This is a genomic window from Paenibacillus sp. alder61 (assembly GCF_020179875.1).
Classification (GTDB): domain Bacteria; phylum Bacillota; class Bacilli; order Paenibacillales; family Paenibacillaceae; genus Fontibacillus; species Fontibacillus faecis.
Genome location: NZ_JAIUDG010000018.1, coordinates 1 through 57,671 on the forward strand (window position 1 = coordinate 1; position 57,671 = coordinate 57,671).

A 57,671-nucleotide genomic window follows, 5' to 3' on the forward strand; every position below is an offset into this window, starting at 1 on the left:
GGAACCCTCCTTTTTTTCTTGGGTTATGGTTTTGGTCAACTATAACTTCGAGAACTTGGGGAGGTGTTCCTTTTTTTGCTGTAGAAAACTCAGTCGTGTCAAGGCTTTTGAATTATGAAATCGACTTTATGTGCATGTTTTTTCTTGGTTGGGACCAAAAATTTCAAAATTCCTGCAAATCTGCAGGAATTTTCGACGAAACCGGCTCGTTTCTCTAAAATCGCTGAAAATTCCTGCAGATTTGCATCTTTTTTCGCATCCCCTCGGGAATCGGCCTAAATACCTGCAGATTTGCATCTTTTTGGAGTTGGAAGCTTGAAAGTACGCTAAGCGCCTCTTTGTATGTGACATATCACTTCGATTAGCCATTAAGCCACCTTTTCTTTTCTTTATACATCGTAGCTTGAACACTCCTATGATAACAACCCCAACATCAGTGCTATAAGCATCACTACACCACCCGCATAACAGGTAGCTTCTTGTTTCGCGCGCTTCGCGAGCTCAACTGGCTAAAGCTACTAACGAAAAACAACCCGGAGCCTTATGCTCCGGGTTGCTGCTGTTTCTCAAAGCTATTCCTTAAGCGATCGTTCCCACAGGCCCTGTTTGTTTCTCCAAGGCTCGTAACTGTGAACCGCAATGCCGGCAAAGGAGGAATGATCCTTCACCAGCTTAACCAACTTATTCATCTCTCCGATCAGAGAGACGAAAGGTTTTTCGTGAAAAGACACGCCCGGTCCTTCCTTGCTCTTCCCGACCTCTACACCGACCCATACCTGCTTCTTCTTGCGGTCTCCTTCCTCCAGGGTCGCCCGGGCCGCCTGATAGATCCGGTCCGCCTCGTCGCGGTAAGACATGATGGCCACATAGTCGAACTTTTCCAGCATCCACTGGTTTAACCGCGCTTTGGATCCCGGATAGTTGATATCGTTCAACCAGAAGGGAACCGCGGCACCGATCTCAAAGTCGCTGCCTTTGCCCGCTTCGACCCAGACCCGGATATTCTCCACCCACTGCTCGACGATGGATGCCTTGCGTGCTTCCCAATTATCCAGCAGGTAAGGTTCCACATCGAACTGTACGCCGGTAAACTTCTCCTCCGGTGCGGCTTTCCGGTTGTACTCCTTGACCCATTCGAGGAAATCTTTCGCTTCTTGTTGGTATTTTTGCAAGGCCCATTCCGGCTGTCCGTTCAACGCATGAACCTCCAAGCCCTCGGAGGAGGCCAGACGTACAAAATGACGATAACTTTCCTCTTTCACATCCCCGCTGATTTGCAAAAAAATCACTTTAATGCGCTGCTTCTTGGCAAAATGGATGATGTCCTCGCCGTTTTGCTGGATCAGCTTCGTATTCCAAAGCCAGGTTGCCTTGGCTTCCGAGGGGGAAGGGCGGATGACGAGCAGAAGAAGGGATAAGGCGATCCCCCCGCACAGGATCAGAAGCTGTCTTCTTCGGTTCGCTCCGGCGCTTTTCATTTTCATCACCGCCTCCCTTGTCTACGCAAGCCCCTTATCCGACGATCAGAGCCTCGTTGGCTTCAGCCACATGCTGTACCGAATGGCCGATCTTGTAAATATGCGGCAATTTGAAGTCGCGGAATGCGTTGCGCGTATCCACGATCGGTACGCCGAGATGAGCGATGGCTCCGTAATCCAGGTTACTGTGATTGGTCACCAGCACAATGCAATCGTACGTTTTGAATTTCTCCAGGTCGTACGCCACGCTTGGCACGGTAATCCCGTGTTTGTCGCGGAAACTCGTCGCGTAAGGGTCGTAGAAATCCACCTTCGCTCCACTATCTTTGTAAAGCTCATAAACCTCCAGCGCCGGCGATTCGCGCAGATCGCTGATATCCGGCTTATAAGCCATTCCCAGAATGAGAATGTTCGATTTTTTAATTGACTTCGCATATTCGTTCAAAATCTTGGATGTTTTGTTGACTACATAGTAAGGCATATTGTCATTGGTCGACTGGGCGAGTTCGATAAACTGGCTGTAGAAGCGGAAGCCTTTCGCTTTCCAGGACAGGTACATCGGATCCAGCGGAATGCAATGTCCGCCGATTCCCGGCCCCGGATAAAACGGCATAAACCCGAACGGCTTGGTTTTGGCCGCGTCGATCACTTCCCAGATGTCGATGCCCATCCGGTCGCACATCATGGCCATTTCGTTAATGAAGGCTATGTTGACGCTGCGGAACGTATTCTCCAAAAGTTTCGACATCTCGGCCACTTTAGGCGAGCTGACGGGAACGACCGTTTGAACATACTTGCTGTACAGCGCCGTGCCCAGAGCGAGGCAGGCCTCCGTCGTTCCGCCGATCACTTTCGGCGTATTGAAGGTATTGAATTTCGCATTCGAAGGATCGACACGTTCCGGAGAGAAGCAGAGGAAGAAGTCCTCGCCTACCACATAGCCGAGCTTTTCCAGTTCCCGCTGGATCAGCTCTTCCGTGGTTCCGGGGTAAGTCGTGCTTTCCAATGTGATCAGGATGCCCTTTTTCATGAAACGTTTGATTTGCTCAACCACCGTTACGATGTAAGAGGTATCCGGATCCTGATTTTCGCTGAGCGGAGTCGGAACGCAGATACTGATCGCATCAATCTCCCGCAGGGAAGCATAGTCCGTCGTTGGTTTGAACCGTCCCGTAGCCATGACTTCACCGAGGGTCTCGTCAGAAATATCATGAATATAGGATTCTCCGCGATATAGTCGATCGACTTTGCCGGCATCCAGGTCAATACCTACCACACGAAAACCTTGCTTCACCATTTCGACAGCCAGGGGAAGGCCGACATATCCAAGACCGACCACACCCAAAACTGCGTTTTTCGATTCGATGGCTTCCAGTAATTTCTGATATTGATTATTCACTGCTCCAACCTCCATTTTATCTATATAGATTTTTATTTGATATGCTGGGAGTTCAACCCTTGCAGGTTCATTCTCAAAGAATTCAGCGAACGGCGAATCCGGGCGTCCAGCTCCACGGGGGAGAACGGCTTGGTGATATAATCGTCCACTCCGTTTTGGAAGCATAGGCTGATCGTCTGCTCCACTCTTTGCTCGGTCAGGACTACGATTTTCGGCACCGCAGGAACTTGCAGTTGTTGAATATGGTGAATATAAGGCAATCCGTCGATACCATACAGATTAAGCTCCGTCAGCACCAAATCGGGCTTCCAGGATTCGATCGTTTCCAAGGCGGACAAGCCGTTGTCGGCCACGGCCGTTTCATAACCCTGCATCTGCAGGCGAATTTCCAGAAACTCGCGGACCGTTGCGTCCCCTTCCACAATCAAAATGCGGCTGCGCATGGTTTTCATCTCTTCACGCGTAAAAATGTGGATTTCTCCGGAGGCCTGTTGCTTTACCGAGTCCTCCATCTTGATCAACACCTCCTGCGTCAGCTGCTTTTTTTCAGGAAAGCTTGTTAGAGTCATCCGGACCACCAAGTCCGGCATGCTTTCCTGAAGCCGCTGTTTGAGCAGCAGCCCTTGAAAGTGCACCGCGTCGAGCGTTTGCCCCGGGAAAAGAATGAACAGGGAGCCCGGCTCTTCGCCGCCCCAAATCTTGGGATTCACCCCGGGCTGGGATTCCAAAATGCCACGCACTTGCTTCTCCAAGTAAGTTGGCCCGCCTGCGCAAGAAATGAACAAAATCCCGTTGGTTTCGTAGGCCGCTTCCTTGACGCTTTGCTCGATATCCATATATAAGCTGGTCTGCTCTTGCTTGCTTTGCAATGCCGTATTCAGCATCTCTCATCCCGCCTTCTTTCCGTAATAGATTTTTTTGTCTAGCCAAGGATTCGGCCTTGGCCGCTTCTGGCTTTTGCATCAACTCCCTTCAGGGAATGCAGGTTACGCCGGTTTGGCTGTGTCGCTTTTCTCTTGCCAGCTTTGCCGGGTCATCGTCCCCCAGGAGTTGTTGTTGCGCAAATATTGAATGTGCCCCTGAATCCGCCACAGCCCTCCGAGCTGGGCGTATCCGAAAAATTTGAACATGGAGTAAAGCATCATCCGAACGAGGTCGGACAGTTTGCTAAACCGTTTAAAAGCCAGTTCTTCCAGCAGCAGCGCCCCGATACTGAGCAAATAACCGCTGAGGAAGTTGATCAGCCAAAATACCGCGAGCACTCTCCAATGCGTCATATCCATCATCGTATAACCGATCAGAGCCAGAAGACCCGTGATCTTGAAGTAAGGGTTCAACGCTTCAAAAATGATGTTGTACGGCATCGTGAGGAGCCCCATCACTTTGTATTTCGGATTGAACGCCATGTCGTAGTTTTCGATCATGTTCTTAAGATTTCCCCGCCCCCAGCGCTTGCGCTGGTTGGACAGAATCCGGTACGTGTCCGGAGCCTGGGTCCAGCAGACCGCTTCCGGACAGAAGGCGACCCGGTATTTCAGTTTGTTCTCCAGCATGTAACGGTGCAGCTTGATAATAATGTTCATATCCTCTCCGGGATATCCGCCCCGGTAGCCCCCGACGGCGATCACATAATCCTTGCGGAAAAGCCCGAATGCGCCGGATACGATAATCAGGCCGTTAATGGAGCTCCAGCCGATCCGGCCGCCAAGGAACGCCTTGAGGTATTCGACCGCCTGGAACATCGGCCACATTTTACGCGGCAGCGAAACTTCCTTGACCGCCCCGTTCTCGATGACACAGCCGTTGGCGATGCGCACATCCCCGCCGATGGCCACGGTTTCTTCCGGGTTCTCCATATACGTCCGCGCCATCCGGATCAAGGCGTCTTTCTCCAGCAAGGAGTCCGCATCGATGGAAGAAATCAGCGGGTAATGGGACAAGTTAATGCCCGCATTAAGCGAATCGGCCTTGCCGCCGTTCGGCTTATCAATTACATACAGATGCGGATACTGAGGATTATGGTAAACCGCATTAATCGGCTGGCAGTCGATCGAGTTCCGCATCTCCGGGTTCGGCAGCGGTTCGAGCCCGAACTCTCTCCGAAGCACGCCCAGCGTGTCGTCGCTGGAACCGTCGTTGATGACGATGACCTCATAGGTCGGGTAATTCAGCGTCATCAGACATTTTACGTTTTCAATGACCGTCAATTCCTCGTTGTACGCCGGAACCAGCAGGGAAATCGACGGGACCAGCTCGGACCCGGAAAGCGTATTGTACTTGGAATACGCCGCCCGGCGGAAAATCGTCATAATATTGCGGAACGAAAAAGTCATGATCGAAAAATAGATGACATTTACGGTCATTACGTAGTACGTCGCAAATAGGCCGTAAATGAGCAAGATATCCCTAAGCAGTATAATCCCCTCCGACCGCTGCGACCTGTCGAACCGGCTTCGCTTCGGCAACCCCGAAGTACCGTTCGTACAGCAGCTTCTTTTTGTTATAGGCGACCATCTGATCCAGCTTCTGATGTTCGCCTTCCTGCGCCATCGTTTTCTCCACGTAATACAACGCGGTTTCGCGTTCGACCCCGGACCCGTGCTTGGCGATTTGGCACAGCACCTCAAATCCGGTCTCGCCCAGCTTGGCTAAGCTTTCCGCACTGTTGTTGCGCACCCGCCAGTGCAGATCCTGCAGAGCCGCGCGCAACAGCGGGATGCTGCCGGCCGCGTGCGTGTTGCCGAGCGACTTGGCCACGGCGGCCCGGACTTCCCAATCCGTGTCCGCCATCAATTGACGAATGGTTTCGTCCTTCAGCACGGGATTGGAGCTTAAGTAAAGCTTGACCGCGCTGGCCCGTACCTCTTTCTCCTCCGCGCCGACCAGGCGGTCCAGCGAAGGAACGACCTCGGGTACGGCCTGCCCCCACATGGCGACGAGCGCCACTTTGACAAAATCCGGATTTTCGTCATCCAGCAGCTTGAGCAGGAGCCGGCTGGCATCCAGACTCGTTTCCATCAGGATGTCCGCCGCCAGATTATGAATCGGTTTGCCGTGCCGGAGCAAATGCTTCAGCATCTCCGTAAGCTGCTCCTCGCGCTCCGCGCACTTGGCGATCGAGCGGGCGATGACGATCGACAGCGGGCTGTACTTTTGCTGCTCCAGCATGAGCAGCATTCTCGGCACGGCTTCCGCCGCCCGCATTCCGCCCAAGCGGTAAGCCGCGGCAATCCGCCGGCCGTAGAGCAAGCTGTCCAGGAGCTTGATGTCGTCGTCGACGAATCCCGCGTCACGACACAGCTTGATCAGCTTGTCGCGCATATCGCCTTTCAGCTGCTCGATCCATTCCATGATCCGCTGCTGAATGACCCGCCGCTCCAGCGGAGTCAGTTTTCCCGGCGGCAGCGGCAATTCGGAAACCCCGCTCAAATGGGTTTGAACAAATTTGAAATAGTCCTGATGCTTCTGAAGATAGATTTCCGTCTTCTTTGCCGTGCGGATCGCTCTAATCCGGAGCCAGAACAACGTCAGCATCCCTGCGAGAATTAATCCTAGGCAACCGTAGATGAAATAGACGGCTACGGTAAGGTGCGAATACATAAAGAATAGCTCCTCCTTCCTGATACAAGCACGATTGTTTGTGTCGTCATAGCTAAGGGGATCTGTGATCCGGCAGCGTTTCGTAAAACTCCTTCAATGCGGTGTAGCCTGACTTCAAGTGCTCCGTGTACTTGACCGTCTCCCAAGGAGACCAAGTGTACTTCGGCTGTCCGCCCAGATCGAGCGTTCCGCCGACCCCTCCCGGCCAGGATACGTTTCCGCTGGCCCGGTCCTTGATCCACGGGACGAAGGTGATGCCTTGCGTCTTCGTCGTGGCGAAGGTGCGGTCTTTCTTCAGCGGCCCGTAATCGATCACCTGCAGGGAGCTCGGGTCGGCGAAGCCCAACAGCATCCATGGAATGCGCAGCTCTACCTCATTGCCGCTGTATTGCCATGAAGTCAGCGAGTTGAACGCTTCGCTGTTCCGGTCCGAAGTGCCCCTTAGCAGCTTGCCGACCGTCATATCCATGAACGGGTTGGCGAAGCGGGTATCGGGAGGCGTCATCGTCAAACTCACCGCCAGTTTCCACGGCCGGAACTGTTTCTTCTGTTCCGCGGTCGGATCGTCCAGCATCCAGTATCCGTATCGTCCGTATAAACGCTGGTGGAAATCGTAGCTCGGAGCTACTTTCACCTGGGTTTCTTCGTCCGTTCCGATCACAACCATGCCTTCCAGTCCTTCGCTCAGCGATTTGCCGGGCAGTTCGTTGACCGGTTGGTCGCCGCCGGGCAAAACATCGGTGCCCAGGTAAACCTGACTTTTTTTCGGATCGAACGGCTGTTCCAGCGTCATTCCCACATAAACGTAAGCTTCGTCATGCGTGACACGGAGCTGCTTCATGCCGGGAACCGGATTTTCCCACGACTTGACTTCCCCTTCGGGTAAAGCAGCCCAGTCGTTCAATTTCCCGTCGATGATAATTTGATCCTCTTTACCGGGCCCCAGCGACAGCAGGCCGAAAAGCTTCTCGTTGGTCAGCACGTTCAGCCAATAGGAACGCCGGTCTTCCGGAATTTCAAAGCGCATCGTGTTCCAAGTCTTCTTGAACCATTCGTCCTGCCACATGAACAGAATCGCACCCGCATATCCCTCATCGTAAATATCCTTGGTTAGAGACACGTTGATTTCGCCCTGTTCCTTCTCACTGTGGCCTCCCTGATTTCGTCCGCCGCGGCCCAAGTGCGATACGCCGAGCGAAGAAGGAACGCCGTATTCCGTAACCATAATCGGGATATCCTTGTAGTGCGCCTTCAGTTGTTTCAAGTAAGCTTTGTACGTGTTGTAGTCGTTCCCCTCCGGAATCGTCTCCAGCGTTTTATCGAGGTGGAAGAAATCCGGGTAGTACGGGTAGACGTGATAGGCCGCAAAGTACCCCGCTTCCCAATTGACCGGCTCGATTTTCGTCGCATCGACGCTGGCCAGATCCTCTTCGAACAGCGGTTCGCCCGGATGCTCCAGCACGTCCGTCGTCACCCAGTTCGTAAAGGTGATCGGGTGCTCCCAACCGTATTTTTTCTCCAACTGGGCCGTTTGGTCAACCAACTCGGCGAGCCAGCTCTCGAACGGACTGGCGTCCGCCTTGGCCGCAAAGTGCTTGCCTTTGTAAGGTTCCGTTCCCGCATGCACTTTGTTCGTATTGTCGACCATTTCCGGGTCCCATTCGGTTCCGATGTGCCAGCCCATCAGGAACGGGCCCGCGTTGGCGGTGTATTTCCCTCCCGATTCTCCGGGAACCGGGTCGGCATTGAGATCGCCGTACACGGCTTTGACCGCCTTTTCGATCTCCTTGTGGAACTTTTCTTTAATCCCCGGATTGTACGCGTCCTGCAGCTCGATCAACTGCTCCTCCGGGGACCAGATTCCCTGGATAAAATACAGCGGATCGTCTACCTTATCCCGGTTGTACTTCACCAGCGACTTATAAAATACCGGATTGTGTACCGTATAAATCCGGATGACGTTGGCGCCCATCTCGTCAATTTGCCGGAACCAACGCAGATAATCCTCCTCGGTGATCGGGAATTCTCCCGGAAAATGTCCGGGAACCGTCGCGCCCAAATTTACGCCCTTTACGAAGATTTCGTTCCAGGCCCCGTCGCCCCGGTATTCCATGAACTTGTCTCCCGAGGTTTGGAATTTCATCTTATCCCCATCGGAAGTGGCGGAGCTGACAGGGATCGGCGGCTTCAACCAGAAGTATAGAGCAATTCCCCCGGCGATCAGGGCCGCGCCGAGCGCTATCCAAATGGCTAGCCTTTTTCGCGCTAATCTTGTCATCGGTCCTCAAGAGATCATTACAATCGCTGACCCCTTTTTTTCACCTCGCTATCTTTTTGTATGCAGGCGATGATCAGTACGGTCCCTCACACACACCTCCACTCCTCAAATTACTTCTATCATTAACCAAGTGAACATGGAATGTAACTAGGCTGATGGAAGTGTTTTGTTTTTGGGTCCTTTCCCGGAAAACCACCGCGTCTTTGGCACCTAGCTCCCAAAATCAGGAAGTCCGCCTGTCCTGCCCCTATCCTTTTTTGTCCGTGAAAAAAGTTTTGAAAACCCCTACATTTCATGATGAATTTCCATACGATTGTTTTCACGGAGGAGGCGCTTGAGCCTTTTCGCCCTAATTAGACGCAGCAAATGATTCGAAGTTTCGCTCATTTTTTACACGCATTTCCATAAAGGTTACAAAATTGATACCTAAGTCTTAGCAGAAAATCGCGTAACACCGCGGATTTTTGCGAGTTCTGAAATGACAACGTCTGTGATAAAAAACATACTCTGGTCCCATATTAGGCCCTTTGGTTACTTGATGCATTTTCAGTCCATTTTCGGTTGATTCCCTTTTTGCCGGTTTAGCGACTTCCTTCCTAATTTTAAAGAGGACTTCGTTCCCGTTTTTTCTTTTTCTGCGTCTCCTGCTCCAATCTTCGGACAAAAAAAGAACAGCCCTTTGGCTGTTCTATGTTCTCTTTCCGTTCCTTGGCTCGTATTATTCCGCCGAAACGATGTCCGCAAAGGCGATCCATTCCGGATTTCCGTCCGTATTCAGCCGAAAACGCCGCTCTCCCGGTCGCACCGCTTCCACGACTCCCCGAACCCGCCGGTCTCCGAACTCTCCGTAGAGCCTCAGGCCGATTTCTTTGTTGTCCCTTAACGACTCCGCAATCCGCCGGGAAATCTCCTCCATCTCCTGCTCATCCAACAGGATGCGCGAACGGCGGTGCTGTCTGCGGTTATATTCCAAAATCGCCTCTTTGTGCTCGGGGAGCATCATTCTGGACGACTCCCAGAGCCCGTTGCCGTGCAGCTTCCCTTTCATCGGTAATGCCCTCCTATCTTGCCGGCCCGATCCCGGGCCTGACCCGGTGCGGTCAGGGAAACCGCCCGCAATATCGCCGATTCCCCATACTTCCGTTTGATTTCATCCGTGGCCTTCTCCAGAGCCTGGTATTTGGGACGCTCGTCAAAAAGCAGCAGCTGATACTCGTCGTCCCGCACCAGCCCCGACAAAGTGACCCCTACCTTCCGTACCGGCTCACCGTCCCAATGCCGGCGAAAAAGGCCCATTACCGTTTGATAGACCTGGTTGGTGATATTCGTCGGGTCCCCCAGCTTGATCTGGCGGAAAAATCCTGTCGGATGATCGAAGTCCGCTCCCCGGCACCCCACGCTCACCACGCCGCCCATATACCCTTTGTCACGGCAGCGCCGGCAGACCAGCTCGGTCAGTTCCAGAAGCGGCACCGCGATCTCTTGGAGCGTGTAGTAATCGCGGGGCAGCGTCATTTCGTGGCCGACGGACTTCTCGCCCTGATGGCTGCCCGGACTCACGGGCGAAGGGTCGATCCCGTTGGCGATGCGCCACAGCACTTCGCCGTTTACGCCCCAGCGCTGCCGCAGCCGGGACAGCGGGGTCGCCGCAAGCTGCCCGATCGTGCGGATGCCCATCCGCTGAAAATGGCGCTCCATCCGGGACCCGACCATGAACATACTCCGAATCGGCAGCGGCCAGAGCTTCTTCGGCAGCATTTCCTTGGGCAGCACAAAAATGCCGTCCGCATTTTTTTTGGCGAAATTATCGCAGGCCATTTTACTGACCGCCTTGTTATAGCTGATGCCGAACCGGCTGTATACCCCCGTCCTGCTCCGGATTTCCTCCTGAATTTTGCGGGCCAGCGGGATCGGATCGCCGAACAAGGAGAGACTCCCGGTGACGTCCAGATGCTGCTCATCGATGCTGTAAGGCTCCACGAGGTCCGTGAACTGCTTCATGATGTCCGTAATCTGCATCGAGACCTGGATGTACCGTTCCATCCTCGGCCGCATCACGACAAGGTCCCGGCATTTGGCCAGCGCCGTTCCCAGCGTTTCGGCCGTCGTAATGCCGTATTGCTTGGCCTTGGGGCAGGCCGCAAGGACGATACCGGAACGGCGCTCCGGATCCCCGGCGACCACCAGCGGGCGATGCTCGTATTGGGGATGGTCCGCTTTTTCCACGCTCGCATAAAAGGACTGGCAGTCTCCCAGCATCACGATTCGCTCATCCGTCTTCATGACCCTATCCCCTTCTCCGCAATGTCAATGCCCAAATAAGCGCAAAACCGCCGCAGCATTTCCGCCTTGACGAGCCCCCACAGCATGGAAAATTCATAATGGTAGCCCCGGCAAAGATACCGCGCTTCCAATCCCAAGGAAGTCCGATGTTCTTCATATACCTTCATTCCGTGCTCTCTCATTCCTTTCCGGGCCTGGGCCAAGTCGGCGGTAATCGCCTCCTGCAGCAGCCGGACCAAAACGTCGTAGACTTCCGGCATTTTCAAGCCGGCCCTGCCCATCGCGATCCGATCCCGCTCCAGTACATCCAGCATCAAGGGAAGCAGCAAGTACTCCTTTACGAATTCCGCCTCTTCCGGCGTTTGCCAAGGAATTGTCTTCATGCGTCCCCACTCCTAACAACCCATCCCATACTTTCACCTTCCATAAGAACGTTTGTTCTTATTGTATTCATAATACGAACAAATATTCGCTTTAGCAACAGGTTATTGCTGGATATACAGCAGGGATCTGGGGCAAAAGGCAATACGCGCAAAAAAGGCCGGGGGGCCTATGTTTCTCGGTCCTCCCCGGCCTTCGGCCATGAGTGATTATTGAGCGGTTAAAATGAGCGGTCCGTCCGCGGTCAGCGCCACGGTATGTTCGTACTGGGCCGAAAGCTTGCCGTCCGCCGTTCTGGCGGTCCATCCGTCCGCATCAATTGAAATACGAAAGGTTCCTTCGTTAATCATAGGCTCGATGGTAAAAACCATGCCTTCTTTGAGCCGTACGCCTTTCCCGGCTACGCCGACATGCTCGTAGCTCGGCTCTTCATGCAGCGAGCGGCCGACCCCATGAGCCAGAAGATCGCGAACCACGGAATACCCGTGCGATTCCGCGTGCTTCTGGATGGCCGAGGTAATATCCCCGAGCCGATTGCCCGGGATCGCCTGCGCAATGCCCAGCTCCAGGCATTCCTTGGTGACCTTGAGCAGGCGCTCCACGGCTGGGCTGGGCTGGCCGATCGTATAACACCAGCAGGAGTCGCCGAACCAGCCGCCGTATTCCGCCACGATATCCAGCTTGAGCAAATCCCCTTCCTGCAGCGGTTTGGCGGACGGAAAACCATGCGCCACCACATCGTTGACCGAAGCGCAAGTTTCCGCGGGGAATCCGTTGTAGCCTTTGGTAAATTGCTTGCCGCCCAATTTAATGATGTGCTTGGCGACAAAATCGTTGATCTCGAGCGTGGTGATACCGGGCTCAATCAGTTTGGCGACCTCTCTGTGGCAGTCGGCCACGATCTGGCCCGCCGTTTTCATCTCTTCGATTTCCCTGGGTGATTTCAATATAATCATTGCCTTCGCTCCACTCTATAAAAATTAGAAATCCGCCGTAGCGGTGCGCCTGCGGATTCAAAATAAAAACGCGGCGATCTGGGCCGCCTCGTCGCGCAGCGTTCCCCGGCGAAGGGGAGCCAAGGCGCAGCCCGTCAAAGCGGCGAGCAGCCATTCGGCCCGGCGTCCGGGTTCGCCGCCGTCCGCCGGCGCTTGCGGATCGGCGGCGGGAAGGGCGCCGAGGATCGCCGCCAGCGGGCGCAGCACCTGCTCGCGGAATGCGGCCGCGAGCGGCTCCGCCTGCGCTTCGGGAAGCGGGCGGAATTGCTCGCCCCCCAGGCGGCAGGCCAAATAGAAGGCATGGTCCTCCGCCCATGCCTGAAGCAGCTTGACGGCGAGCGCTCGCTGCGGCGGGCCCGTGCCGTTGGCCGCCGCCGGGCGAGCGGCCCGCACGTCCGCGTAACGGCCGCGCCCGGGCTCCGCCGATGGCCCCGCGCTGACGGCGGCGCCGGCAGCCGGCTGTCCGGCCGCCAGCGCGGCGGACAGCAGAATCTCCTCCGCCCGGCTCATCGCCTGGAGCATCAAATCATGCAGAAGATCCATTTTATTTTTGTAATAATGGTATACCGTTCCATAGCCTAATCCGGCCTCGGCCGCCACGTCGCGGATTTCCATCTGCTGTCCCCGCTCGAGATAAACATCGGCCGCGGCCTTCAAGATCTGCGACATCCGAAGGTTCCGGATCTGTTCGTTCTGTTCCTTCGTCCGAGGTGTCATGATATGCCACCACCTGCGATTTATTTTTGACCTACTGTCATGTCAATTTAAAAATACAACAAATCTTCTCTTCGCGCAAGGGCGATTCTCCACCCCAACCTTCATTTTTACAATCCCCGCTCGTTTAACTTTCCCCGTATCTCCGGTTAACATCCGGTTAACCCGCTGAACTTCCCTTTACGCCGCATAGATCCGCCATCATCATTCCGCTCATTTTCCGGTAATCATAACCACCCGTCAAACGGGTAGTGCGTTCATTACTAGTCCCCCTTCAGACAACCTGATAATATAAAGTTCCTGCATATGTGCATGTTTTTTTCTTGTTCGGGGCCCAAAATTTCAAAATTCCTGCAAATCTGCAGGAATTTTCGACGAAACCGGCTCGTTTCTCTAAAATCGCTGGAAATTCCTGCAGATTTGCATCTTTTTTCCCATCCCCTCGAGGATCGGCCTAAATACCTGCAGATTTGCATCCTTTTGGAGTTGGTAGTTTGGAAGCACGCACATTAGGCGCCTCTTTGTAGGTGGCATATCACTTCGATTAGCCATTAAGCCACCTTTTCCTTTCGGTATACATAGTAGCTTGAACACTCCCATGATAACGAACCCAGGTGTTTTGCCTCACCCGCTTCGCGCACTCAACTGGCTAAAGCCCCAACAAAAATCAGCCGGAATATTCCGGCTGACCGTGTTTGCCGACAAGGCTTCGGCAAGATGACAAATGGGTTTAAGCCTAGCGAAACATCCCCCACAGCCTGATCAAGTGGAGCGTGCTCTGCGGATCGATTCTTTGGGCCACGACAAATTGAACGATCTGCTCCTCCTGGACGCCGCTCAACCTTTCGTTCAGCAGCGAAGCTGCCGATTTGACCAGCCGGCGAACCTTGACCCGATCCTGCAGGTCGGCTTTTGTCAACCCTTCCACCAGTTTTTTCACCCGCTCTTTGGTCGCCGGATTCTTCATTTTCAGCTTGACCCGTTCCACCAGCTGCGGACTGATTCCGTATTGATGATAACTCAACGGCACTCTACACCTCCCGTCCCTCAAGGCCTTCTCTCTACTTATATGCGGGAGTGGCTGTACATAGTGCCGAAAAAAACGGCTGCCGGCTGCCACAGCAATCTATTGTGTTCGCTGCCGGGTGTGTGCTATCGTAGGTTGTAAAATTTAAGCCCGATGATAACCCTATACATAGGCATGGATTTGAGCAGAAGGAGTGAACGCGCCGTCATGATTATCCGGCAAATTTTCAACAACAACGTGATTCGTGCTGAAGACCAGGTCGGTCACGAATTTGTGGTCATCGGCAATGGTCTGGGATTTAAGAAAAAGCCGGGGCAAACGGTGGACGAGGAAAAGATCGAGAAAACCTTTATTCTGAAGCCCGGGAAAGTTCCGCAGAAACTAATCGATCTGATTGGCGAGACCTCCGCGGATTACTTCTCCCTGGCCGATGACATCATCAGCTATGCCAAAAGCGAGATGGGAAATATTTTCAATGACAATATTTATATTACCCTGATCGATCATATTCATTTTGCCGTCTCCCGTTACAGAAATTCCCTGAATCTCAAAAACGCGCTGTTTTGGCAAATCAAAAAGTTCTACCCCAAAGAGTTCGCGATCGGGCTAAATGCGCTCCAATTGATCAAGAAACATTTTGACATCGAGATGGATGAGGACGAGGCGAGTTTTATCGCGATGCATTTTGTCAATGCCCGGCAGGACGGACAAGGCATGCAGCGGACCGCCGAGATTACGAAGGTGATGAGCGAGATTTTCGACATTGTGACCGAGTTTTACGACCTGGAGCTGGACGAAAAATCGTTTAACTACTCCCGCTTTATCACCCATATCCAATATTTTGTGCAGCGGATGCTGAGCGGAGAACAAGAGCGCTCCGCTTCGGGGGACAATTTTCTCTATGACCAGATTAAAATCAAATACCCGAAAGCCTTTGCATGCATGAATGTCATCAATCGCTACCTGGAGCAAAATTATGAAAACGCCATGTCGATTGACGAAAAGGTGTATTTGACGATTCATATTCAGCGGGTGACTTCCCGAAACGACGAAGAATAAAAAAAATGGGTTGCAAACGTTTACCGTTTGTTTTATAGTAACCTTACAACCTAAACTTAAGGATTGTTACTGGTAAAGCAGGCGATACCTAAACGACTGGCATATGATCACTTCTTGTGATCCCGCGGGCCATTCGTTTAGGTATTTTTTTATGCCTGAAATGCGCAGCAGAGGAGAATGACTATGGATAACCGTAAATTGGCTGACGATATCGTTCGTCTGGTTGGCGGAGAGGAAAATATAAACGACCTTGTTCATTGTGCGACAAGGCTTCGGTTCAGTCTGAAGGATACCCAAAAGGCAAACCGGGAAACATTGGAAAAACATGAAGGTGTGATCACCGTGGTTGAAAGCGGCGGCCAATTCCAGGTCGTGGTCGGCAGCCATGTCGCTAATGTGTATGCCGAAATCGCGAAGAACACCGGCTTTTTAAATAAAACTCAGGAGAACTCGGCAACCGGTCAAAAAGTATCGGCGGTCTCCAAAGTGTTTGAAGTGATCTCGGGCAGCTTCTCCCCGCTGATTCCGGTCATGGCCGGGGCCGGCATGCTGAAAGCTCTTCTTACCGTTTTGACCCTGGCGGGCTGGTTGTCCGACACCAGCGATACTTACCTGATTCTGTCCGCCGCCGGGAATGCCGTGTTTTACTTTTTGCCTATCTTCCTCGGCATTACGCTCGGCATCAAGCTGAAGGCCAATCCTTACGTGGCGGGAGCCATCGGCGCTGCGCTTATGGAGCCTAATTTTACGGGCTTGCTGGATAAAGGAACCGAAAGTTCATTTCTCGGCATCCCCGTCGTTCTGATGAACTATTCATCCAGCGTGTTCCCGATTTTTATCGCGATCAGCATCTATGCGGTCTTGGATAAATTCCTCAAAAAGATCATCCTGAAAGACCTGCAGGTCTTCCTGGTTCCGATGTTGTCGTTGATGATTATGGTTCCGCTGTCGGCCATCGCCTTCGGCCCCTTCGGGACAAGCGTCGGAGACTGGATCGCCTCGGGAGTAACCTGGCTGATCGACGTTAGCGGAATCCTCTCGGGCATCGTTCTCGGAGGAGGCATGACCTTTATGGTGGTGCTCGGCCTGCATTGGGGGTTCACGCCCATTACATTGCAAAACATCAACAATGGCGGAGACCCGATAGAAGCTATGGCCGCCGCCGCCGTTTTTGCCCAAATCGGGGTGGCCCTCGGGATTTTCCTTAGAGCCAAAAAGGACAAATCGTTAAGATCCATCGCCGGATCGTCCGGTCTCACGGGACTGCTGGCGGGGGTAACCGAGCCGATCGTCTACGGTTTGATCCTTCGTTACAAAAGAGTGATTCCCATCGTCATTATCGCAGGCGCCATTGGCGGAGCGATCAACGGCCACTTTGGGGTAAAATACACGGCTTATGTCTTCCATAATATTTTTTCCATTCCGGTAGAAAAGCCGACAGGCATCTTTGTCATATCCATGATTCTTTCCATGGGCGTCGGGCTGCTCCTGACCTTGATCTTCGGATACGAAAGCAAAGGTAAGGCGCGGACGGCGGAAGTAACGGAGCTGGAGCAAGCGCAACCTGTTTTGCAGCCGGCACAGTCCGAAACGAAGTCGGGATCGTCCATGGATATCCAAAAAGAGCAGATCTACAGTCCTCTCGCCGGAAGGGTCGTTCCGCTCAGCAGCGTTACGGATGAGGCTTTCTCCTCCGGAGCCATGGGAAAAGGCTTGGCCATCATGCCTGGCGAGGGTGTGGTTGTCGCCCCGATGGACGGCGTCGTAACTTCGTTGTTCCCGACGGGCCATGCGATCGGCATCACTTCAAACGCAGGGACGGATATCCTTATCCATATCGGTATCAATACGGTAAGTTTGAAAGGAAAATTCTTTAATCCCGTCGTTAAAGAGGGGGATGTTGTCAAGCAGGGCGATGTGCTGATTGAATTCGATATCGAACAAATTCAGGCGGCCGGCTATCAGACCGTGACCCCCGTGATCGTCACCCTGACCCAAAAGGAAGTCGAGGTTTTTGAAACCGATAAAGCCTCCGTGAAAAGAAACGAGGTTTTACTGACCCTCATCTAACTCTACCTTTGTACATTTCAATTGAACTTGAACTGGAGGAATCAACTATGCTGCATCAATCGCTTAAACCATTTCCGGAAAATTTCCTGTGGGGAGGTTCCACCTCGGCTTATCAATTCGAGGGCGCGTGGGACGAAGACGGCAAGGGTCCGTCCGTCATCGACTTGGCCAACCATGTTGAAGGGGTTACAGACTTCAAAGTGGCGAGCGATCATTACCACAGATATAAAGAAGACGTGGCCTTAATGGCGGAGCTGGGATTTAAAGCCTACCGGTTCTCCATCGCCTGGACACGGATCTATCCTGAAGGCTCTGGAATGCTGAACAAAAAGGGCATCGAATTTTACAGCTCGCTGATCGATGAACTGCTCAAACACGGCATTGAGCCCATTGTGACGATGTATCATTTCGATCTGCCTTACGCGCTGGAAGTCAAGGGCGGATGGTCCAACCGCGAAACCATCACGGCGTTTGAACAGTATGCCAAAACGTTATTCGAGCACTACGGAGACCGGGTCAAGTATTGGCTGACGATCAACGAGCAAAATATGCTCATTCTTCATCCCGGCTCTATCGGGACATTGAATGAACAGCTTGAGAATCCGCAAAAAGAGCTCTACCAGCAAAATCATCATATGCTGGTGGCCCAAGCCAAAGCTATGGTCCTCTGCCATCGCATGCTGCCGGATGCCAAAATTGGACCGGCGCCCAATATCGGGGTCATTTATCCGGCAAGCTCCAGCCCGGAAGACGTGCTGGCCGCCGACAATTACGCGGCCATCCGCAACTGGCTCTACCTGGATATGGCGGTGTTCGGCACCTACAATCATATCGCCTGGAGTTATTTGCTTGAAAAAGGTTATGAACCGGTCATTGAAGACGGCGACATGGACATCTTGAAGCAAGGGAAGCCCGATTTTATAGCCTTCAATTACTATACGTCCCAAACGGTCGGCGAAAGCAAGAATGATGGCAACGACTTTTCGCATACGGGCGACCAGCATGAAATTGTCGGAGAACCGGGGGCTTACCGGGGCTCCGTCAATCCGAACTTACAGAAAACCGAGTTCGGCTGGGAAATCGATCCCGTCGGTTTTCGGACCACGCTACGGCAAATTTACTCCCGGTATCGTCTGCCGTTGATTGTCACCGAAAACGGACTGGGCGCTTTCGATAAGCTGGAGGAGAACGATGTCGTTCAGGATCCCTACCGGATTGATTTTTTCCGGAAGCATATCGAGCAAATCCAACTGGCCATCACCGACGGCGTCGAAGTATTCGGCTTCTGCCCATGGTCGGCCATCGATCTTGTGAGCACGCACCAGGGTTCAAGCAAGCGTTACGGTTTTATTTACGTGGACCGCGAAGAGTTCGATTTGAAGGAGCTTCGCCGAATCCGCAAACAGAGTTTTTATTGGTATCAAAAATTAATCCGGAGCAACGGAGAAATCCGTTAAGCTCGCACAAAAAAACACGCCGATGTGAATGGCGTGTTTTTTTGTGCCGTGTCGGCCGAGCTAATCGATCAGCTCGCCCTGCAAAATCTGCTCCCGCTGCAAAAACGCCCGCAGCGGTTCATACTGCGGCGACGTCCAGAAGGACGGGTCGCCGACCAGCCGGGCGGCATCGTCCCGCGCCGCCTCCAGCACGGCATAATCGCTGACCATGTCCGCGATTCGAAACTCCGGCACCCCGCTCTGCTTGGTGCCGAAGAAATCCCCGGGACCGCGCAGCTCCAGGTCCCGCCGGGCCACTTCGAAGCCGTCGTCCGTTTCGGTCATGACCTTCATCCGCTCCTGACCGACCTCCGACTTCGGATCGGCGATGAGCACGCAATAGGACGCGTGCTCCCCCCGGCCTACGCGACCGCGCAGCTGGTGCAGCTGCGACAAACCGAAGCGGTCGGCGTCCATGACGATCATCAGCGTCGCGTTCGGCACGTCCACGCCGACCTCGACGACCGTGGTCGAGACCAGCAGCTGGACTTCGTTGTCGTAGAAGGCCCGCATCACTTCGTCTTTCTCCGCGGCCGTCATCCGCCCGTGCAGCAGGCCGACTTTGAAATCCGGGAAGGCCTGCTGCATGCCGACGTACAGGTCGATGGCGTTCTGAACATCCAGCTTCTCCGACTCCTCGATCAGCGGACAAATGAGATAGGCCTGCCGCCCCTGCGTGATTTCCCGCGAAATAAATCCAAGGACCCGGTCCATCATCTCCTGCTTGACCCAGTAGGTCGAAATCGGCTTGCGTCCCTTCGGCCGTTCCGACAGGGTGGATACGTCCATGTCCCCGAAAGCCGTGATGGCCAGCGTCCGCGGAATCGGCGTGGCGGTCATCGTCAGCACGTCGGGATTGAAGCCCTTGCGCCGCAGGATGCTTCGCTGATTGACGCCGAAGCGGTGCTGCTCATCCGTGACGACCAGGCTGAGCGAACGGAAAAACACATCCTCCTGAATCAGCGCATGCGTGCCGACGATGATATCCGTCATGCCCATCTGCAGCGAAGCCAGCAGGTCCTTGCGCTTCCGCCCTGTCACGCTGCCGGTCAGCAGACCGACGGTAATGCCGAACGGCTCGAACAACCGGGTCAGCGAGCGCATATGCTGCTCGGCCAAAATTTCCGTCGGCACCATGAAAGCGCCCTGGTGCCCGGATTTAACCGCCGCAAACAGCGCGATCGCGGCGACGACCGTTTTCCCCGAGCCGACGTCCCCTTGCAGAAGCCGGTTCATGCAATAGGGCGAGCGCATATCTTTCAGAATCTCGAGCTCGACCTTTTTCTGCGCATCCGTCAGCTCAAAGGGCAGGCTCCGCACGAATTCGCGCACGGTCGCGTTGTCGACCTCGTGCTTGACGCCGTCCATCCGCTCATGATTCATGGCCCGGTAGGCCTGGAGCTTCAACTGGAACAGAAACAGCTCCTCATAGACCATCCGGCGGCGGGCCTGCTGGCCTTCCTCGCTGTCCTGGGGCTGGTGGATCCGCTGGATCGCGCGGCGCCGGGCCATCAGGTCATACTGACGCAGCAGTTCCGGCGGCAGATTCTCCGGAATCATCTCCCCATACTGCTGCAGCGCCTGCCCGATCGTTTTGCGCATCCATGCCTGCGTGATTTTGCCGCCTACGGAATAGACGGGCTGCAGACTGCCGCTTCGCATCGTTCCCTTGTCCGGAAATTCGGATTCGGACACCGTCATCTGGCTGCGCCGGAGGTCCCATTTGCCCGTCAGAATGATGTCCCGTCCCGCCGTCAGTTCGCCTCGCAGAAAATGGCGGTTGAACCATGTCGCCGTAAACATCCAGTCCTCGGCCACCATTTTGCAGGTCATTCTCGACTTTTTGCCATAGCGCTGCAGGACGGGAACGCCCATAATTTTGGCCTGGACGGTAATTTTATCCCCGTCTTTCGCCTCCGCCAAGGAACGAAGCCGGTAGTCTTCGTAACGAAACGGATAATATTCGATTAAATCGTTCACCGTAAAGATGCCAAAGGCGTGAAGCTCTTCTGCTTTAAGAGCACTCACGCCGTTGACTTGCTTTACCGGGATGTCGTTTAAGTTCATCTTGATCCCTCGCTTTAACAGCCCTGATGCATGATTTCCGGCGAAGGGTCCCGCTCCAACCGGGCTTTAGGCCGGCCACACGAACACGGCGACGGTTCCCGGTCCCACATGGGTGCCGACCACCGCCCCAATGCTGGTACGGACCACCTCATGCAATGTGAAGTGTTCGGACATCAACCGGATGATCTCCTCGGCCCCTTCCGGGTTTACCGCGTCGCAGACCGCGATATGAACGTCCTTGTGATCGCCAAAATCTTTCTTGAACAACTCGATCACGCGGGAAACCGCCTTTTTGTGGCCCCTTACTTTATCGACCGCGTAAATAATGCCTTCCTGGTCCACCGACAAAATCGGCTTGATGTTGAGCAGCGTGCCCAGAATGGCCGCCGCTTTTCCAATCCGGCCGCCCTTCTGCAGGTACTCCAGCACATCGACCAGGAAATACAGCCTGCGGCCCTTGCCGACGCGTTCCACCTCGGCGCGGATTTCCTCGGCGGTCGCGCCTTGTTTGGCCATCCGGGCAGCCAGCACAACCTGAAGGCCGAACCCGTACGTCGCACACAGCGAGTCGATGACCGTGATATCGGCCGTCTCCCCGGCCTCCTCCTCCAGCATTTCCTTGGCCAATCTGGCCGACTGGTAAGTTCCGCTCATACCGGAGGAAATATGAATCGAAATGATCGGGGAACCGGGATGCTTCTGCATAAGCTCCCGGTATACCTCAACATACTGGGATGGAGAGGTCTGTGAAGTTGTCGGAAGTTCACGGGATTTGGTTAATTTATCGTAGAACTCCGAGGCGGTAATGTCGATGCCTTCCAGATAGGACTCGTCTCCAAAAGCGAGCCGCATCGGCACGATGTGAATTCCGTATTCCTCCACCATGCTCTTTGGAACATCAGCCGTACTGTCGGCAACGATAACTGCCTGCTTCAAATAGAATCCCCCTCTTCTCTATCCCTGCCTTATGATTCGACAGAGAACAAATAATAATAAATCGGCTGACCGCCGTTGTGCACTTCGACTTCAACATCGGGATAAGTATCATGAATCCAGGCGGAAAGAAGTCCGGTGGTCTCCGGCGTCGCTTCTTCCCCGACCAATATCGTGACGATTTCGTCTCCGCCGGCCAGCATTTTCGCAAGCAGCGCTTGGCTTGTCTCCAGCAGCCCTTCCTCCGTGCTGACGATTTTGGAATCCGCGATGCCGATATAATGACCCGCCGTAATTTCCAGATCGTCAAACACCGTATCCCGTACGGCGTATGTGACTTGTCCGGTCTTTACATGCTGCACGGCGCGGATCATGTTATCCGTATTGCTGTCGGCATTCTCTTCTTCCTGGAAGGCGAAGGCCGCCGCGATTCCCTGCGGAATGCTCTTGCTCGGGATGACCGTCACGCTGCGCTCGCCCTCCAGAAGGTCTCTCGCTTGTTGGGCCGCAAGCACGATATTGGAATTGTTGGGAAGCACAAAAATGTGCTGTGCCGAGATCGAGTGAATCGCCTTCACGAAATCCTCGGTACTCGGATTCATCGTTTGGCCGCCGGACAGAACGACGTCGACGCCCAAGCTTTTGAAAATATCCGTGATCCCTTGCCCGGAAGCTACGGCGATGAATCCATAAGGAGCGATCTCATGGGCCGGCAGCTCGGCCGGATCGGTTTCGCGAACCGGTTCAGCCGGTATTTCGGCAAACAGTTCCGGCATCGGAGCCGCATCCATGCCCGCGGTCAGCAAGTCACGATGCTGCTCGCGCATATTCAAAATGTGAATTTGCGTAATTTCTCCGTATCGCAGTGCCAGATTCAGCACTTCGCCCGGGGCCTTGGAATGAACATGCACCTTGATCACTTCGTCATCCGCGATGACGATAATTGAGTCCCCGTTCACTGACAACGCTTTCCTGAACTGATCCTCATCGAAATGGCTCCCCGGACCGGCACCCAGCTTACGGTTGATGAAAAACTCCATATCGTATAAGAACTCGATATCCTCGGTATCCAATTGGGCTTGTGCGGACGCGTGATGCGCAGGATGGTTGACGGCCGCCGTCGGCGCTTCCGGACGAGCCGGAGCCGAAACTCCGCTTGCCGCTACCTGAGCAGGTATGTACGGCTGCACTTTGCCGGTCAGTTGCTCCAGAAATCCTTCATAAATATAGACCAGTCCCTGTCCGCCCGAATCGACGACGCCTACCTGCTTCAACACCGGCAGAAGCTCCGGCGTGCTGGCCAGCGCTTCCTTCGCTTTGGCCAGGACTTCGGTCATCAGCTCGGTGATGTCCGTGGTGCGACGGGCATAAAACACCGCATGTTTGGCGGCTTCCTTGGCCACGGTCAGAATCGTTCCTTCAACCGGCTTCACCACCGCTTTATAAGCGGTATCGACACCGCTTTGCAAGCCTGCGGCAAACTGTACGGTATTCAGTTCATCGTAAGCGGCAACGGAACGGCTGAAACCGCGGAATAACTGGGACAGAATCACCCCCGAATTTCCGCGCGCACCCATCAGCAACCCTTTGGACAAAACGCCCGCCCTGCTGCCGACACCACCCGTTCCGCTATTTTTCAGCTCGGTCACGCCGGCTGTCATCGTGAGATTCATATTGGTCCCGGTATCCCCATCGGGTACCGGAAATACGTTCAGGGAGTTGACATGCTCGGCATGCTGCCCCAAACGCTCCGCCCCGGCAAGGACCATGGCGGTAAAATCTGTTCCGTTAATAGAACGCTTACTCAAGAGAATTCCCCTTCCTAGCTTGATACACGTACGCCTTGAACGACGATGCCCACCTCGGCCACCTCAAGCCCAACGACCTCATTCAACACGTATTTCACTTTTTGTTGTATGTTGTGTGCTACCTCGGAAATTTTCGTGCCGTAACTGACTATAATATAAAGATAAATGGCCAATCGGTTATTATCCAGCTTGACTTCCACTCCGCGGGCCAAGTTTTCGCGTCCCAGCAATTCGGCGATACCGTCTTTAAACTGCTTTCGGCTTGCCATTCCCACGAGTCCATAACATTCCATGGCGGCCGATCCGGCGATTACCGCGATCGCTTCATCCGAGATATCGATGCGTCCATATTGAGTATCCAATTGTATAGCCACGTCTGCACTCACTCCTCCCTTGAAAATATTATGGACTAAACAATATTGTACTATAAGAGTAAAGAGAAATAAATAAAAGATGGAATCGGCCCGAAATAATGTTTGTCGATCGGTTGACGGAGCTTTTTTTACTATGATATTATATTTAAGTATTGTTTTATGAGGTTTCCTCTGCCTTCAGGCAGGGTTCAGGAAATCACCCGACCTCGGCCGGGTTGAACAATAACCGTGAACTTGATAATGAACCTTATTTCAAGACAGGTGTATTTGGAACAGGAGGTGTAATGAAATGTCTCGCAAATGTTATGTAACAGGCAAAAAGCCAAGCAGCGGTAACCATGTTTCCCATGCCAACAACCGTAACCGTCGTTCTTGGGGCGTAAACGTGCAAAAAGTACGGATCTTGGTAGACGGTAAACCGAAGCGCGTATATGTCAGCACCCGGGCTTTGAAATCCGGTAAAGTGACTCGCGTGTAAGGCTCAAATAAGCATATAGACAAAAAGCACCTTTTCTAATAGAGGTGCTTTTTTGGTGCTTCCCGGTTTCACCGACCCGTCTCAGGGATGCGCCTGCCCTAGTTTTTGTGAAACGTGTTCAAAACAGCCTTAACAAACCCTCCCAAAAATTTAGGCAGCTTGAATGTGTAAAATTTCATCGTTCACCCTCCCCATCATTCTCATGCCTTCACCCATAGTCTATGTTCCATGCCTCTTTCCCGTGTATTTCCGCCGCAAAAAAAAGGCTACATGAGAATCCTGCTCATGTAACCCATTGTATGCGCCATGGCGCAGCCCTATGCCACCGGACAACTACTTCACCCGGTTTCTGATTTCCGCGATCGCTTCGCGCCGGTCGGGCCGTCCGAAGACCGCGTTTCCCGCCACCAGCACATCCGCTCCCGCTTCCGTTACCAGCGGCGCCGTTTCCGCCGAAATGCCGCCGTCAACCTCAATGCGCAAATGCGAAAGGCCCAGTTCTCGCTTCCACTCGTTCAGTTGGCGGATTTTTCGCAGCGTTCCCGGAATAAACGCCTGTCCGCCGAATCCCGGGTTCACGGTCATGACCAGCGCCAGGTCGATATCCTCCAGCACCTCGCGAATCGCCGCGGCCGGTGTGGCCGGATTGATCGCGACGCCGGCTTTGACGCCGCGTTCTTTAATCATGTGAATAACGCGGTGCAAGTGCACGCAAGCCTCGGCGTGCACGGTAATCACATGAGCGCCTGCTTCGGCGAACGCCGGAATATATTGCTCGGGCTGCTCGATCATCAGATGCACGTCCAGCGGCAGATTGGTCAGCGGCGCAATCGCCCCCATGACGAGGGGCCCGAACGTCAGATTCGGCACAAAATGGCCGTCCATGACGTCCACATGGAGCCAATCCGCTCCCGCGCGCTCCACGTCGGCTACTTCTTCGCCGAGCTTGGCAAAATTCGCCGATAAAATGGATGGGGCAATATAGACATTGGACATGAAGCTAATACCTCCGTTTTTTGTCTTTCATCTCTTCATGGAACTGTACATAGTGTTCGTAGCGGCTTGGAGCGATGACTCCCTCGGCGGCGGCTTCCCGTACTTTGCAGCCCGGCTCGTGAAGATGGCTGCAGCCCCGGAATTTGCATGCATCCGCGTAGTCGTGAAACTCCCGGAAGCAGGAGGACAGTTCTTCAATGCCGAGTTCCAAAAAATCAAGCTGGCTAAACCCCGGCGTATCCGCCACATAGCCCCCGTTTTCAAGCTCGATCAACTCCACATGCCGCGTGGTGTGCCGGCCGCGGCCCAGCTTCATACTGATCTCGCTCGTTTCCAAGGTGAGCCCTGGAAGCATGGCGTTCAGCAAGGAGGACTTGCCTACGCCGGATTGGCCCGAGAACACGCTGATTTCCCCGGCAAGGCGGGATTTGACCTCCTCCGTGCCAAGGCCGGTCCGCGAGCTTGTAATCAGAACCTCGTAGCCGATTTGACGGTACATTTCCTGTACCTTCAACGTTAGGTCCCGGGTGCTGCCGTCATCCGCCTCCTCCAGCAAATCTTCCTTGGTGAGGCAGATCAGCGTCTTGAGTCCGGCATGCTCGATATGGACCAGGAACTTGTCCAGCAATTGCAGATTCAGATCCGGCTCCTTCAACGAAAAAAGCAGCACGGCCAGCTTCGCATTCGCCACCGGAGGGCGGATCAGCTCGGTTTCACGGGGCAAAATCTGATCGACCGTCCCTTCGCCGTTTTCGGTAGGCGCATATACAACCCGGTCGCCTACCAGCGGGGACAAGCCCTTTTTCTTGAAAATGCCCCGCCCGCGGCACTGGATCGTCTCACCGGGAGCCGCGGCGTCGGGCTTCACATAGTAATATCCGCTTAATGCCTTTACAATCAAGCCTTCAGGCATATAGGCAGGCCTCACTTTCGCGTCGATCTTCCTTATTTGTTTTTATTGCCGTTGCCATTACCTTTACCATTTTCATTACCTCTTCCGTTTGCTTTGCCGTTTTTCTTTTCAGCTTTGGCCAAGGAATTGGCTTGAATCATGCCGGTATTCGGAATCTCGTCCATCGGCTCCTCATAATTGGACGGCTCCTCCGTCTGCTCGCTTCCCGGAAGCGGCAGAAGCGGCACCGTTCCCTGTTTGGCATCGATATAAGAGATCGGATAAGCTTCCAGGTACGCCCCGTCACGGTATACCTTGACCACGCCGTCCTTGTTCGGAGCGAGGATCATGTTCACCGACAGGTACTGCGGTTTCCCTACTTTCGTGGTCCCCATATCCTGATTCTCTCCCCGGGCATCCTCGACGATCAGCCCGATCTTGCTCATCTGGCCTTCGGCGGCGGGAGCGACCGGCACCTCAAAGGTATATTCGATCGCTTCAGGCGGGTAGCCCGAGCTGATGAACAGCGTCACTTCTTTGCCAGGCTCGACTTTTTCGTTGGGATTATACGGCCATTGCTCCACCACTTTACCGGCGGCGATTTCGTAGCTCGGCTTCTCCTTGATCCCGTCTTTCGCCAGTACAAGACCTAGCTTCTTCAGATCCGCTTCCGCCTGCTCCCGCGTCATATTCACGAGATTCGGCATAACCACCTCTTCGGGTCCCGTGCTGACCCTAAGCACGATACTAACCGCCTCGGGGTCGAAATCGGCGTCGGCATCCGGGCTTTGACCGAATACCTTGCCGGCTTCCATCTCGTTGTCGGGCTCCTCTTTTTTGTCGATCCGGTCTTCGTCGACGCCAAGGGCGATGAGCTGCTCGACCGCCTCCTCGTAAGTGCTGCCCGAAAGTGAAGGCATTTTCTTCGTTTCGATCGGCTTGGTTGTACTTACCGTGAAATCGAGGATGGAGCCCTGCTTCACCATGGTTCCTTCGGGCTTGCTCTGTTCGTAGACGATTCCTTCGTCTACCCCTTCCTTGTATTCCCGTTTTATCGTACCGACCGTCAGCCCCTCCTTGGTCAGGAGGTCGGTCGCATCCTGTTCAGACATATTCAATATGCTAGGCACCTTGACATCGGCAACGGTCACCAATTTGTTCACATACCAAGCAACGCCAAGCATGGCAATAAGTAAAATGACAGTAAGACTAATCCACAAGATGGCTTTTTTCTTGTCGGCGGTTTTCTTGGCGGCATTTTGGCTCTTCTCCGGAGCCTGAGCGTCCCGTGATCGCTTCGTCCCGCCGGCAGCCGACGCGCTTTGCGGTTTAATCGCCGGCACAATCCGCGTGCTGTCCTCGTCCTCCTCGTCGGAGAACGAAAGCTTGGATTCCAGCCGTCTCTCCGGAAGCAGGCAGGTCTCCAGATCGCGCAGCATCTCTTTGGCCGATTGGTACCGCTCAGCGGGGCTTTTGCGCATGGATTTTAGAATAATATTTTCCACGCTCTGCGGAATCATCGGATTGACGGCACGGGGCTCGTCAAAATGCTCCTGGAGGTGCTTCAGCGCAACGCTGATCGGACTCTCCCCCAGAAAAGGAAGGCGGCCCGTAAGCATTTGATAGAGCACGATCCCTAGCGAATACAAATCCGACTTTTCCCCCGTGGCAACGCCTTTGGCATGCTCCGGCGAGAAGTAGTGCACGGAACCCACAACCGATCCCGTCTGGGTGATGGTGGCCGAGGTCACCGCGCGGGCGATCCCGAAATCCGTTACCTTTACGCGCCCGTTTTTGCCGATCAAAATGTTATGAGGTTTAATATCCCGGTGAATGATTTGGTTCTGATGGGCATGATCCAGCGCATCCGCGATTTGCGAAGCGATTCGGACGGCTTCTTCCACTTGCAGAGGCGCCCGTTCCTTGATGATCTCGTTTAAGTTCTGGCCCTCCACGTATTCCATAACGATGTAATGGACATCTTCTTCCTGCCCTACATCATATACGCTGACGATATTCGGATGGGATAAAGACGCGGCCGATTGGGCCTCCCGGCGAAAGCGTCGAATGAATTCCTCGTCATTCACAAATTGCTGTCGCAGCACTTTTATGGCCACGAACCGGTTTAACAGGATATCCTGCGCCTTGTAGACCAAGGCCATCCCGCCGCCCCCGACCCGTTCGATTATCTGGTAACGACCGCCCAATTCGTGTCCGATCATGTGTTCCACTCCTTTACGCTTAACCCGTCTTCTCCGGAATGCTCCAGCAAAGCCACGGTGATGTTATCGTCGCCTCCGGCGATCAAAGCAAGCCGCAGCAAACGGTCGGCGCGGTCGTTCAACTCGAGATCCGCAGCTCCGAGCGTTCGGGTCATCTGTTCCAGGGTTACATAATTGCTGAGCCCGTCGCTGCAGAGAAGCAATATCTCGCCCTGCTCCAAAGAAACGGGGTACAGGTCGACAGCTACTTCCGGATCGGTTCCCAAAGCCCGGGTTACCACATTTCTATGCGGATGGACATGGGCCTCCTGCTCGCTGATTTGTTTGGTTTTGAGCAGTTCGTTGACCAGGGAATGATCCTCGGTAAGCTGCACCAGCTCGCCCCGGCTGAATTTGTACACCCGGCTGTCGCCGATATGTCCGATTCGGCCTTCGTTGTCGGCGAGAAGCACCGCGACCACCGTCGTACCCATATTGCGGTATTCTTCGTGTTCCGAAGACTCCCGGTATACGACTTCGTTCGCGTGCAGAATCGCCCGCTTCAAACTCTCACCGCATTCCTCGGCAGACAGGCCGGAGGGGAGCTGATGCAAATCCTCGACGATGGTATCCACCGCCAGCTTGCTCGCTCTGTCCCCGGCTTGATGTCCGCCCATCCCGTCGGCCACAATGGCTAACGTATACCCCTGTTCCAAACGGGCAACCCAGGAGCTGTCTTCATTGACCGAGCGTACCCGCCCGATGTCACTCACAAAAACGGTCTTTATCAAATTTGATCACCTCGCACCAGACTCCATATGCTTCGCCCGCAGTTGTCCGCAGGCCGCCGCAATATCATGGCCTTGCTCCCGGCGGATCGTGACGTTGACGCCTTTTTCCGCCAAAATGCGTTGAAACTGGAAGATGTCGTTTCTTGATGTTCGGACATATTTACGTTCCGGCACATGATTGACCGGAATCAAGTTGACGTGACAGAGCATGTTCTTAAGAACGCCCGCCAATTCTTCCGCATGTTCCGGGCGGTCATTGACGCCGCCGATCAAGGCGTACTCAAAGGTAACTCTGCGTCCAGTTTTGGCGATATAGTAGCGCAGCGCCTCCATGACATCGTCGAACGGAAAGCGGCGGTTGACCGGCATTAGCTTGGACCGCAGCGCATCGTTCGGCGCGTGGATCGAAATGGCCAAATTGATCTGCGTATCCTCATCGGCAAATTTATATATATTCGGGACGATCCCGCTCGTTGATACAGTAATATGCCGTTGGCCGATGTTCAAGCCCTTTTCGTGGATCATGATCCGCAAAAATTTCATCGTGGCTTCGTAATTTTCAAACGGCTCGCCCGTGCCCATGATCACGATGCTGCTAACCCGTTCGCCGCGGGAATCGAGAATTTTTTGGGCTTGGACAACCTGGGCCACGATTTCTCCGGCCGTAAGGTTTCGTTTGAGCCCTCCCAAGGTGGAGGCGCAGAACGTGCAGCCGACTTTGCAGCCCACCTGCGTAGTTACGCAGATGCTGTTGCCGTAATTATGTTTCATAATAACCGTCTCAATCGCATGGTCGTCGTGCAACCCGAACAAGAATTTAACGGTTCCGTCCTTCGATTCGTATTTCGTGATTTCGTTGAGCGTCACAAACGCAAACTGTTCGTCCAGTTTTTGACGGAGCCCTTTGGACAGATTGGTCATTTCATCAAAAGAATTAACCCGCTTCACGTAAAGCCAATCAAAAATCTGGCCGCCGCGAAAAGCCGGCTCCCCCTGGGCTACAGCCCACTCCTGCAGTTCTTCCAAGCTGTAATCGTATATAAAAGGTTTCATTCTCACACACCTATTCGTTTAAATTTATATGGGTTTTGCCCTACTCATTCTTCCTATTTTAGCATAGATCGCGATGACACTAAAGAGCATGCGTTTTTCCAGGCTTCAGCCCCTCTGGTTCCTTTCCCGACAAGAGCAAAAAGGCCGGGGTGCCCAGCCGCAAAACCTTCACCCCGACCTTGCCCTTCGGCAAGAGGTTCACTTGTATTTTCCGTCTCCGCCGGCTTTTAATGCGTAACCAGAGAACGAAAATCGTCCCGGCTGGAACGGCCGGCGTCATAGAACACAACATCCCCGTCTAAGAAGGTGAACCTCCGGCCGTAGGGATCCGTTCCCCATCGCTCAAAGCCTTCCATGTCAAACCATTGATTCATCATCGGGGCATGCACATATTGCAGGTGCGGGGTGCCCGATTCTCCGTTTCGGACCGTCTCCACCCGGAAGTTGACAACGATATATCCATCCCTTAAAAAAATCGGCGACCGCTCCGTCAGCCCGTTGTGAGTCCTCCCGTATTCAGCGACATTCGTTCCCGCCGGGACGGCATAAACATCGGCGGGCAGGCTGTATTCGCCATACCATTTCTGTATGGAGGCATTGGCCCTAGCCGGATTTACCCCACTAGGGATGCCGCCTTTGGGCCCGATGAACGTTCGAATCCGGGAATTTAACTCCAGCAGACTCAACCGGCCGACAGGCGTTTTTTGGCGCGCTATTTTTTCGATATAGGTGTGCACATATTGGCTTCTGCTAATCCCCGCGATCTGGTCGAACGAATAATCGTGATCGTACTTATACAAGGCCGTATCGGTCAGTTCTTCGACGGGAACATGGCGCAGCCGCTCGTTCAAAATCACATAGCGCTGCACCCGGTCACCGGCCGACCCGATTTTAACATAGCTTCGCCGGCCCGCATGGTAGTATAGATCCACCGGTACCCTCGCTCCATCCTTGGCGCTGATAAAATAAAACGACGGCGTAATCCGGATAGAATCCCGCAGCCCAAACATATTCCCTTTCGTCTTAAGATCAAACTTAAAATGGTATCCGGTTTTGACGACCGCATTCCGGTAAAGCGGATGGCTCCCCGGCCGGATAGGCAGCGTAAAAGGCGCCCGGTTTCCCCGTTCATCCCCGTCGATCCCCTTCAATCCAACCCAATAGGCGGCCCCTGTAGGCGATGAACTGCCGGGAGAAGTACGAAAAACCGACTCCCAATTGTAATCGGCAATGTCCGTGACCCGAAAGTCGTACACTCGCCCGATCACGTCAACCGGCACAGCGGCATAAGCAATATGGTGATTCAAGTCCAAATTGGCGTTCCTCTGACGCGTGGCCCCGCCCGGAGCGTTGTGGGCGACCGTCATGAATTCGACCTCGTAATATCCTTCATCCACCCAAACGGGCAGATCGAACAAAAAAGACTCCCGGGCCTTATCCACCTCAATCCAGGTGTTTTTCGGATAAAAGACCGTTCGGTCGGCATTGTAAACGTCGAAGGGAAAGCGCACCTGTTTGCTCCCGATATATTTAAGGTAATTATTGTAACCGTATCTCTTATAGTTGTTGTGCTGCCCGCGGTTCGGCATCTCCACCGTAAAAGGCCTGTCCAAAATAACCGCGGACCGCCCCCGCGCAGGACTGGTTTTCTGATTGTGGGCCTGATCGTCCGAAACGTCCGGATACATCACCACAGGGGTATGCACCGTCACAGGGTTGATTCCATAGATAGGATAGTTCACATCGGCTCCGCCGTTGATGTTGCCGCTCATCAGAGAGTAATAAATCGCCCCGGTACTTGGTTGATCCGCCCGGTTGATTTTGCTCGTCGGGATAACGTTGCCCGGGGAATACAGCACATTCTCGTTGATTTGAGCGGCCTCGGGGATGTTCCCCGGCGTCGGACCGGACTGTTCGGTCGAAGATCCGTTCATAATCGTTCCGCCGTTAAAAGAGAACGAATCATTCCTCACCTTCACCTTCTGAACGGCGGACTCCGCATAGGACTTCAGATTCTCCGTCGGTACACCGGGCCGAGAGCGGCCGCCCGAAATACTCCTGGACGGGGCCTCCACGCTGTCAGGCGGGGTGGGAGCCTCGAACCCGCCGGTTTTAGAGGTGGCAAAGCCGGGAGGTTGATATCCCGTAGGCCGGATTCGAATGCCGCCTCCTTCAAAAGCGTAATTCCAAAGCGCGGCCTCGCTGATCTCATAGACCTCCAGATTGTCGATAACCCAAAAGGAATAAGGCCTCTCAATCGTATAATCGTAAGACCTCTCTTCGGTATCCGACTGCGGATCCGGGGCGGTGTACGTGGATCCGTCCGGCCTGGTCACCGTTTTCCCCGGGTCCCAAGAAAGCTGGTACGTCCGGTTGACCGTAACGGGGAAAGTGCATTTCCCGCTCATCTCGACAAACCTGTTTTGGGATAAATAGCCCTTGGCGCGCACATTTCCATATAGACTTTCCGTCGTCGGGATGCCGTCGGAAACCTCAAACCCTTCGCTCCCGCGCGAATCCGCTTTAATTACCCCGGAAGGATCCGGTGAATTCAGAGGGGATTCTATAACTTTTCCGGGGGCGGGAACCGTACAGCCGCCCGATGGGGGGAGACCATTAGGAGTGTAGTAGAAATAGATATAGTATGTCGGGAAACTTCCGTCATAAATAAATTGCTGAGGATCGCCTTTACTTATAGCCCCACCAGAGGGTACTGAGACTGTGCTCTTTTTATATCCTTCATACTTATAATCTAATGTTTCAGGACTATGGAAGTATTGGTAGCGCTGATCTTTAACTAGCTTCTCGTTTCGATCTCGAAAGCCATCTACTCCATCAAGAGATTGGCCGGTAGTAGTAAAATGTTTTATCACTGCATTACCCTGCTGTGGTTCCAGTTCAATCGTCAACATAGTTGGAAAATAATATCTATACCCGACAACTCCAGGCCCCAGTTCCGCCGGAGATTCATTAGAAACATCCTTTGAAATATTCCCGCTCAAAGTTGTAGTCAATGAACCGTTAACATTAACCCGAAAATTTACAGTGCTAGTTCCCAATCCATTTACAGTTCCGTTTAAGGATGATGAAAAACTAGTACTTATATAATCGGCAACTCTCCCCCATAAAAAATCAGGATTAGCGGAAGTATATCTGGATGTATTCCAAATGTTTTCACCATTACTCCAATCAATGGGATTATGAAAGCCCCTGACTTCAACTTTCTTTATCCTTCTATTAGGAAAATCAAATGAATAGTCAAAAGATATTCTCACAAAGTCACCGGGTTTTCCTTCTTTAGTCCAAGTAGTTCCGTGCCATATATCATATGAGAATAATGCTACAAAGTAATAAACATTGGGATTTGTAGTATCCTGTGTAACAGGCAGACTACTAGACTCAATTTGGTTTGGATAGAAGTGTGAAACAAGTAGGATAAAAATTAAGACTAACAAGAAAGAAAATATAAAGCGAACCCTCATGAAATTATCTCCTTATACACAAAAGGGCATTTAATCATTACAATCGAATCTACAGGCTCCCGTAAATAAATATACTCAACATCTTGCAGTTTGTAGTTCTTGTAATTTGGATCATTAAACATGTCATTACCATTTACAATAGGATAACTCGAAGTTGTGGTTCCATCTTGGTTCTTAATTAATAGCCCCTTACGTTCTTGCCTTTGCCTTGGCTGTGAGTTCTCACTCAACAAGTACGTAGTAAAACCATTAAAGGAAGCACGAATTTGTATCCCCTCAACATCCCCTTGTTTGATCGGCCATATGTCATAAATAGTTAATGTATCATTTATTTTTAAGGGCAATTGAAAATATGTAATAACTCTGGCATCAGAATATTCGGTTCCTTCAACATCTTTCAGTAAAACATCAAAATTTTGAAAATACTTCTTGTATGGCTCTAGTGGCTCTTTCTTTACTACGTCTTCCAATCTAGGAATTACTCTGTCACCAACCCAGACCCAATTACCGATAGGATCCCAAAGCACATTTTCTCCTAAATACTCACTTATAAAACGAAGGGGTACATAAATGCGCCCCTTAATAGCTCTTGCCTGTGATTCCATTGTTACCATAGCACTATTAATGGACGCGATCTTGCTACCTAATTCAAATTTAATTTTTCTATCTTCCTTTTCATAAAGGATAGTGTTTTCCTTAAACTCAACCTTTGCCCCAAGCTCCTCTCCTATTCCACGAAGTGGAACCAGGACTCGATCATTTTCCGATATAGGGTCACCACCATGAAAAACAACCTTTTTACCATTTACCAAAACTGCTAATTGGGGACCTCCGACAATTGGCTTCGCTCCACTGACAATTTGAGTCATGTAACTCTCATTAAGCGAATATACCAAAGAAAAACAGATGAACCATTTAAACATTCTTCGCATCTTCAACATATCCCCCACCTTTTCGTTCATTTCGATCTCATTTGCGCATTAATAAATCACACCACTACCACCCCCCTTGAATGTTACACATTTGAAAATAAAAGGGAATCTGAGAAAAATAAAAAACACACCTTTATGTATCGCATTGCGATTCTAAAGGTGTGCTTCACCAATTCCATTATATACCAACCCTTACGTGCCGTAAATGGCTAGTTCCATCGAACTACTCCTGAGAACAGAACATCCCCATCCGTAGAAACTTTTGCAATCCGAGAGCAGTCACATGTTCAACTCCAAAAGATGCAAATCTGCAGGTGCTTTTAGCAATGTTACGTAAAATCACAGACGTTGCCACCAACCCTACAGATGCTGCGCATTTAAGACTTTTTCGCCTCGGCAAAGCGGGCTGACCCGGCGCCTCGCATAACCGCCCGCGGAAATAGCGGCCAAAAAGGCCGCTATTTCGGCCCAATTTGGCTTCAAGGGGGAAATAGCGGTCAAAAAAGGCCTTATTTTCCTGTTGAGGGCACCGAAATCGGGGGTTGGCCCGTTTTTTCCAAAAATAAGGCCCCAAAATGCCGCTATTTCACACCGGCAAGCCAAATTCGACAAAATAGCGCCGCAAAAGGCCTTTATTTCCCTTCTCCCTCTGTCCGGCTTTCAATGGATAGAACCGCCCAGCCAAAAAAATAATCTGTTGGCCTCGAGTTGTACGAGTCTGAGCATGCTAAACACGCTTAACATGTTTATCCCGAAAGGAAAAACCGTTAACTTAACAGGGGGGATTTCCCCCGTTAACAAGCGGACAATACAATCAGATCACGCTCGTATTCACGCCATCTTAATGGCGCTTCACCAACCGCGCGATGTAAAAACCGTCCGAATGCGCATCCTGCGGCAAAATTTGCAGGCCCACGGAGCTGCGGGCTTCCGCTCCTGCTAAAGCTCGTCCCCCGTCCGGCTGCTCTTCGTCCAGTACGAATTCCGGATGACGGTCCAGGAAGCCCCGCACCATGTCCTCGTTCTCCGCCTTTTCGATCGTACAGGTGCTGTAAACCAGCACGCCGCCGGGCTTGACAAGCCCGCAGACGGCATCGAGCAGCTGCCGCTGAACGCCGGCAATCTCGTTAATGTCCCCGGGAGTCTTCGCCCATTTCAAATCAGGCTTGCGGCGAATGACTCCCAGACCCGAGCAAGGAGCGTCCAACAGTAGCCGGTCAAAAGACCCCGGAGCGAACTGATCCGCGAGCTTCATCGCATCCCCGGTCACGGTCCGCACGTTGCCGAGGCCGAGCCGCTGGGCATGCTCCTCGATCAGCTTGGCTTTGTGGGGGTGAATGTCGTTGGAGACGACCTCCCCTTTGCCCTCCATAAGCTCGGCCATGTGGCAGGTTTTGCCCCCCGGAGCGGCGCAGCAGTCGAGCACGGACATGCCGGGCTCCGGCCGGACCGTCCGCCCCACCAGCATGGAGCTTTCATCCTGAACGGACAGCAGGCCCTCCCGGTACCATGGGGTCAGTGCCATATTTCCTCCGCTGCGGACGAGGATGCCGTCCGGCGACAGCCCGGAGGGAACCGCCTCGACCCCCGCCTCCTGCATCCGTTCCAGCAGCGCCTCCCGGCTGATTCTGGCCCGGTTGACCCGGACGCTGACCGCGGGAGCCTCATTGTTGGCCCGGCAGATCGCCTCCGCCGCAGCTTCTCCGTATTGTTCCACCCACCGGGCGACAAGCCATTCCGGATGGGAGTGCTCCAGGGCGATCCTTTCCACCGGAGGCAGATCCTTCGGCAGCGTCAACTCGCTTTTGCGCCGCAGCACATTCCGCAGCACGCCGTTCACCATCCCGGAGATTCCCTGATGCCCGCGGCGCTTGGCGATGTTCACCGCCTCGTTCACGGCCGCATGCGGAGGGATCCGGTCCAAATAATAAATCTGGTAGAAACTGAGCCGGAGCAAGTTGCGAACCCACGGCTGCAGCTTGGCCAGTCCCTTGGTAACAAACGATGCCAAAAAATAATCGATCGTGTTCAACCGGGAAATCGTCCCGTAGACGAGTTCCGTAGCCAGACCCACGTCCGCGCCGGTGAGGCCCGACTTTTGAATCGCGCCGTTAAGAAGCAGATTGCTGTATGCTCCTTCCTGTTCCACCGCCGTTAAAACCTGAAGCGCCGTATCCCGAGCCGAAGCGCCGCCGGCCTTTCCCCGGCCCTTTCCGCGATTTCCGCCTTCGGCCGCGCTCATCCGAGCACCGTCCCTTTACTCATCACGCCGCCGCGGATAAACTCGGAAGCATCCATCGCCTTCTTGCCGGCGGGCTGAACCCGGGTGAGCAGCACCGAGCCGTCGCCCGTCTGCACTTCAATTCCGGCAGGAGACAAATTAAGCACCGTCCCCGGAGCTTGTCCGGGAGCGCCCACCGAACTCACGCCAGGCTTCGCGACCGCCCATACCTTGAAGACTTCGCCGTTCCAGGTCGTAAACCCGCCCGAAAAGGGCACCAGTCCGCGCACCCGGTTGAAAATCTCGCGGGAAGTCGCATGCCAATCGATTTTTTCGTCCTCCCGGGTCAAGTTCGGGGCATAGGTGGACTCTTCGTCGTTTTGCGGAATCCGCTCCGCCGTTCCGTCCAGGATCATCGGCAGCTGCCGGATCAGCAGCTCGGCCCCGACCACGCTCAGCTTCTCGAAGATCGTTCCGGCCGTATCCTCATCTTCAATCGGCACAACCGTTTTGGCGATCATATCCCCGGTGTCCAGGCCCTCGGCCATATACATCAGCGTCACCCCGGTCTCCTTCTCGCCGTTGATAATCGAACGCTGAATCGGCGCCCCCCCGCGGTATTTCGGCAAAAGCGAGCCATGCACATTCAGACAGCCATACTTCGGCAGATCCAGAACCGATTTGGGCAAAATCTGCCCGTAAGCCGCCGTAACGATCAGGTCGGGCTTCAGCGAGGCGAGCTCCTCGACCGCTTCCGGAGCGCGCAGACGCTGCGGCTGCATCACGGGGAGGCCGTGCCGAAGCGCCGCCTCTTTGACCGGTGTGGGGGTCAGCACTTTTTTTCGACCTTGCGGACGATCCGGCTGGGTAACTACCCCCACTACACGGTATCCCTCCTTCAGCAGCGCCTCCAACGAGGGAACCGCAAACGCGGGAGTTCCCATAAATACAATATTCACGGAAGAAGTCACTCCTTCTCTTCCCCCTCGGGGGTAATTTCATAGACTCGCTCGGCGATATCCGTATACAGCACGCCGTTCAAATGGTCGATCTCATGCTGAAACGCCCGGGCAAGCAGATCGGATCCCGTATAAGTCACTTCTTTGCCGTTCCGGTCAAGCCCCTTTACGGTCACCGTTTGAGCGCGGCGGACATCCCCGCGGTATCCCGGAATGCTCAGGCAGCCTTCGGGCCCGAATTGTTCCCCTTCCTTGGACACGATCTCCGGGTTAATCAGCTCGATTAACCCGTGCTCATCCCCGACGTCCACCACGATCACCCGTTTTAATATCCCGATTTGCGGAGCGGCCAAGCCGACGCCCTCGGCTTTGTACATCGTTTCGGCCATATCGGTCAGCAATTTCTGTACGTTCGGCGTAATTTTTTTGACTTCTTTGGCGACCTGATGCAACACCTCATCGGGTTCCAATACGATAATTCTTAAAGCCATGCTGTCCACCATCCTAACTCTCGAGTTGTTTCTTCTATCATATAAAAAATATGCCCGATTTGATAATTCTACATCAGCATCTGCGGATCCACGTCAATACTGATCTGGAGCGACGCGTCCCGCAGCTGGTCGAGCGTTTCCGCCGACGTCTCCCGGACCAAACGCACCGCGTCAAGCGCCCCGCGGTATTTCACCATGCATTGGAACCGATAGCGGTTCTTGATGCGCGGGATCGGCGAGGCGACGGGACCGAGAATGTCAAGCGCCTCGGCCGCGAACCGTTCGAGATTGCCGTACCACCCCAGCCGCTGGGCTTTATGCCGCAAATCGCCGGCAAAATTCTCGGCCATCCGCAGCAGCACCGGCAGCTTTTCATGGGACAGCGTAACAAGGATCAACCGGCTGTACGGCGGATAATGCATCGCCTTCCGGTGGTTCAACTCCTCGCGGACGAACGAAGCGTAATCATGGGCGCTCGCATGCACGATGGAGTAATGATCCGGGATATAAGTCTGAATAAACACCTCCCCGGGCAGCTGATGCCGCCCGGCGCGTCCCGCCACCTGCGTCAGCAGCTGGAACGTCTTCTCCGCGGACCGGAAATCGGGAAAGTTCAGAGCCGTATCCGCGGCAATAACGCCGACCAGCGTCACCTCCGGAAAGTCGAGGCCTTTGGCGACCATCTGCGTGCCGAGCAGCACGTCTCCCTTTTTCTCGCGGAAGGCCTGCAGCAGCTTCTCGTGCGAGCCCTTTTCCGTCGTCGTGTCCACGTCCATCCGGATGACCCGGATGCCGGGAAACAGCTTGGCCAGCTCGCCCTCGACCCGCTGCGTCCCGGTGCCGAAGTACCGGATGTGCTCGCTGCCGCATTCCGGACAGATCGAAGGCGCGGGTGCGGCATAACCGCAATAATGGCAGCGGAGGTTATTCGACTTCTGATGGTAAGTCAGGGAAATATCGCACTCCGGGCAGCCCGCCACATAACCGCAGGATCGGCACATCACGAACGTGGAGTGGCCCCGGCGGTTCAAGAACAGCACCGTCTGCTCGCCCCGTTCCAGCCGGGCGGCGATACCCGCGTGCAGCGCCCGGCTGAACATCGACCGGTTGCCGTCCCGCAGTTCTTCGCGCATATCGACGATATGCACGCCGGGGAGCCGGCTCCCCGCGGGCCGCTGCCTCATCTCCAGCAGCAGCGGGGCGAACAGCTCGTCCGCCTGGGAACGCGCCGCATGGTAGCTTTCCAGCGACGGCGTGGCCGAGCCCAGGATGACGGCGGCGCCATACTGGCGCGCGCGGTACACAGCCACATCACGGGCGTGATATTTTGGCGTTTCCTCCTGCTTGTAGGAAGTTTCATGCTCCTCGTCCATCACGATCAGCCCCAGGTCGGCAAAAGGCGCAAACACGGCGGAACGGGCACCGATCGCCACCTGAACCCGGCCTTCGCGGATTTTCCGCCATTCATCGTATCGTTCTCCGGTGGACAAACGGCTGTGCATCACCGCCACCTTGCCGCCGAACCGCCCCTTGAAGCGCTCCACCATTTGCGGGGTGAGCGATATTTCCGGCACAAGGACGATCGCCTGGCGTCCGAGCGCGATGCAGCGCTCAATCGTCTGCAGGTAAACCTCCGTTTTACCGCTGCCGGTTACGCCATGGAGCAGAAACACTCCATAGCTCCGCGCACTCAACGCTTCGGTCACCTTGCGGTAAACCTGATCCTGCTCGGGCGTCCGCTGCAGCGGCTTCGAACCTTGAAAACGGCGGTTCTTGTAAGGATCGCGGAACACTTCCGTTTCTTCGATCACCGCGTAGCCCTTTTCCGCCAGTTTTTGCACGGTCCCGGCGGTAACCCGCAAGGTTTGGAGCACTTCTTGAAGCGATAGCGGAGCGCCGACTTCAAGCAAGAATTCAAGCACTTCCTTCTGGCGCCGGGCTTGCCCGCTGAAGGAAGCGAGCGCAGCCTCCGCAGCCTCTCCCGAAACGGCCGCGGCGACGGTTTTGATCATTTTTTTACGCACCTTGTCCTTGATCATTTGAGTTTCAGACAGCAGGCCCCGCCCGATCAAACCCTTGATCTCACCGGCTCTGCCGGGATAACGCTTGCTTAAATGCTCCATCGTTACCTGGCCCGAAGCCTTCACGTAAGCGAGAATCTCTTCCTCCTCCCCGGTGAGCAGCACAGGAAGCACAGGACTCGAAAGCCCGCCGTTCTCCCCGGGGAAAGCCGGCTCGTCCTGGTTGCCGTCCGTTTCCGGGACGGTGACGTACCGCTCCGCCTTGCCTTTCAGCGCCGCCGGTATCATGGCCTGCAAAGCGGAAATCATGCTGCAGGCATACTTGCGGCTCATCCATTCGGCCAGCTTCACGAGATCCTGCGGCAGCGGCGGCATCAGATCGAGCAGCTCCTGGATCGGCTTCAGGCGCTTCGGGTCCATCTCCGTGTCCTCATGCAGCGATAACACGAACCCCTGTACCGTCCGCCGTCCAAAAGGAACGCCGACCCGGCTTCCGACTTCGATCCAGCCCTGCATCGCGGCCGGAATCAAATAATCAAAAGGCCGATCGGTTTCCCGGCTCGGCACATCGACAATCACTTTCGCTATACGGTAACTCATTTCGCGGCTCCAGCCAGCCTGGAAGCCGCCAGTTCCATAATGCGGAGGCCAAGCTCCTCCTTGGATAGCAGCGGAAACGAGGTCACAAGCCCGTTTGCGTCGTAGACGCTTGCGACATTGGTGTCGACCCCGAATCCCGCCCCTTCCCGGGTCACGTCGTTGGCAACCAGCAGGTCGCAATTTTTTCGCCGAAGCTTGTCCATCGCGTACTGTTCCACATCGTTCGTTTCGGCGGCAAAGCCGATGAGGAACTGCCTGGTCTTTTGCTTACCCAGCGTCTCCAAAATATCGATGTTTTTAACCAGCTCCAGCGTCATGGTTTCGCCGGTCTTTTTAAGTTTGCGATCCGCCGGCGTTTTGGGCCGGTAATCCGCAACCGCCGCCGCTTTGACCAAAATATCCGTATCGCTCCACTCGCCGAGCGCCGCTTCGTACATTTCCCGGGCCGACTCCACGGACAAGACCCGAACGCCCGCCGGCGGCGCGAGCCGCGTGTTGGCGGCGATCAGCGTAACCTCCGCGCCGAGTTCCGCAGCGGCTTTGGCCAGCGCATAACCCATTTTTCCCGACGAGTCGTTCGAGATGTAGCGAACCGGATCGATCCGTTCGATCGTCCCCCCCGCGGTCACGACGACCTTTTTACCGGCAAGAGGGAGGGCCGTCCGCTGCTCCTGACGCGCAAAGAACTGCTTCACCACGTCGACGATCGTCTCCGGCTCCTCCATCCGTCCTTTCCCCGTATAACCGCAAGCCAGCAGGCCCTCTCCGGGCTCAACCAACAGAACTCCGCGCGCGGCAAGCTCGGCCAAATTGCGCGTAACGGCCGGGTGCGCGTACATATGGATATTCATCGCCGGAGCCAGCATAATCGGCGCCTCCGTGGCCAGCAGGGTCGTGGACAGCATATCGTCGGCCAGCCCGGCGGCCATTTTGGCGATAATGTTGGCTGTAGCCGGCGCGACCAGCACCAGATCCGCCCAATCGGCCAGAGCGATGTGCGCGATGGCGCCCGAATCTTTTTCATCAAATGTATCGGTATAGACCGGATGTTTAGACAATGCCTGGAGCGTCAGTTCGGTCACGAATTTCGTCGCGGACTCCGTCATGATCACCTGGACTTCCGCCCCCTGCTGCACAAGTTTGCTGCACAGCGAAGCGGCCTTGAAAGCAGCGATCCCTCCGGTAACGCCAAGCAGAACCTTCTTTCCTTTTAACAATGTCCTTCCCCCGCTTTCTCCCAAGACTTAAAGTTCATCCGAACGAAAAAAATAACAACCTCGCGGTTGTCCTGAAGAGGTTGTTATTTTATGCCTCGACCCACGAGGTCCAGAAAATCTATTTATTTTCGTCCGGTTCCGTCGTCGGAGTTTCTTGTTTCAACCGTACGTAATCGCCGTAAATCTCCTCCAGAGCAACGCCGACCTGCTTGTGCGATTTCGGCTGTTTCAGCTCGCTCTTGGCCCCTTCTCTCAGCAATCTCGCTCTGCGGGATGCCGCTACGACCAGCGAGTATTTGCTGCCGACTTTTCCGAGCATCTTATCAATCGATGGATACAGCATTAGGAAAACACCTCTTCTTTTGGACTCAAATGCCTAATTGCAATTCTTTCGCCTTGTTCTTAACCTTACAATGTTCGGCAACGATAATGGATTCTATTCTTTTGCAAGCCAGATCGATTTCATCGTTGACGACGGCGTAGTCGTACTTCTCCAACAAGCCGATTTCGTAAGCCGCCACGGACAGCCGGTGATCGATCGTCGCCTGGCTCTCGGTCCCGCGTCCTTGGATCCGCCCCTTCAGCTCGTCAAGCGAAGGCGGAAGCAGGAACACGAAAACGCCCTCCGGAAACTTCTCCTTTACCTTGAGCGCGCCCTGAACTTCGATTTCAAGAATGATATCCTTGCCGCTCTCAAGCGTCTGCTCGACGAAGTCGCGAGGAGTACCATAGAAATTGCCCACATATTCCGCATGCTCCAGCAGTTGATCCTTCTCGATCATCTCCAGGAACTGCTCGCGGGTCTTAAAAAAGTAATTCACACCGTTCTCCTCGCCGAGGCGAGGTCCCCGCGTCGTCGCCGAAACGGAATAGACGAGCTCGGGCATGCGGCGCCGCAGCTCGGTGCATACTGTTCCTTTGCCTACACCCGAAGGTCCCGATAGTACAATGAGTAACCCTTTAGCCATTTTTCTCTCCATTTTATTCGTCGTTGTCGTCATCTTTCGCGGACAGGCGGTGCGCTACCGTTTCCGGCTGAACCGCCGACAGGATGACATGGTCGCTGTCGGTTATAATGACCGCACGCGTGCGGCGCCCGTAGGTAGCGTCAATCAGCATATGACGATCCCTTGCCTCTTGGATAATCCGCTTGATGGGAGCCGATTCCGGACTCACAATGGAAATGATCCGATTGGCGGATACGATGTTTCCGAAGCCGATGTTAATAAGTTTAATTGCCATCTAAGGTATTTCCCCCTATTTTACTTGACTCACCAGTGTCAAATGCGACGTTATTCGAGATTCGCGGCTTGCTCGCGAATTTTCTCCAGTTCCGCTTTCATTTCAACGACACGGTTGACCAGAGCCAAATGATTGGCTTTCGATCCAATCGTATTCGTTTCCCGGTTCATTTCCTGTATCAAAAAATCCAGCTTGCGCCCCACCGGTTCGGTGGAACGGAGCAGGGTCCGGCACTGTTCGAAATGACTGCCCAAGCGGGTGAGCTCTTCGTCGATATTGGACCGGTCCGCAAAAACGGCGATCTCCATGGCGAAGCGCTGCTCGTCAAAAGCGCCCTCGACCAGCTCGGTTAAACGCCCTTTGAGTTTGGTCCGGTAATCGCTCACGACCTGAGGCGCATAAGTTTTGAGCTCGGCGTGCAGCTCTTCCAGCCTGGCAAGCCGCTGCTCCAGGTCGGCCGCAAGATGCCGGCCTTCCTTACTGCGCATATCCAGCAGCCCGCCCAGCGCTTCTTCCAGACCGCCATGAAGGACGTCTTCCCAGGCTTCGCCGGTAAAGTCCCCTTCACCAAGCGGATCGGGCGGGACTAAAACGTCGGGCAGCGCGAGCAAATCTTTCGCACTGAGAGAGGCTTCCAATCCGTACTTCGTATGCAGCTCCTCCGCCGCCCGCAAGTAAGCTTCCACCCTGCCTGAATTCAGTACAAAAGGAAGGGAGCTTTCGTCATCCCGCTCCTTGCTGATATATACATCAACCCGTCCCCGCTTGACATCGCGCTGGATCCGCCGTCGAAGGCTATCCTCATAGCAAGTCCATTCCCTCGGCAACCGGAGCACGATTTCGGAGTAGCGGTGGTTGACGGACTTTATCTCAAACTGAATCATATATCCGCCGAAGACTCTGGCGGCGCTGCCGTATCCTGTCATACTGTGAGACATAGGCATCACATCCGTTATCCTATTGTAATTGATAATTATGAACGAGACAAGTGGGCCGCCTTCGGTTTCGATTTCTCGAGGACGTAGCGGGTTAAGGCCACATTCATCTCATAAAACATAAACGGAGTCATTAAATAAATGCCGTTGAAATGCTCCATGGCGATATCGAGCAATTCCTTGGCGATCTCCACGCCCACGGCCCGACCTTCGGCGCCCTGAAGCCCGTCCATGCGGCGGCGGACCTCCTCCGACAACTGAATGCCCGGTACTTCATTATGGAGATACTCGGCGTTCTTTCCGCTGGCCAGCGGCATGATCCCGATAAAGATCGGAATATCCAGATGGGCCGTCGCCTTTCTGATCGCCACGATCAGCTCGGGATCGTAAACCGGCTGAGTCATAATGTAATCGGCGCCCGACGCGATCTTCTTCTCCAGGCGCTCGACCGCCTTGTGGAGATGTTTGACGTTCGGATTGAAAGCCGCGCCGACCACGAATTTCGCCTTTTGTTTCAACGGCTTGCCCGAAAAAGCCACGCCCTCGTTCAGCTGTTTGATCATGCGGATAATTTCGAAGGAGGTCATGTCGTACACGGAACTGGCTCCCGGCAGATCCCCGAACCTGGCCGGATCTCCCGTCACCGCCAGCACGTGGTCGATGCCAAGGGCATCGAAGCCCATCATATGCGACTGCGTTCCGATCAGATTGCGGTCCCGGCAGGCGATATGAATCAGCGGCCTTAGACCGAGTTCGGCTTGCACCAGGTGTCCGAGCGCCATATTGCTCATCCGCGTAACGGCCAGCGAGTTGTCGGCCAGCGTCAGCGCGTCCACCCCAGCTTCCTTTAAAGCGGCGGCGCCTTCCATAAATTTGCCGATATCCAAATCCCGCGGGGGATCCAGCTCGACGATGACGGTATGACGCTCCTTCACAAGTTCCGTGATGGCCGGTATCCTTCCGTTGCCGGAGGAATCGTTCGCGGTACCCTCCGCCGACCTGGTCAACACGGCCGTTTCGCTCGGCTTAGGCAGCGGCTTGCCTTCCCGCAGCGGGGCAGCCTGGTAGGCCGCCAGCGCCTGTACCGTCGCGGCGATATGCTCTGGCGTCGTTCCGCAGCAGCCGCCGATCAAACGGGCTCCCAAATCCGCAAAAGCGGTGGAACATTCGCCGAAATACTCCGGCGTCGCCCCATATATATATTCTCCATCGACATAATCGGCCAACCCCGCGTTGGGGAAAACCGAGAGCGGCACATTCAGCGGCCCGCCCAGCCGGGACATCACGCTCATGATTCCCTTTGGCCCCGAATGGCAGTTGAAGCCGAGCACATCGGCTCCTTCCCCCAGCAGCATGCCGAAGGCGTCCGAAATCGTATAGCCGTCCAATGTGCGGCCAACCTGGTCAACCGCAAACTGGCAGATGACCGGAACATCCGTTAAATGCCGCGCCCGGCCCAGAGCAATACGCATTTCTCCTAGATCGTAAAAAGTCTCCAGCAAAATCGCGTCCACTTCCTCGTTAAGCAAAGCGGCCATTTGCTGCTCGTAGTACCGGGTAAGCTCCTGATCGGTCACGTTGACGCGCTTCCCGCCCCGAATCGAACCGACCGCTCCCGCCACGTAAGCGCGCCCGGCCGACGCCTTTTTGGCGATGCGGACCGCGGCGCGGTTAATTTCCTCGACCTGGGATTCCAACCCGAATTTGGACAGCTTATAATAGTTGGCGGAAAAACTGTTCGTCTCCAGCATCTCGGCCCCCGCGTCGATATACCGGCGATGGACGTCTCCGATGACTTCCGGCTGAAGCAGATTCAGCTCCTCGTAGGAAATGCCCACGGGAAAACCGAAATTGTACAAATAAGTACCCATGGCACCGTCCCCAACAATGACTCCGTTTTCCCATCTTTCGCGCAAATCAGGTTTCATCCCCGTACCTCCAAAGCCTGTAATGTTATTATAAATGCCGGTTCGCGGCCCTTACTGTGCATAATTTCATTCTAATGTATCATAAATCCACCGGATTGATAAGAATTCCGTCCGACAAATGATTTTACCGCCGGACAATAACCGGCTCAAAAGCCGGGCCCAATCGCTCAAAAAAACGGACGGCCTCTGGCCGCCCGTTTCTTGATTCCTAAATCTCAATGTTCCCTTTATATACGGTCTCCGCCGGCCCTGTCATATACACGTGGTTATCCTGTTCATCCCATTCGATAAACAAATCCCCGCCTTTCAGGCCGATCCAGGCGGCACGGTCCGTCAACCCGTTCAGAACGGAGGAGACCAGTGTCGCGCAGGCCCCGGTTCCGCACGCCAAGGTCGGTCCCGCGCCGCGTTCCCATACGCGCATTTCCACCCGTTCGCGCGAGGTGACGGTAGCGAATTCCACATTGATTTTTCGCGGAAAATAAGGATGCACCTCCAGCTTCGGCCCCCAGACGCCCAGGTCGAAATTGGGAGCATCGTCCACGTAGATGACGCAGTGCGGATTACCCATGGAGACGGCCGTAAACTCGAATCGGCGCCCATCCGCTTCAATCGGCCTGGCCAGCACCGGATTCCCTTCCAAAGTGGTCGGTACGGCCAAACCGTCCAGAATCGGCTCGCCCATGTCCACCCGGACGGTCCGGACAACCCCGTCCTCGATTTGCAAAGAAACCCGCTGCACCCCGGCGCCCAGCGTTTCGATAGTAATCCGGTCTTTATCCGTGTAGCCGTGGTCATATACGTATTTGGACACACAGCGGATGGCATTGCCGCATTGTTCGGCCTCAGTGCCGTCAGAATTGATAATCCGCATGCGGAAATCCGCTTTCTCCGAAGGCAGGATAAAAACCAGCCCGTCCCCTCCGACGCCAAAATACCGGTTGCACCACGCGATCGCCAACTCCGAAACCCGTTCCGGGAGGTCTTCTTCTCCGTAAAAAACGAGAAAATCATTGCCGAGTCCATGCATTTTAGTAAATTCCATATTTTCTTCCACCCCTCGCATGCATTGCCGAGCTAAGCTTGCTCCATGGGGTTAGTCTATCGGCTTGAGGGGTGGAATGGTATTGATTCTATGCACGAATATTTGTACTTTTCACCGTGGCCATCGGACGGGGCCCGTTATAATTCCTGCGCCGTCTGCCGGACCATACGCTGCCCGCGCCAAGCAGGAAGGTCGGAATGCCGGCGGCGACGAGCGAGATGGCCCATTCGCGCGTACCGAGCGGCACGGTTTTGAAGATCGGCTGCAACGCTTCGATATACATGACGCCGAGCAGCAGCAGCACGGAAGAAAGAACGGCTAGGACGAGATAGCGGTTTTGCAAAATATTCCGGTGGAAAATCGAGCGCGAGCTGCGGCAGTCGAAGACGTGAATCAGTTGGGCCATCACCAGCGTCACGAAGGCCACCGACTGGGCTTTGGCCAACTGGGCCGGATCGTTCGGAGCCACCCGGTACGTCAGCCAGAAGGCGGCGAGCGTACACAGGCCGATCAGCAAGCCGCGGCTGAGGATTTTCCAGCCGAGCCGGCGGGCAAAAATATTCTCGTTCGCCCCTCTCGGTTTATGCTCCATCAAGTCTTTTTCGGGTTGATCCACGCCGAGCGCCATCGCCGGCAGGCCGTCCGTGACGAGATTGACCCACAGAATCTGAATCGGGAGCAGCGGCAGCGGAAGGCCCGCCAGCATAGCGAAGAACATCGTTAATATTTCACCGACATTCGAAGCCAGCAAATAGCGGATAAACTTGCGGATATTTTCATAGATGCTTCTCCCCTCTTCGATCGCGGCTACAATCGAGGAGAAGTTGTCGTCGCTCAGAATAAGCGATGAGGCTTCCTTGGACACATCGGTCCCCGTTATCCCCATGGCAATGCCGATATCGGCGGCTTTGATCGCCGGCGCGTCGTTGACGCCGTCCCCGGTCATTGCGACGACATGCCCTTTGCTCTGCAGCGCTTTGACAATGCGCAGCTTATGCTCGGGGGCCACGCGCGAATAAACATAGGTGTCGTCGACCCGTCGGTCCAGCTCTTCATCGCTGAGCGCGGCCAATTCCTGACCCGACATCGACACGCCTCCGCGCGGCAGGATACCGAGGTCCGTAGCGATCGCTTCCGCCGTAAGCCGGTGATCCCCGGTGATCATCACGGTTTTGATGCCGGCCCGGCGGCAAACGGCAATCGCATCCCGCGCTTCGCGGCGGGGCGGATCGATCATGCCGGCCAGCCCGACGAAGATCAGCTGCGATTCCACGGCCCCTTCCTCCGCCATCGACTCGTGCGGTTTCACCTCGCGGTATGCCAGTCCCAAGACGCGCAGCGCGCTGCGGGCCATCCCCTCATTCTCGGCCTGCACCCGGCTCCGCAAGGTGCCCGTAAACGGAACCACCTTGCCTTCCCAGAGAATGTACGCGCATTTATCCAGCAGCATATCCGGAGCACCCTTGACGAGAGCCATCCTTCCGCCCTGGTGGGTCACCACGACCGACATCATCTTCCGTTTCGAATCGAACGGAAACTCCCGCTCCCGCCGGTATGACGTGCTTAAGGCCGCGGGGGTCAGCCCCATTTTGGAAGCAAGCACGACGAGCGCGCCTTCCGTAGGATCCCCCTTCAAAATCCAATGCGTTCCCTGCGGCTCCTCCTTCGGTTTTTTGCGGCCGCGCACATCGGCATCGACCTCGGAGATCTCCGCGTTGGAGCAAAGCGCGCTGACCTGCAGCAAACGCCGGAGGCTCTGGTCCATCTTGATGTCGATCGGCTGCTTATTCTCCAATATTTGCCCGATCGGCTCGTAGCCTTCCCCGGTGACCTCCAGCGAACGCCCTTCCAGCCAAAGCCGGGTAACCGTCATCTTGTTTTGCGTCAGCGTTCCCGTTTTGTCCGAGCAAATAACCGAGGCGCAGCCCAGCGTTTCGACGGAAGGCAGCTTGCGGACGATCGCCTTGCGCTTGATCATCCGCTGCACGCCGAGCGCCAGCGCGATCGTGACGATCGCCGGCAGACCTTCCGGAATCGCCGCCACCGCGAGACTTACCCCCGCAAAGAACATCGCGCCCGCAGGCTGTCCGTGCAAGATCCCGACGACCACGACGAGTACGGTGAGAGCCAGCGCCAGGTAAATCAATATTTTCCCAAGCTGTTCCAGCCTTCGTTGCAGCGGTGTTTCCTGGGTATCCGTATTTTGGATCAGGTCGGCGATTTTGCCCATCTCCGTATCCATCCCCGTGCGAATCACCAGGCCTCGGCCGCTCCCCCGCGTGATCATCGTGCCCATAAAGCCGATGTTCTTCTGATCGCCCAGCGGTACGTCCGCTTCGCGGATCGTTTCGGCGTGCTTTCCGACCGGATGCGATTCCCCGGTCAAGGCCGATTCTTCCACATCCAGGCTGTTGGCCGACAGCCAGCGGATATCGGCCGGAATCCGGTCTCCGTTTTCCAGAATCACGATATCGCCGGGAACGAGGTCCTTCGCGGGAATATGCCTGACCACGCCTTCCCGGAGCACATTGGCGTGGGGGGCCGACAGTTGCTTTAAAGCCCGCAGAGAGCGCTCCGCCCGGAATTCCTGCACGAAGCCCAGCACCCCGTTCAAGACGATGATCGCTATAATGGTAACGGCGTCCAAATATTCGCCGAGGATGCCCGAGATCAGTGTGGCGCCCATCAGGATAAGCATCATGAAATCCTTGAACTGGTTCAAGAACAACAGCCACGGGGAAATGCGCTGTCCCTCCGCCAGCTCGTTTACTCCGTACCGCTCCTGTCTTCGAGCCGCTTCCTCCTGGGTCAGGCCCTGTTCGCGCGTGACGCCGAACCGCTCAAGAAGCTCATCGCCACTCCACTGGTGCCAGTTTTTTTGTTCCATCCTCCCAATTCCCCTCCCGTATTTTGTGCGGTATACAGCGTGAAGGCTTTTCCACCTAGGGTAAATGTATTCCGGCCAGTCCCAAATTATCACAGCGCGGCTCTTAAGTTTTTGCCGGAAGTATGGCATCATAGAAAGAAGCACGAAGCAATTTATATTGAAACAAGACGGGAGAATATATTGTTATGGCACTTGACGGAATCGTAACCCGAGCGATCGTTCACGAATTGCAAACCATCGTGGGCGGGCGCATCAATAAAATACATCAGCCCTCATCCAGCGATATCATCATGCAGCTTCGCGCCTCCGGCGGAAATAAACGTCTGCTGCTGTCGGCAAATCCGACCTATCCCCGCGTGCATCTGACGGAGGAATCTTTTCCGAATCCGCTGGAAGCCCCCATGTTCTGCATGCTCCTCCGGAAACACTGCGAAGGAGGTATCGTCGAAGCGATCCGGCAAGTCGGAATGGAGCGGATCATCCATATCGATGTTCGCCAGCGCGATGAACTCGGCGACGTCTCGGTGAAGCGACTGATCGTGGAGCTGATGGGACGGCACAGCAATATTATTCTGGTCGATCCGGCAACAGGAACACAGCTCGACGGCATTCATCACGTGACCCCCGCCATCAGCGGATACCGTGTCGTAATGCCGGGTTTCTCCTATACGGAGCCTCCGCAGCAGAATAAACTGGATCCGCTGCATACGGGCAAAGAAAACTTCTTCAGCGCCTGGCAAAACGCTGCCGAGCAAAACGGGGGGGCCGGCTGGATCGTCGGCGCTTACAGCGGCTTGAGCCCGCTGATCGCGGAGGAGATCGGCCGCCGCGCTGATGGCGGCAATCGGCCAGCGCAGGGAAGCGGGGATCCGGAGAAGCTCTGGGCCGCCTTCGACCAGCTTATGGAGGATGTGCGGAACCACCGGTACACTCCTGTGACCGGAGATAACGAAGCGGGGAAGCCGGTTTTCTCCGCCGTCCGGCTGACGCTGATCCGGGGGGAAGCCAAAACTTACGGCTCCATCAGCGAGTGCATGGAGGAGTATTTCGGGGAGAAGGCGCTGCGGGATACCGTAAAGCAGAAGACCAGCGATCTGCTGCGATTTTTGCAAAATGAACGGAACAAAAACATCAAAAAACTGTCCAACCTGGAGAAAGATCTAGGGGAAGCGGAAGATGCCGAGCGTTACCGGATTTGGGGCGAGCTTCTGCTGCCGTCCCTGCATTTGATCAAGAAAGGTGATCGCACGGCCGAGTTGGTCAACTACTATGACGAGGAGCAGAAGACGGAGCGAATTCCGCTCGATCCGCTGCTTACTCCTTCGGAGAACGCCCAGCGTTATTTTAAAAAATACAACAAGTTTAAAAATAGCCTTGCGGTGATCGATGAGCAGATGCGGAAGACGCGGGAGGAGATCGTGTACCTTGAGGAGCTTCTCCAGCAATTGTCGTACGCCTCCTTGAGCGATGTCGACGAAATTCGCGAGGAATTGATCCAGCAGGGATATTTGCGGGACCGGGCGAAGAAAGGCAAAAAGAAGAAAAAGAACGACCGCCCGACGCTGCATGTTTATACCTCTTCCGAGGGCTTCGAAATTTGCGTCGGCAAGAACAACCTGCAAAACGAATACCTGACCAACCGGCTCGCCGGACCGAACGATACCTGGCTGCATACGAAAGACATACCGGGTTCGCATGTGGTTATCCGCGGCAGCGGTTTTGGCGATGCGACGCTGAATGAAGCGGCCCAGCTGGCGGCCTATTTCAGCCAGGCCAGGGAATCGAGCAGCGTGCCGGTGGACTCCACGCTGATTCGCTACGTCCGCAAACCGAGCGGGGCGAAACCGGGCTTCGTCATCTATGATCACCAACGCACCTTGTTCGTGACGCCGGATGAGCAGTTGATCAAAAAACTGCCGAGTGCGGTAAAAAACGGATAGAGGCTAACACACCGCCGACAAAACAAGAACCTTCCTAACGCAGAATATCTGCGTTTTAGGAAGGTTCTTTGTTCAACGGCCGCCGTGCTCCGCGGCGTTTTGCAATTGTCGGACGCACTCTCCGTCGGCGTAGCGGCTGCCGAGATCGCCGTGAAAGACGACGCCCTGCCGGACGCCGTGATAATCGGAACCGCCGGTGGCGATCAGTCCGTATCGCCGCGCCAGCACGAGATAGCGCTCCTCGTCCTCCGGTCCGTGGTCGGAGTGATACACCTCGATCCCCGCCGGCCGGCCCTTCGCCACGATCGTTTCCACCAGTTCGTCATCGCCGTACAAGCCGGGATGGGCCAGAACCGGCGCGCCTCCGGCTTCGCGGATCCATCCCATCGCTTCTTCCGGCGAAATCCGGGGCAAAGAGGCGTATCCGGGCTTCCCTTCTCCGAGATACCGGTCAAAAGCATCCCGCATATCGGCGGCCAGTCCTTTACGAACCAACGCGTCGGCGATATGGGGCCGGCCCAGGCTTTCATCCGGCCGCAAAGGCCGGCCCAGCCCCGCCTTGACTTCGTCCAACGTAATGGAAATCCCGAGACCGTTCAGCTTGTCTATGATTTGGACATTCCGGGCCTCGCGGGTCTCCCTTAAGCTGGCCAATCTTTGCAGCAGCACGGGATCGTCCGTTTGGATAAAGTACCCCAATACATGGATGTCTTTTCCCGAGGCCCGGGTGCTGATTTCCACCCCCGGAATCACGAGTATGCTCTGCCGCTCGCCCTCCGCCATCGCTTCCATGACCCCCGCTACCGTATCGTGGTCCGTGATCGCCAGACCCGTAAGGCCTTGTTCTCTCGCCAAACGGACATTATCGGCGGGCGCGTTCATCCCGTCCGAAGCTCGCGTATGGGTATGCAAATCGTATCGTTCTTGCCGCCCCGTTTCGCCTTTGCTTTGCATCATTTTTGCCCCTCCTCAGGTATGTTGTTCCAAGAATAAAGTCCCTCCGTCGGATTCCGCATCATTAAAGGCAAACTTTCCCGTTCATGTACCGCTCTTGGCCCCTCGATCGAATTTAGCTGGAGAAGCTCCATCTATTTCGCGGCTATATTGCCGATATACCCCATTTCAGGCGAATTAACGGGAGGTTATCCGGCTAATTGGCCCCTGTGGCCGCGTACGTACCAAATTAACGGGAAGAATTCCCTTTATTTCGAACCCAACCATTTAGTTGCGGGTCAAGAGCGTGAATAGAATCCTTTTCACCTGCTCGCTGTCGCTGCAATAGCGGCCTTTTGGGCCGTTATTTCGGCCCGATTCGCCTCTACCGAGAAAATAGCGGTCAAAAAAGGCCTTATTTCCAGCCGTGGGTCACTGACGTTACATTAAACCTGACTTAGTGCTGCGGGCCGCAACTTTTTCTGGCCGTCCGTTATAATAGCGGCGTTTTGGGCTGCTATTTCGCCCAGATTTGCTTTTTCAGGAAGAATAGCGGCTAAAAAGGACCCTATTTCTCTGGTGCGAGCCCAAAAATCCGGTTTTTGCCCGACTTTCTCTAAAATAAGGCCCCAAATGACCTCTATTTCACACCAAAGAGCCAAATTCGACAAAATAGCGCTCCAAATGACCCTTATCCACCGGCCAGAGCTCAAAGAGAGGCGGTTACAGCTATTGAACCCCACGGTTAATGCAACGCTAGTGGCTGCAGCCGTGTGAAATGTTCTTCCGATCGCTGTTGCTCCCAGATTTCTTTATTTATATTTATTCAAGGTAGAAATCCGGTCACAAAGGCGAGCTTTAGCTTATGCTTCTGATGCCAGCTTTCTTTCAGAAAGCTGGTAGCTTCTCCAGAATCATTTCACACTCTTGCCTAGTGCCAATTCTTTAGTTCAACTTATATAGAACGATTTTTTGAATCCGCGCAAATACGTTAAAAAAGTAACCGCCGAGACGGGCAGTACCGTAGATTTCAAATGGATGGAATAAAATTGGCGCTTGAACTCGGCATCCTCAATATCCACCACCTTCAGCAGGCCTAACGCCTGCTCGTGCTTCACCGAGGACGGGGAGATGATCGTGACGCCCAGGCCGGCTTCCACCGCCGATTTCACCGCGCCGGTGCTGCCCAGCTCCATCACCGCTTCCATCCGTTCCGCCGCGATGCCCAGCCGCTCCAGTTCCGCTTCCATCACCTGCCGGGTTCCCGAACCTTTTTCCCGCAGCACGAAGGAATAGTTCATGACCTCGCTCAACCGGACCCGCTCCTTCTCCGCCAGAGGATGGCCGGCCGGAACGATCAGCTTCAGCTCATCCTCCATCACGGGCTCCGATACCATATCAGGATGATGCACAGGCGCTTCGACAAGGCCGAAATTCAGCTGATGCCCGACGATCTCCTCCATGATTTGAGCCGTGTTCATTACCTTGAGCGCGATGGAGACATCCGGGTATTTTACCGCGAATCCCCCCAGCAGCCTGGGCAGTACATATTCGCCGATCGTCAGACTGGCTCCGAGCTGAAGCCTTCCCTTCAGCATCGAGGCAAAACGCGACATGGCCCGCTCGGTTTCCCGCATCAATTCAAGGCTCCGCCTTGCATAAGGAAACAGCGTATGGCCCGCTTCGGTCAGCTCGATCCGTTTCGTCGACCGGACCAGCAATTTGCTGCCGAAGTGATCCTCCAGCGCCTGAATCTGCATCGTGACCGCCGGCTGGGTCATATGAAGCGCCTGGGCCGCCGCCGAGAAGCTTCCCCGCTCCGCAACCGTATAAAAAATATGCAGTTGATGATAGTTCAACGCCATCCTTGTTCCACTCCTTCTTCTCCCCCTACAATACCACGAGGAAGAGCACAAAAAAAAGCATGCCCCTGTCGGAACATGCTCATTCTATTTGCGTTTGCGCGTATTCTTCATCAAGGTCATGCGCCGGGAATGCCGCAGCCAGGAATAGTAAGATTTCAGGTCGCGAAGCTCGATCGTCTCCGACATCCTGCCCAGAAAGGTTACGATAATCATTTTATATACAGGCTTGGCCTGTTCCGTATACATCCCGGGGATCTCCGTAAACTCCGCCACAAATACCAAATCGTCATCGACGAGGTAGACGTCCTCTCCGTTTCGGTAATACGGCTTCATTCTGCCTTGCTTGAGCCATCCCCAAGCCCAGCGCGCTATCTCATTCGTCGCGGAACCGCGGCGATCGACCCGATCCTGATATCTTAACCTGGCATGATGGGTAATAACGATGTCGGCAATGGCCTTGTCCCCCAATAAAACAGGCTGTCTTCCGCAAGTGGCCCGCCGCTCCGTAACCGTATTTCTCATTTGCCGCACCTCGAGTTCTAGGACTTTATAACTAAGTATAATTACCCAACATAATACATCATAACCAACGGTTCGACAAGACTTAAGATAGAAAAATTTGTACCAATTCAGGCCCTGACAGCTTACTTTAAAAATCCCGCGCCTCCCTTTCCGTAGATGCCCATAAAAAAAGCGGCCCGAGGGCCGCCTTTTCCGTAAAACTATAAACCGTAATACCGGGTTTTGTCCGGAACATCCTTGCTGTATTCCGTCTTGATTTCGTTCCGGTAGGAACGTTCGATTTTGCGAACATAGGGGAGTTTGCGGACGTTCTTCATCGTCTCCTCCGCCCGGTCCGCGTTCACGTACATAACCACATAATGCATCCGCCGCGACAAGTAATGAACGCTTCCGTATTTCTCCAAATTTCTTGCCGCCTTCAGGTCGCTGACCCAAATAATATAACCGGTCCGTTCCGGAAACATGATTTCTCCCCCCCTCTTCCGCATGAAGCGCCTTATGTCTTCAGCGCCGGCCTTATCCGCAACCGCACGCTCCGCCGCTTCCGCAGCCTCCGCCCTTCGGATTCGGATCGTTGCTCGGCACCTTAATGCTGTCCGAAACGGCATAAGCGATAATCTCGGACATTTGGTGAAGAATATCGTCCAACTCCTTCTCCGCCGCTTTAAAGCGGCGTACCGCTTCAAATTGCTCCAACTCCAGCTCCACCTCGGTTACTTTGTCCTTGGCTTCATGGTAGTTGGGATGAAAATGGCCGAAGCGCTGCGTTTCCTCGAACAGCTCCTTCTTGGCCGCCAATTTCTTGACGAGGGCCTGGATTTCGGCATCCTCCTCGACCCGGCGTTTCCAGTACAAATAGTCGGAAACCGCAGCGGATTTATTTATCAAATCGCCTAATTCATAGGCGTTTGTCAGCAGCTCGGCCATATCGACCGTGTTGATCTCCGTTACGCTCATGAATTATCATCTCGATTCCTTACAAGTGTAGTCCGCCAAAGCGGTAGACGAGATAATCATACCATAATCTTGCGACGAGAAGAAGAGGGAGCCCCGTAGATTAGGAGAGTTCAGGCAGCCGCAGCCGCATGGCTTCCCAGCGGTCCGGCGCCAGTTCGATTTCCCCTTGCGGAGGGATAACTTCTTCTCCGTTTAGGGAAGGTTTCAGCAGCCGTCCGACGACCGTCCACTTTTCGTCCCCTTTCAAAAAAAGCGGACAGAATTCCTCCACCGAACCGTTCATTTTCAGTTCTACTTTAGTCCTCCAGGCGATGGCCTGCTCCATCACTTTTCTCGCCGTTGAGCCGTGATAGGAACGCAGCTCCTTCAACCACATCCCCGGAACCTCCTCATATCCCGGAAAAAGCTCCGATAATGGCGGAATCGCCTCGGACGGTTCGTAGAAATGGAGATTCCGGCCGTTAAATATCCAGGCCCGCTCCGGCTGCGTCCCCCGCAGTGCCGCAGGCGCATGTCCGGTTCCTTCCTCCAGCCGCGGGAAATCCGGAGCGGCAGCGGATGGCCCCCCGGACTTGGGCGGGGCCAATCTGGCTTCCTCCAGCACCCTGCGGACTTTAGCGGCCTGGGCGTCCTCCACGATAAAATCGCGGGGGCCGATCCGCTCCAAAAGTCCGGCAAGGGCCGGCAAGGATGCCACCGTCTCCGCCGCTTCCTCGTCCGCACAGCGCAGCAGCATCCGCTCCTCCAGCAAGGTGCGGCCCAGCTCGCGGCCCCATTGCTCGAGCGCCGAGCGGACGTTGTCCGGCACCGCTTCCGCCCGAGTCTCCAGCAGCTCCAGTACCTCCGCCGGGGATCGGCCCAGCTCGGCCGCTTTGGAGACGCTCTGTCGGGTCAGCCGGTAAACGGACATTCGGTCCATCGTCAAATTTTCGCAGAAGGCCTCAAGTTCCCAGCGCACCCGGTAGGATACGTCCGGGGGCACCAGGATCTCAAAATCCGGCTGCACGATGATGAAAGGGGGCGAAGACGGCCCAAGTCCATACTTCCCGCCATCATCCAGGCCTCCGTCCGCCAGGGAGCCCTCCGCAGCTTGTCCGTTCTTCGGCAAGCGTCGCAAATCC

At 54.6% G+C, this 57,671-nt stretch carries 49 protein-coding genes (1 of these 49 running past the window's edge); 6 read left to right on the top strand and 43 right to left on the bottom strand.

The features are described from left to right. On the top strand, nucleotides 1-218 hold a 218-nt coding region (locus LBW89_RS18620), incomplete at its 5' end, for a hypothetical protein (protein ID WP_225039830.1). Nucleotides 219-572: 354 nt separating this feature from the next. On the opposite strand, the gene LBW89_RS18625 is transcribed toward LBW89_RS18620, so the two are convergent. The 12 genes from LBW89_RS18625 to LBW89_RS18680 all read right to left on the bottom strand — a co-directional run bounded on the left by LBW89_RS18625 (nucleotide 573) and on the right by LBW89_RS18680 (nucleotide 14,152). Beyond that, entirely contained in the window at nucleotides 573-1,484 is a 912-nt protein-coding gene (locus tag LBW89_RS18625) for a hypothetical protein (RefSeq protein ID WP_148451743.1), read from the bottom strand. Between the two features lie 28 nt (nucleotides 1,485-1,512). Further along, nucleotides 1,513-2,877, bottom strand: a complete 1,365-nt coding sequence (locus LBW89_RS18630) for a nucleotide sugar dehydrogenase (protein ID WP_225039832.1) — start codon at nucleotides 2,875-2,877, stop codon at nucleotides 1,513-1,515. A gap of 32 nt (nucleotides 2,878-2,909) precedes the next feature. Continuing rightward, on the bottom strand, nucleotides 2,910-3,761 hold the full coding sequence (locus LBW89_RS18635) for a response regulator transcription factor (RefSeq protein ID WP_148451741.1): 852 nt from the start codon (nucleotides 3,759-3,761) through the stop codon (nucleotides 2,910-2,912). Nucleotides 3,762-3,863: 102 nt separating this feature from the next. Then, entirely contained in the window at nucleotides 3,864-5,240 is a 1,377-nt protein-coding gene (locus LBW89_RS18640; protein ID WP_148452675.1) for a glycosyltransferase family 2 protein, read from the bottom strand. A 43-nt stretch (nucleotides 5,241-5,283) separates the two neighbouring features. Continuing rightward, the gene (locus LBW89_RS18645) at nucleotides 5,284-6,477 is read right to left on the bottom strand and encodes a HEAT repeat domain-containing protein (RefSeq protein WP_225039834.1); all 1,194 of its coding nucleotides are present in this window, start codon (nucleotides 6,475-6,477) and stop codon (nucleotides 5,284-5,286) included. A 52-nt stretch (nucleotides 6,478-6,529) separates the two neighbouring features. Continuing rightward, on the bottom strand, nucleotides 6,530-8,755 hold the full coding sequence (locus LBW89_RS18650; protein ID WP_225039836.1) for a hypothetical protein: 2,226 nt from the start codon (nucleotides 8,753-8,755) through the stop codon (nucleotides 6,530-6,532). Nucleotides 8,756-9,473: 718 nt separating this feature from the next. Then, nucleotides 9,474-9,803 (bottom strand): YolD-like family protein, encoded by a 330-nt coding sequence (locus LBW89_RS18655; RefSeq protein WP_148451738.1) that lies wholly within the window; start codon nucleotides 9,801-9,803, stop codon nucleotides 9,474-9,476. Beyond that, nucleotides 9,800-11,038, bottom strand: a complete 1,239-nt coding sequence (locus tag LBW89_RS18660) for a DNA polymerase IV (protein ID WP_225039837.1) — start codon at nucleotides 11,036-11,038, stop codon at nucleotides 9,800-9,802. The genes LBW89_RS18655 and LBW89_RS18660 overlap by 4 nt, the downstream gene beginning before the upstream one ends. Further along, on the bottom strand, nucleotides 11,035-11,421 hold the full coding sequence (locus tag LBW89_RS18665; RefSeq protein WP_148451736.1) for a hypothetical protein: 387 nt from the start codon (nucleotides 11,419-11,421) through the stop codon (nucleotides 11,035-11,037). The genes LBW89_RS18660 and LBW89_RS18665 overlap by 4 nt, the downstream gene beginning before the upstream one ends. A gap of 207 nt (nucleotides 11,422-11,628) precedes the next feature. Continuing rightward, nucleotides 11,629-12,375, bottom strand: a complete 747-nt coding sequence (gene map / locus LBW89_RS18670) for a type I methionyl aminopeptidase (RefSeq protein ID WP_225039839.1) — start codon at nucleotides 12,373-12,375, stop codon at nucleotides 11,629-11,631. A gap of 57 nt (nucleotides 12,376-12,432) precedes the next feature. Continuing rightward, a complete protein-coding gene (locus LBW89_RS18675) occupies nucleotides 12,433-13,131 on the bottom strand; it encodes a helix-turn-helix domain-containing protein (protein WP_225039841.1) in 699 nt (232 codons plus the stop codon). Between the two features lie 733 nt (nucleotides 13,132-13,864). Next, a complete protein-coding gene (locus tag LBW89_RS18680) occupies nucleotides 13,865-14,152 on the bottom strand; it encodes a stage VI sporulation protein F (RefSeq protein ID WP_148451733.1) in 288 nt (95 codons plus the stop codon). A 210-nt stretch (nucleotides 14,153-14,362) separates the two neighbouring features. On the opposite strand from LBW89_RS18680, the gene licT reads away from it, so the two are divergent. The 3 genes from licT (at nucleotide 14,363) to LBW89_RS18695 (ending at nucleotide 18,741) form a co-directional block, all read left to right on the top strand. Continuing rightward, nucleotides 14,363-15,214, top strand: a complete 852-nt coding sequence (gene licT / locus LBW89_RS18685) for a BglG family transcription antiterminator LicT (protein WP_148451732.1) — start codon at nucleotides 14,363-14,365, stop codon at nucleotides 15,212-15,214. A gap of 183 nt (nucleotides 15,215-15,397) precedes the next feature. Then, nucleotides 15,398-17,284 carry a beta-glucoside-specific PTS transporter subunit IIABC gene (locus tag LBW89_RS18690; RefSeq protein WP_225039843.1) on the top strand — a complete coding sequence of 629 codons (1,887 nt, stop codon included), beginning with the start codon at nucleotides 15,398-15,400 and terminating at the stop codon, nucleotides 17,282-17,284. Between the two features lie 47 nt (nucleotides 17,285-17,331). Then, nucleotides 17,332-18,741, top strand: coding sequence for a glycoside hydrolase family 1 protein (locus LBW89_RS18695; RefSeq protein ID WP_225039846.1), 1,410 nt, complete (start codon nucleotides 17,332-17,334; stop codon nucleotides 18,739-18,741). Between the two features lie 60 nt (nucleotides 18,742-18,801). On the opposite strand, the gene recG is transcribed toward LBW89_RS18695, so the two are convergent. From recG to LBW89_RS18715, 4 genes are all read right to left on the bottom strand, one after another. Then, on the bottom strand, nucleotides 18,802-20,847 hold the full coding sequence (recG, locus tag LBW89_RS18700; protein ID WP_213504719.1) for an ATP-dependent DNA helicase RecG: 2,046 nt from the start codon (nucleotides 20,845-20,847) through the stop codon (nucleotides 18,802-18,804). 66 nt (nucleotides 20,848-20,913) lie between these two features. Next, on the bottom strand, nucleotides 20,914-21,783 hold the full coding sequence (locus LBW89_RS18705) for a DegV family protein (protein ID WP_225039848.1): 870 nt from the start codon (nucleotides 21,781-21,783) through the stop codon (nucleotides 20,914-20,916). Nucleotides 21,784-21,812: 29 nt separating this feature from the next. Next, entirely contained in the window at nucleotides 21,813-23,588 is a 1,776-nt protein-coding gene (locus LBW89_RS18710; protein WP_225039850.1) for a DAK2 domain-containing protein, read from the bottom strand. A gap of 14 nt (nucleotides 23,589-23,602) precedes the next feature. Continuing rightward, nucleotides 23,603-23,962, bottom strand: a complete 360-nt coding sequence (locus LBW89_RS18715) for an Asp23/Gls24 family envelope stress response protein (protein ID WP_225039852.1) — start codon at nucleotides 23,960-23,962, stop codon at nucleotides 23,603-23,605. A 289-nt stretch (nucleotides 23,963-24,251) separates the two neighbouring features. On the opposite strand from LBW89_RS18715, the gene rpmB reads away from it, so the two are divergent. Then, nucleotides 24,252-24,440 (top strand): 50S ribosomal protein L28, encoded by a 189-nt coding sequence (rpmB, locus tag LBW89_RS18720; protein WP_044479170.1) that lies wholly within the window; start codon nucleotides 24,252-24,254, stop codon nucleotides 24,438-24,440. A gap of 98 nt (nucleotides 24,441-24,538) precedes the next feature. Here rpmB and spoVM read toward each other — a convergent pair whose 3' ends face one another. The 20 genes from spoVM to LBW89_RS18820 form a co-directional block, all read right to left on the bottom strand. Continuing rightward, nucleotides 24,539-24,619, bottom strand: coding sequence for a stage V sporulation protein SpoVM (gene spoVM, locus LBW89_RS18725; RefSeq protein ID WP_036621610.1), 81 nt, complete (start codon nucleotides 24,617-24,619; stop codon nucleotides 24,539-24,541). Between the two features lie 154 nt (nucleotides 24,620-24,773). Further along, complete coding sequence (gene rpe, locus LBW89_RS18730; RefSeq protein WP_148451725.1) at nucleotides 24,774-25,436, bottom strand: ribulose-phosphate 3-epimerase; 663 nt, start codon at nucleotides 25,434-25,436, stop codon at nucleotides 24,774-24,776. Between the two features lie 4 nt (nucleotides 25,437-25,440). Beyond that, nucleotides 25,441-26,349, bottom strand: coding sequence for a ribosome small subunit-dependent GTPase A (gene rsgA, locus LBW89_RS18735; protein ID WP_225039854.1), 909 nt, complete (start codon nucleotides 26,347-26,349; stop codon nucleotides 25,441-25,443). 32 nt (nucleotides 26,350-26,381) lie between these two features. Beyond that, complete coding sequence (pknB, locus tag LBW89_RS18740) at nucleotides 26,382-28,550, bottom strand: Stk1 family PASTA domain-containing Ser/Thr kinase (protein WP_225039856.1); 2,169 nt, start codon at nucleotides 28,548-28,550, stop codon at nucleotides 26,382-26,384. Next, complete coding sequence (locus LBW89_RS18745; protein WP_148451722.1) at nucleotides 28,547-29,320, bottom strand: Stp1/IreP family PP2C-type Ser/Thr phosphatase; 774 nt, start codon at nucleotides 29,318-29,320, stop codon at nucleotides 28,547-28,549. Before LBW89_RS18745 ends, pknB begins: the two co-directional genes overlap by 4 nt. Before the next feature lie 6 nt (nucleotides 29,321-29,326). After that, nucleotides 29,327-30,373, bottom strand: coding sequence for a 23S rRNA (adenine(2503)-C(2))-methyltransferase RlmN (gene rlmN, locus LBW89_RS18750; protein WP_148451721.1), 1,047 nt, complete (start codon nucleotides 30,371-30,373; stop codon nucleotides 29,327-29,329). Between the two features lie 227 nt (nucleotides 30,374-30,600). Continuing rightward, nucleotides 30,601-33,855, bottom strand: a complete 3,255-nt coding sequence (locus LBW89_RS18755) for a DUF5704 domain-containing protein (protein ID WP_318249410.1) — start codon at nucleotides 33,853-33,855, stop codon at nucleotides 30,601-30,603. Then, a complete protein-coding gene (locus LBW89_RS18760) occupies nucleotides 33,852-34,817 on the bottom strand; it encodes a copper amine oxidase N-terminal domain-containing protein (RefSeq protein ID WP_225039860.1) in 966 nt (321 codons plus the stop codon). The genes LBW89_RS18755 and LBW89_RS18760 overlap by 4 nt, the downstream gene beginning before the upstream one ends. Nucleotides 34,818-35,628: 811 nt before the next feature. Beyond that, nucleotides 35,629-37,029: a 16S rRNA (cytosine(967)-C(5))-methyltransferase RsmB gene (gene rsmB / locus LBW89_RS18765; protein ID WP_225039862.1), complete on the bottom strand. Its 1,401-nt coding sequence runs from the start codon at nucleotides 37,027-37,029 to the stop codon at nucleotides 35,629-35,631. Continuing rightward, nucleotides 37,026-37,967, bottom strand: coding sequence for a methionyl-tRNA formyltransferase (fmt, locus tag LBW89_RS18770; protein WP_225039863.1), 942 nt, complete (start codon nucleotides 37,965-37,967; stop codon nucleotides 37,026-37,028). The genes rsmB and fmt overlap by 4 nt, the downstream gene beginning before the upstream one ends. Nucleotides 37,968-37,975: 8 nt before the next feature. Further along, nucleotides 37,976-38,458: a peptide deformylase gene (gene def / locus LBW89_RS18775; protein ID WP_225039865.1), complete on the bottom strand. Its 483-nt coding sequence runs from the start codon at nucleotides 38,456-38,458 to the stop codon at nucleotides 37,976-37,978. A gap of 68 nt (nucleotides 38,459-38,526) precedes the next feature. Continuing rightward, nucleotides 38,527-41,079: a primosomal protein N' gene (gene priA, locus LBW89_RS18780; RefSeq protein ID WP_225039868.1), complete on the bottom strand. Its 2,553-nt coding sequence runs from the start codon at nucleotides 41,077-41,079 to the stop codon at nucleotides 38,527-38,529. After that, the gene (coaBC, locus tag LBW89_RS18785; RefSeq protein ID WP_225039870.1) at nucleotides 41,076-42,296 is read right to left on the bottom strand and encodes a bifunctional phosphopantothenoylcysteine decarboxylase/phosphopantothenate--cysteine ligase CoaBC; all 1,221 of its coding nucleotides are present in this window, start codon (nucleotides 42,294-42,296) and stop codon (nucleotides 41,076-41,078) included. Before coaBC ends, priA begins: the two co-directional genes overlap by 4 nt. Nucleotides 42,297-42,414: 118 nt before the next feature. Continuing rightward, on the bottom strand, nucleotides 42,415-42,639 hold the full coding sequence (gene rpoZ / locus LBW89_RS18790; protein ID WP_148451713.1) for a DNA-directed RNA polymerase subunit omega: 225 nt from the start codon (nucleotides 42,637-42,639) through the stop codon (nucleotides 42,415-42,417). Between the two features lie 25 nt (nucleotides 42,640-42,664). Then, on the bottom strand, nucleotides 42,665-43,264 hold the full coding sequence (gene gmk, locus LBW89_RS18795; RefSeq protein ID WP_148451712.1) for a guanylate kinase: 600 nt from the start codon (nucleotides 43,262-43,264) through the stop codon (nucleotides 42,665-42,667). A gap of 13 nt (nucleotides 43,265-43,277) precedes the next feature. Continuing rightward, nucleotides 43,278-43,538: an extracellular matrix/biofilm regulator RemA gene (gene remA / locus LBW89_RS18800; protein ID WP_044479181.1), complete on the bottom strand. Its 261-nt coding sequence runs from the start codon at nucleotides 43,536-43,538 to the stop codon at nucleotides 43,278-43,280. A gap of 50 nt (nucleotides 43,539-43,588) precedes the next feature. Continuing rightward, a complete protein-coding gene (locus tag LBW89_RS18805; protein WP_225039872.1) occupies nucleotides 43,589-44,476 on the bottom strand; it encodes a YicC/YloC family endoribonuclease in 888 nt (295 codons plus the stop codon). Nucleotides 44,477-44,511: 35 nt separating this feature from the next. After that, nucleotides 44,512-46,401: a bifunctional homocysteine S-methyltransferase/methylenetetrahydrofolate reductase gene (locus tag LBW89_RS18810; protein WP_225039874.1), complete on the bottom strand. Its 1,890-nt coding sequence runs from the start codon at nucleotides 46,399-46,401 to the stop codon at nucleotides 44,512-44,514. Nucleotides 46,402-46,609: 208 nt separating this feature from the next. Further along, complete coding sequence (dapF, locus tag LBW89_RS18815) at nucleotides 46,610-47,446, bottom strand: diaminopimelate epimerase (protein ID WP_148451709.1); 837 nt, start codon at nucleotides 47,444-47,446, stop codon at nucleotides 46,610-46,612. Nucleotides 47,447-47,534: 88 nt separating this feature from the next. Further along, complete coding sequence (locus LBW89_RS18820) at nucleotides 47,535-50,333, bottom strand: calcium-translocating P-type ATPase, SERCA-type (RefSeq protein ID WP_148451708.1); 2,799 nt, start codon at nucleotides 50,331-50,333, stop codon at nucleotides 47,535-47,537. Nucleotides 50,334-50,518: 185 nt separating this feature from the next. Between LBW89_RS18820 and LBW89_RS18825 the strand changes: the two genes are divergently transcribed. Beyond that, nucleotides 50,519-52,273 carry an NFACT family protein gene (locus LBW89_RS18825; RefSeq protein ID WP_148451707.1) on the top strand — a complete coding sequence of 585 codons (1,755 nt, stop codon included), beginning with the start codon at nucleotides 50,519-50,521 and terminating at the stop codon, nucleotides 52,271-52,273. Between the two features lie 72 nt (nucleotides 52,274-52,345). On the opposite strand, the gene LBW89_RS18830 is transcribed toward LBW89_RS18825, so the two are convergent. The 7 genes from LBW89_RS18830 to LBW89_RS18860 form a co-directional block, all read right to left on the bottom strand. Next, nucleotides 52,346-53,230 carry a PHP domain-containing protein gene (locus tag LBW89_RS18830; RefSeq protein ID WP_148451706.1) on the bottom strand — a complete coding sequence of 295 codons (885 nt, stop codon included), beginning with the start codon at nucleotides 53,228-53,230 and terminating at the stop codon, nucleotides 52,346-52,348. A 422-nt stretch (nucleotides 53,231-53,652) separates the two neighbouring features. Then, nucleotides 53,653-53,877, bottom strand: a complete 225-nt coding sequence (locus tag LBW89_RS18835) for a hypothetical protein (protein ID WP_148451705.1) — start codon at nucleotides 53,875-53,877, stop codon at nucleotides 53,653-53,655. A gap of 279 nt (nucleotides 53,878-54,156) precedes the next feature. After that, on the bottom strand, nucleotides 54,157-55,071 hold the full coding sequence (locus LBW89_RS18840) for a selenium metabolism-associated LysR family transcriptional regulator (protein ID WP_148451704.1): 915 nt from the start codon (nucleotides 55,069-55,071) through the stop codon (nucleotides 54,157-54,159). Nucleotides 55,072-55,155: 84 nt separating this feature from the next. Next, a complete protein-coding gene (locus tag LBW89_RS18845; RefSeq protein WP_148451703.1) occupies nucleotides 55,156-55,593 on the bottom strand; it encodes a hypothetical protein in 438 nt (145 codons plus the stop codon). Between the two features lie 200 nt (nucleotides 55,594-55,793). Then, the gene (locus tag LBW89_RS18850; protein ID WP_148451702.1) at nucleotides 55,794-56,057 is read right to left on the bottom strand and encodes a YlbG family protein; all 264 of its coding nucleotides are present in this window, start codon (nucleotides 56,055-56,057) and stop codon (nucleotides 55,794-55,796) included. Nucleotides 56,058-56,109: 52 nt separating this feature from the next. Next, nucleotides 56,110-56,550, bottom strand: coding sequence for a YlbF family regulator (locus tag LBW89_RS18855; RefSeq protein WP_148451701.1), 441 nt, complete (start codon nucleotides 56,548-56,550; stop codon nucleotides 56,110-56,112). 100 nt (nucleotides 56,551-56,650) lie between these two features. Then, nucleotides 56,651-57,671 carry the 3' portion of a helicase-associated domain-containing protein gene (locus tag LBW89_RS18860; RefSeq protein WP_148451700.1) on the bottom strand. Its footprint extends 860 nt past the window's final position, so 1,021 of the gene's 1,881 nt are visible here — the last part of the coding sequence; its start codon lies off the right edge, out of view — the gene reads right to left on this strand; the stop codon is at nucleotides 56,651-56,653.

Excerpts from the sequence above, each read along its gene's own strand:
- rpmB (WP_044479170.1), top strand. The coding sequence starts at position 24,252 with ATGTCTCGCAAATGTTATGTAACAGGCAAAAAGCCAAGCAGCGGTAAC.
- LBW89_RS18850 (WP_148451702.1), bottom strand. The coding sequence starts at position 56,057 with ATGTTTCCGGAACGGACCGGTTATATTATTTGGGTCAGCGACCTGAAG.
- LBW89_RS18840 (WP_148451704.1), bottom strand. The coding sequence starts at position 55,071 with ATGGCGTTGAACTATCATCAACTGCATATTTTTTATACGGTTGCGGAG.
- LBW89_RS18845 (WP_148451703.1), bottom strand. The coding sequence starts at position 55,593 with ATGAGAAATACGGTTACGGAGCGGCGGGCCACTTGCGGAAGACAGCCT.
- map (WP_225039839.1), bottom strand. The coding sequence starts at position 12,375 with ATGATTATATTGAAATCACCCAGGGAAATCGAAGAGATGAAAACGGCG.
- recG (WP_213504719.1), bottom strand. The coding sequence starts at position 20,847 with ATGAACTTAAACGACATCCCGGTAAAGCAAGTCAACGGCGTGAGTGCT.
- LBW89_RS18805 (WP_225039872.1), bottom strand. The coding sequence starts at position 44,476 with ATGTCTCACAGTATGACAGGATACGGCAGCGCCGCCAGAGTCTTCGGC.
- LBW89_RS18855 (WP_148451701.1), bottom strand. The coding sequence starts at position 56,550 with ATGAGCGTAACGGAGATCAACACGGTCGATATGGCCGAGCTGCTGACA.
- LBW89_RS18650 (WP_225039836.1), bottom strand. The coding sequence starts at position 8,755 with ATGACAAGATTAGCGCGAAAAAGGCTAGCCATTTGGATAGCGCTCGGC.
- rsmB (WP_225039862.1), bottom strand. The coding sequence starts at position 37,029 with ATGAGCGCGGCCGAAGGCGGAAATCGCGGAAAGGGCCGGGGAAAGGCC.
- LBW89_RS18755 (WP_318249410.1), bottom strand. The coding sequence starts at position 33,855 with ATGAGGGTTCGCTTTATATTTTCTTTCTTGTTAGTCTTAATTTTTATC.
- LBW89_RS18820 (WP_148451708.1), bottom strand. The coding sequence starts at position 50,333 with ATGGAACAAAAAAACTGGCACCAGTGGAGTGGCGATGAGCTTCTTGAG.
- LBW89_RS18640 (WP_148452675.1), bottom strand. The coding sequence starts at position 5,240 with ATGACCGTAAATGTCATCTATTTTTCGATCATGACTTTTTCGTTCCGC.
- def (WP_225039865.1), bottom strand. The coding sequence starts at position 38,458 with ATGGCTTTAAGAATTATCGTATTGGAACCCGATGAGGTGTTGCATCAG.
- rlmN (WP_148451721.1), bottom strand. The coding sequence starts at position 30,373 with ATGAAACCTTTTATATACGATTACAGCTTGGAAGAACTGCAGGAGTGG.
- dapF (WP_148451709.1), bottom strand. The coding sequence starts at position 47,446 with ATGGAATTTACTAAAATGCATGGACTCGGCAATGATTTTCTCGTTTTT.
- gmk (WP_148451712.1), bottom strand. The coding sequence starts at position 43,264 with ATGGCTAAAGGGTTACTCATTGTACTATCGGGACCTTCGGGTGTAGGC.
- spoVM (WP_036621610.1), bottom strand. The coding sequence starts at position 24,619 with ATGAAATTTTACACATTCAAGCTGCCTAAATTTTTGGGAGGGTTTGTT.
- rpoZ (WP_148451713.1), bottom strand. The coding sequence starts at position 42,639 with ATGCTGTATCCATCGATTGATAAGATGCTCGGAAAAGTCGGCAGCAAA.
- LBW89_RS18655 (WP_148451738.1), bottom strand. The coding sequence starts at position 9,803 with ATGAAAGGGAAGCTGCACGGCAACGGGCTCTGGGAGTCGTCCAGAATG.
- pknB (WP_225039856.1), bottom strand. The coding sequence starts at position 28,550 with ATGATCGGACACGAATTGGGCGGTCGTTACCAGATAATCGAACGGGTC.
- remA (WP_044479181.1), bottom strand. The coding sequence starts at position 43,538 with ATGGCAATTAAACTTATTAACATCGGCTTCGGAAACATCGTATCCGCC.
- rpe (WP_148451725.1), bottom strand. The coding sequence starts at position 25,436 with ATGTCCAATGTCTATATTGCCCCATCCATTTTATCGGCGAATTTTGCC.
- LBW89_RS18825 (WP_148451707.1), top strand. The coding sequence starts at position 50,519 with ATGGCACTTGACGGAATCGTAACCCGAGCGATCGTTCACGAATTGCAA.
- LBW89_RS18760 (WP_225039860.1), bottom strand. The coding sequence starts at position 34,817 with ATGAACGAAAAGGTGGGGGATATGTTGAAGATGCGAAGAATGTTTAAA.
- licT (WP_148451732.1), top strand. The coding sequence starts at position 14,363 with ATGATTATCCGGCAAATTTTCAACAACAACGTGATTCGTGCTGAAGAC.
- LBW89_RS18695 (WP_225039846.1), top strand. The coding sequence starts at position 17,332 with ATGCTGCATCAATCGCTTAAACCATTTCCGGAAAATTTCCTGTGGGGA.
- LBW89_RS18645 (WP_225039834.1), bottom strand. The coding sequence starts at position 6,477 with ATGTATTCGCACCTTACCGTAGCCGTCTATTTCATCTACGGTTGCCTA.
- LBW89_RS18690 (WP_225039843.1), top strand. The coding sequence starts at position 15,398 with ATGGATAACCGTAAATTGGCTGACGATATCGTTCGTCTGGTTGGCGGA.
- LBW89_RS18675 (WP_225039841.1), bottom strand. The coding sequence starts at position 13,131 with ATGACACCTCGGACGAAGGAACAGAACGAACAGATCCGGAACCTTCGG.
- rsgA (WP_225039854.1), bottom strand. The coding sequence starts at position 26,349 with ATGCCTGAAGGCTTGATTGTAAAGGCATTAAGCGGATATTACTATGTG.
- LBW89_RS18830 (WP_148451706.1), bottom strand. The coding sequence starts at position 53,230 with ATGATGCAAAGCAAAGGCGAAACGGGGCGGCAAGAACGATACGATTTG.
- priA (WP_225039868.1), bottom strand. The coding sequence starts at position 41,079 with ATGAGTTACCGTATAGCGAAAGTGATTGTCGATGTGCCGAGCCGGGAA.
- LBW89_RS18660 (WP_225039837.1), bottom strand. The coding sequence starts at position 11,038 with ATGAAGACGGATGAGCGAATCGTGATGCTGGGAGACTGCCAGTCCTTT.
- LBW89_RS18635 (WP_148451741.1), bottom strand. The coding sequence starts at position 3,761 with ATGCTGAATACGGCATTGCAAAGCAAGCAAGAGCAGACCAGCTTATAT.
- LBW89_RS18665 (WP_148451736.1), bottom strand. The coding sequence starts at position 11,421 with ATGAAGACAATTCCTTGGCAAACGCCGGAAGAGGCGGAATTCGTAAAG.
- LBW89_RS18810 (WP_225039874.1), bottom strand. The coding sequence starts at position 46,401 with ATGAAACCTGATTTGCGCGAAAGATGGGAAAACGGAGTCATTGTTGGG.
- LBW89_RS18625 (WP_148451743.1), bottom strand. The coding sequence starts at position 1,484 with ATGAAAATGAAAAGCGCCGGAGCGAACCGAAGAAGACAGCTTCTGATC.